Origin of the sequence: Agromyces atrinae (assembly GCF_013407835.1) — a bacterium.
Taxonomy (GTDB): domain Bacteria; phylum Actinomycetota; class Actinomycetes; order Actinomycetales; family Microbacteriaceae; genus Agromyces; species Agromyces atrinae.
In genome coordinates this window covers 1,085,646-1,143,068 of sequence record NZ_JACCBI010000001.1, presented here as the reverse complement: position 1 = coordinate 1,143,068, position 57,423 = coordinate 1,085,646, and the positions used below count along the sequence as shown (strand labels likewise).

At 69.9% G+C, this 57,423-nt stretch carries 50 protein-coding genes (2 of these 50 running past the window's edge); 32 read left to right on the top strand and 18 right to left on the bottom strand.

Features of this window, described 5'->3' with window-relative positions; translation table 11 throughout:
* The 3 genes in view from BJ972_RS05545 to BJ972_RS05535 are tightly spaced (at most 4 nt apart) and all read right to left on the bottom strand, a layout consistent with a single transcriptional unit that may run on beyond the window.
* Nucleotides 1–1,492, bottom strand: partial view of a molybdopterin oxidoreductase family protein gene (locus BJ972_RS05545; RefSeq protein ID WP_129172819.1) — the 5' portion only. The gene continues 629 nt to the left of window position 1, outside the view; 1,492 of the gene's 2,121 nt are visible here — the first part of the coding sequence; its start codon is at nt 1,490–1,492; its stop codon lies off the left edge, out of view.
* Nucleotides 1,489–3,111, bottom strand: coding sequence for an FAD-dependent oxidoreductase (locus BJ972_RS05540; protein ID WP_129172818.1), 1,623 nt, complete (start codon nt 3,109–3,111; stop codon nt 1,489–1,491). The genes BJ972_RS05545 and BJ972_RS05540 overlap by 4 nt, the downstream gene beginning before the upstream one ends.
* Nucleotides 3,112–3,115: 4 nt before the next feature.
* Nucleotides 3,116–4,528 carry an MFS transporter gene (locus BJ972_RS05535; RefSeq protein WP_129172817.1) on the bottom strand — a complete coding sequence of 471 codons (1,413 nt, stop codon included), beginning with the start codon at nt 4,526–4,528 and terminating at the stop codon, nt 3,116–3,118.
* A 206-nt stretch (nt 4,529–4,734) separates the two neighbouring features.
* Between BJ972_RS05535 and trmD the strand changes: the two genes are divergently transcribed.
* Both trmD and BJ972_RS05525 read left to right on the top strand, forming a co-directional pair.
* Nucleotides 4,735–5,415 (top strand): tRNA (guanosine(37)-N1)-methyltransferase TrmD, encoded by a 681-nt coding sequence (gene trmD / locus BJ972_RS05530; RefSeq protein ID WP_129172816.1) that lies wholly within the window; start codon nt 4,735–4,737, stop codon nt 5,413–5,415.
* A 141-nt stretch (nt 5,416–5,556) separates the two neighbouring features.
* Nucleotides 5,557–6,318 (top strand): sirohydrochlorin chelatase, encoded by a 762-nt coding sequence (locus BJ972_RS05525; RefSeq protein WP_129172815.1) that lies wholly within the window; start codon nt 5,557–5,559, stop codon nt 6,316–6,318.
* On the opposite strand, the gene BJ972_RS05520 is transcribed toward BJ972_RS05525, so the two are convergent.
* From BJ972_RS05520 to map, 6 genes are all read right to left on the bottom strand, one after another.
* Complete coding sequence (locus tag BJ972_RS05520; RefSeq protein ID WP_129172814.1) at nt 6,258–6,977, bottom strand: sirohydrochlorin chelatase; 720 nt, start codon at nt 6,975–6,977, stop codon at nt 6,258–6,260. The two genes, BJ972_RS05525 and BJ972_RS05520, sit on opposite strands and share 61 nt — an antisense overlap.
* Entirely contained in the window at nt 6,974–8,113 is a 1,140-nt protein-coding gene (locus BJ972_RS05515) for a uroporphyrinogen-III synthase (protein ID WP_129172813.1), read from the bottom strand. The genes BJ972_RS05520 and BJ972_RS05515 overlap by 4 nt, the downstream gene beginning before the upstream one ends.
* On the bottom strand, nt 8,110–9,342 hold the full coding sequence (cobA, locus tag BJ972_RS05510; RefSeq protein ID WP_129172812.1) for a uroporphyrinogen-III C-methyltransferase: 1,233 nt from the start codon (nt 9,340–9,342) through the stop codon (nt 8,110–8,112). Before cobA ends, BJ972_RS05515 begins: the two co-directional genes overlap by 4 nt.
* The gene (nirD, locus tag BJ972_RS05505; RefSeq protein ID WP_129172811.1) at nt 9,339–9,716 is read right to left on the bottom strand and encodes a nitrite reductase small subunit NirD; all 378 of its coding nucleotides are present in this window, start codon (nt 9,714–9,716) and stop codon (nt 9,339–9,341) included. The genes cobA and nirD overlap by 4 nt, the downstream gene beginning before the upstream one ends.
* Nucleotides 9,713–12,295 (bottom strand): nitrite reductase large subunit NirB, encoded by a 2,583-nt coding sequence (gene nirB / locus BJ972_RS05500; protein WP_129172810.1) that lies wholly within the window; start codon nt 12,293–12,295, stop codon nt 9,713–9,715. The genes nirD and nirB overlap by 4 nt, the downstream gene beginning before the upstream one ends.
* A 182-nt stretch (nt 12,296–12,477) precedes the next feature.
* Nucleotides 12,478–13,245, bottom strand: a complete 768-nt coding sequence (map, locus tag BJ972_RS05495) for a type I methionyl aminopeptidase (RefSeq protein ID WP_129172809.1) — start codon at nt 13,243–13,245, stop codon at nt 12,478–12,480.
* Nucleotides 13,246–13,303: 58 nt separating this feature from the next.
* Between map and BJ972_RS05490 the strand changes: the two genes are divergently transcribed.
* From BJ972_RS05490 to BJ972_RS05450, 9 genes are all read left to right on the top strand, one after another.
* The gene (locus BJ972_RS05490; RefSeq protein WP_129172808.1) at nt 13,304–13,816 is read left to right on the top strand and encodes a hypothetical protein; all 513 of its coding nucleotides are present in this window, start codon (nt 13,304–13,306) and stop codon (nt 13,814–13,816) included.
* Between the two features lie 176 nt (nt 13,817–13,992).
* The gene (gene rplS, locus BJ972_RS05485; protein ID WP_129172807.1) at nt 13,993–14,340 is read left to right on the top strand and encodes a 50S ribosomal protein L19; all 348 of its coding nucleotides are present in this window, start codon (nt 13,993–13,995) and stop codon (nt 14,338–14,340) included.
* Nucleotides 14,341–14,401: 61 nt separating this feature from the next.
* Nucleotides 14,402–15,175: a signal peptidase I gene (lepB, locus tag BJ972_RS05480; RefSeq protein WP_129172806.1), complete on the top strand. Its 774-nt coding sequence runs from the start codon at nt 14,402–14,404 to the stop codon at nt 15,173–15,175.
* A 1-nt stretch (nt 15,176) separates the two neighbouring features.
* Nucleotides 15,177–15,821, top strand: coding sequence for a ribonuclease HII (gene rnhB / locus BJ972_RS05475; protein ID WP_129172805.1), 645 nt, complete (start codon nt 15,177–15,179; stop codon nt 15,819–15,821).
* Nucleotides 15,822–15,834: 13 nt separating this feature from the next.
* On the top strand, nt 15,835–16,158 hold the full coding sequence (locus tag BJ972_RS05470; protein WP_129172804.1) for a DUF2469 family protein: 324 nt from the start codon (nt 15,835–15,837) through the stop codon (nt 16,156–16,158).
* A 120-nt stretch (nt 16,159–16,278) separates the two neighbouring features.
* Nucleotides 16,279–16,635: a YraN family protein gene (locus tag BJ972_RS05465; RefSeq protein ID WP_129172803.1), complete on the top strand. Its 357-nt coding sequence runs from the start codon at nt 16,279–16,281 to the stop codon at nt 16,633–16,635.
* Nucleotides 16,635–18,191, top strand: a complete 1,557-nt coding sequence (locus BJ972_RS05460) for a YifB family Mg chelatase-like AAA ATPase (RefSeq protein WP_129172802.1) — start codon at nt 16,635–16,637, stop codon at nt 18,189–18,191. The genes BJ972_RS05465 and BJ972_RS05460 overlap by 1 nt, the downstream gene beginning before the upstream one ends.
* Nucleotides 18,188–19,420, top strand: a complete 1,233-nt coding sequence (dprA, locus tag BJ972_RS05455; RefSeq protein WP_129172801.1) for a DNA-processing protein DprA — start codon at nt 18,188–18,190, stop codon at nt 19,418–19,420. Before BJ972_RS05460 ends, dprA begins: the two co-directional genes overlap by 4 nt.
* Nucleotides 19,417–20,334, top strand: a complete 918-nt coding sequence (locus tag BJ972_RS05450) for a tyrosine recombinase XerC (RefSeq protein WP_129172800.1) — start codon at nt 19,417–19,419, stop codon at nt 20,332–20,334. Before dprA ends, BJ972_RS05450 begins: the two co-directional genes overlap by 4 nt.
* A 15-nt stretch (nt 20,335–20,349) precedes the next feature.
* On the opposite strand, the gene BJ972_RS05445 is transcribed toward BJ972_RS05450, so the two are convergent.
* Entirely contained in the window at nt 20,350–20,877 is a 528-nt protein-coding gene (locus BJ972_RS05445) for a M23 family metallopeptidase (protein WP_129172799.1), read from the bottom strand.
* A 258-nt stretch (nt 20,878–21,135) separates the two neighbouring features.
* Here BJ972_RS05445 and rpsB point away from each other — a divergent pair, with 258 nt between their 5' ends.
* From rpsB to BJ972_RS05400, 9 genes are all read left to right on the top strand, one after another.
* Nucleotides 21,136–22,086 carry a 30S ribosomal protein S2 gene (gene rpsB, locus BJ972_RS05440; RefSeq protein WP_129172798.1) on the top strand — a complete coding sequence of 317 codons (951 nt, stop codon included), beginning with the start codon at nt 21,136–21,138 and terminating at the stop codon, nt 22,084–22,086.
* Nucleotides 22,087–22,106: 20 nt separating this feature from the next.
* Nucleotides 22,107–22,937 (top strand): translation elongation factor Ts, encoded by an 831-nt coding sequence (gene tsf / locus BJ972_RS05435; RefSeq protein WP_129172797.1) that lies wholly within the window; start codon nt 22,107–22,109, stop codon nt 22,935–22,937.
* A gap of 92 nt (nt 22,938–23,029) precedes the next feature.
* Nucleotides 23,030–23,761 (top strand): UMP kinase, encoded by a 732-nt coding sequence (pyrH, locus tag BJ972_RS05430; RefSeq protein WP_129172796.1) that lies wholly within the window; start codon nt 23,030–23,032, stop codon nt 23,759–23,761.
* Nucleotides 23,762–23,792: 31 nt separating this feature from the next.
* Complete coding sequence (gene frr, locus BJ972_RS05425; protein ID WP_129172795.1) at nt 23,793–24,347, top strand: ribosome recycling factor; 555 nt, start codon at nt 23,793–23,795, stop codon at nt 24,345–24,347.
* Entirely contained in the window at nt 24,347–25,321 is a 975-nt protein-coding gene (locus BJ972_RS05420) for a phosphatidate cytidylyltransferase (protein WP_129172794.1), read from the top strand. The genes frr and BJ972_RS05420 overlap by 1 nt, the downstream gene beginning before the upstream one ends.
* A 20-nt stretch (nt 25,322–25,341) precedes the next feature.
* Nucleotides 25,342–25,890 carry a DivIVA domain-containing protein gene (locus BJ972_RS05415; RefSeq protein WP_129172793.1) on the top strand — a complete coding sequence of 183 codons (549 nt, stop codon included), beginning with the start codon at nt 25,342–25,344 and terminating at the stop codon, nt 25,888–25,890.
* Between the two features lie 46 nt (nt 25,891–25,936).
* Nucleotides 25,937–26,641, top strand: coding sequence for an aggregation-promoting factor C-terminal-like domain-containing protein (locus tag BJ972_RS17145; protein ID WP_241830721.1), 705 nt, complete (start codon nt 25,937–25,939; stop codon nt 26,639–26,641).
* A 36-nt stretch (nt 26,642–26,677) separates the two neighbouring features.
* Nucleotides 26,678–26,977 (top strand): Rv1322 family protein, encoded by a 300-nt coding sequence (locus BJ972_RS05405; protein WP_129172792.1) that lies wholly within the window; start codon nt 26,678–26,680, stop codon nt 26,975–26,977.
* On the top strand, nt 26,974–27,687 hold the full coding sequence (locus tag BJ972_RS05400; RefSeq protein ID WP_129172791.1) for an alpha/beta hydrolase: 714 nt from the start codon (nt 26,974–26,976) through the stop codon (nt 27,685–27,687). Before BJ972_RS05405 ends, BJ972_RS05400 begins: the two co-directional genes overlap by 4 nt.
* Here the strand turns inward: BJ972_RS05400 and BJ972_RS05395 are convergent.
* Both BJ972_RS05395 and BJ972_RS05390 read right to left on the bottom strand, forming a co-directional pair.
* Nucleotides 27,684–28,748 carry an AI-2E family transporter gene (locus BJ972_RS05395; RefSeq protein ID WP_129172790.1) on the bottom strand — a complete coding sequence of 355 codons (1,065 nt, stop codon included), beginning with the start codon at nt 28,746–28,748 and terminating at the stop codon, nt 27,684–27,686. The genes BJ972_RS05400 and BJ972_RS05395 overlap by 4 nt on opposite strands.
* 19 nt (nt 28,749–28,767) lie before the next feature.
* On the bottom strand, nt 28,768–30,381 hold the full coding sequence (locus BJ972_RS05390) for a DivIVA domain-containing protein (protein ID WP_129172789.1): 1,614 nt from the start codon (nt 30,379–30,381) through the stop codon (nt 28,768–28,770).
* A gap of 193 nt (nt 30,382–30,574) precedes the next feature.
* Here BJ972_RS05390 and BJ972_RS05385 point away from each other — a divergent pair, with 193 nt between their 5' ends.
* Nucleotides 30,575–32,431 carry a DUF8094 domain-containing protein gene (locus BJ972_RS05385; protein WP_129172788.1) on the top strand — a complete coding sequence of 619 codons (1,857 nt, stop codon included), beginning with the start codon at nt 30,575–30,577 and terminating at the stop codon, nt 32,429–32,431.
* Complete coding sequence (locus BJ972_RS05380; RefSeq protein ID WP_129172787.1) at nt 32,428–33,363, top strand: tetratricopeptide repeat protein; 936 nt, start codon at nt 32,428–32,430, stop codon at nt 33,361–33,363. Before BJ972_RS05385 ends, BJ972_RS05380 begins: the two co-directional genes overlap by 4 nt.
* A gap of 46 nt (nt 33,364–33,409) precedes the next feature.
* On the opposite strand, the gene glgB is transcribed toward BJ972_RS05380, so the two are convergent.
* Entirely contained in the window at nt 33,410–35,605 is a 2,196-nt protein-coding gene (gene glgB, locus BJ972_RS05375; protein WP_241830720.1) for a 1,4-alpha-glucan branching protein GlgB, read from the bottom strand.
* On the bottom strand, nt 35,598–37,634 hold the full coding sequence (locus tag BJ972_RS17140) for a maltotransferase domain-containing protein (protein WP_129172785.1): 2,037 nt from the start codon (nt 37,632–37,634) through the stop codon (nt 35,598–35,600). Before BJ972_RS17140 ends, glgB begins: the two co-directional genes overlap by 8 nt.
* A gap of 84 nt (nt 37,635–37,718) precedes the next feature.
* Here BJ972_RS17140 and glgP point away from each other — a divergent pair, with 84 nt between their 5' ends.
* The gene (glgP, locus tag BJ972_RS05370; RefSeq protein ID WP_129172784.1) at nt 37,719–40,274 is read left to right on the top strand and encodes an alpha-glucan family phosphorylase; all 2,556 of its coding nucleotides are present in this window, start codon (nt 37,719–37,721) and stop codon (nt 40,272–40,274) included.
* Here the strand turns inward: glgP and ybaK are convergent, their stop codons facing one another.
* Nucleotides 40,275–40,766 (bottom strand): Cys-tRNA(Pro) deacylase, encoded by a 492-nt coding sequence (gene ybaK / locus BJ972_RS05365; protein ID WP_129172783.1) that lies wholly within the window; start codon nt 40,764–40,766, stop codon nt 40,275–40,277.
* A gap of 16 nt (nt 40,767–40,782) precedes the next feature.
* On the bottom strand, nt 40,783–42,834 hold the full coding sequence (glgX, locus tag BJ972_RS05360) for a glycogen debranching protein GlgX (RefSeq protein ID WP_129172782.1): 2,052 nt from the start codon (nt 42,832–42,834) through the stop codon (nt 40,783–40,785).
* 66 nt (nt 42,835–42,900) lie between these two features.
* Between glgX and BJ972_RS05355 the strand changes: the two genes are divergently transcribed.
* Together BJ972_RS05355 and mnmA are read left to right on the top strand one after the other, a co-directional pair.
* Complete coding sequence (locus BJ972_RS05355) at nt 42,901–44,118, top strand: cysteine desulfurase family protein (protein ID WP_129172781.1); 1,218 nt, start codon at nt 42,901–42,903, stop codon at nt 44,116–44,118.
* Nucleotides 44,119–44,170: 52 nt separating this feature from the next.
* Complete coding sequence (gene mnmA, locus BJ972_RS05350) at nt 44,171–45,277, top strand: tRNA 2-thiouridine(34) synthase MnmA (RefSeq protein ID WP_241830719.1); 1,107 nt, start codon at nt 44,171–44,173, stop codon at nt 45,275–45,277.
* A gap of 6 nt (nt 45,278–45,283) precedes the next feature.
* Here mnmA and BJ972_RS05345 read toward each other — a convergent pair whose 3' ends face one another.
* Both BJ972_RS05345 and BJ972_RS05340 read right to left on the bottom strand, forming a co-directional pair.
* A complete protein-coding gene (locus BJ972_RS05345; protein ID WP_129172780.1) occupies nt 45,284–46,600 on the bottom strand; it encodes an aromatic amino acid lyase in 1,317 nt (438 codons plus the stop codon).
* Entirely contained in the window at nt 46,597–47,751 is a 1,155-nt protein-coding gene (locus tag BJ972_RS05340; protein WP_129172779.1) for a hypothetical protein, read from the bottom strand. Before BJ972_RS05340 ends, BJ972_RS05345 begins: the two co-directional genes overlap by 4 nt.
* Before the next feature lie 137 nt (nt 47,752–47,888).
* On the opposite strand from BJ972_RS05340, the gene ligA reads away from it, so the two are divergent.
* From ligA to BJ972_RS05305, 7 genes are all read left to right on the top strand, one after another.
* A complete protein-coding gene (ligA, locus tag BJ972_RS05335; RefSeq protein WP_129172778.1) occupies nt 47,889–50,219 on the top strand; it encodes an NAD-dependent DNA ligase LigA in 2,331 nt (776 codons plus the stop codon).
* A 41-nt stretch (nt 50,220–50,260) separates the two neighbouring features.
* Nucleotides 50,261–52,075, top strand: coding sequence for an alkaline phosphatase family protein (locus BJ972_RS05330; protein WP_129172777.1), 1,815 nt, complete (start codon nt 50,261–50,263; stop codon nt 52,073–52,075).
* 76 nt (nt 52,076–52,151) lie between these two features.
* Complete coding sequence (gatC, locus tag BJ972_RS05325) at nt 52,152–52,454, top strand: Asp-tRNA(Asn)/Glu-tRNA(Gln) amidotransferase subunit GatC (RefSeq protein ID WP_129172776.1); 303 nt, start codon at nt 52,152–52,154, stop codon at nt 52,452–52,454.
* Nucleotides 52,451–53,983, top strand: coding sequence for an Asp-tRNA(Asn)/Glu-tRNA(Gln) amidotransferase subunit GatA (gene gatA, locus BJ972_RS05320; RefSeq protein ID WP_129172775.1), 1,533 nt, complete (start codon nt 52,451–52,453; stop codon nt 53,981–53,983). The genes gatC and gatA overlap by 4 nt, the downstream gene beginning before the upstream one ends.
* Nucleotides 53,983–55,482: an Asp-tRNA(Asn)/Glu-tRNA(Gln) amidotransferase subunit GatB gene (gatB, locus tag BJ972_RS05315; RefSeq protein WP_129172774.1), complete on the top strand. Its 1,500-nt coding sequence runs from the start codon at nt 53,983–53,985 to the stop codon at nt 55,480–55,482. Before gatA ends, gatB begins: the two co-directional genes overlap by 1 nt.
* An 89-nt stretch (nt 55,483–55,571) precedes the next feature.
* Nucleotides 55,572–56,159 (top strand): hypothetical protein, encoded by a 588-nt coding sequence (locus BJ972_RS05310; RefSeq protein ID WP_129172773.1) that lies wholly within the window; start codon nt 55,572–55,574, stop codon nt 56,157–56,159.
* A gap of 60 nt (nt 56,160–56,219) precedes the next feature.
* Nucleotides 56,220–57,423 carry the 5' portion of a DNA polymerase IV gene (locus BJ972_RS05305; RefSeq protein ID WP_129172772.1) on the top strand. It continues 56 nt past the right edge of the window, so the window shows 1,204 of its 1,260 coding nt (coding positions 1–1,204); its start codon is at nt 56,220–56,222; the stop codon falls past the right edge of the window.

The window sequence follows — 57,423 nt, the reverse complement described above, 5'->3', positions numbered from 1 at the left end:
ATCGTCCGGGCGCCTCGAGGCGTCGCGCGAGTTCCGCCAGGATCCAGAGTTCGCTGCGCGCACCGGCGGGCGGGTCGATCGCTTTCCGACGACGGACGACGCGGCCCTCGAGGTTCGTCATCGTGCCCTCCTCCTCGGCCCACTGCAGCACGGGGAGCACGATGTCGGCGTAGCGCGCGGTCTCCGACAGGAAGAAGTCGGAGACGACGAGGAGGTCGAGACGCGTGAGCGCGTCACGCACCTCGCCAGCGTTCGGGGCCGAGATGACGACGTTCGCGCCGTGCACGAAGAGCGTGCGCACCCCGCCCTCGCGGCCCAGTGAGGCGAGCATCTCGACGGCGGGGAGACCGGGCCCGGGGATGATCGCGGGATCGACGCCCCACACGCGGGCGACGTGTTCACGCGCTGCCGGATCGACGATCTTCCGGTATCCCGGCAGCTGGTCGCACTTCTGGCCGTGCTCGCGACCGCCCTGTCCGTTGCCCTGTCCGGTCATCGTGCCGTAGCCCGAGTCGGTCGATCCCGGCAGCCCGAGCACGAGCGCGAGGTTGATGGCCGCGGTCGCGGTGTCGGTGCCGTTGACGTGCTGCTCGACACCGCGCCCCGTGAGGATGTAGGTGCCGCCCCGGCTCGCGAGCCGTCGCGCGACCCGTCGGAGCAGGTCGGTCGGCACACCGGTCACCGACTGCACGCGCTCGGGCCACCACGCGGCGACGCTGCGGCGGAGGGCCGCGTAGCCCGTCGTGCGTTCGGCGATGAACGTCTCGTCGACGAGTCGTTCGGCGATGACGATGTGCAGGAGGCCGAGGAGGAGTTCGAGGTCGGTGCCGGGGGCCGGCTGCAGATGGAGTCCGGCACCGTCGTCGGTGAGGCGTGCCGTCGAGCTTCGACGAGGGTCGACGACGATGAGGCCTCCCGCCGCGCGCGCACCCTGCAGGTGCGAGAGGAAGGGCGGCATCGTGTCGGCCATGTTCGAGCCGAGGATCAGGACCGTCGTCGCGGCGTCGAGGTCCTCGACGGGGAACGGCAGGCCACGATCGACGCCGAACGACCGATTGGCCGCGGCAGCCGCCGACGACATGCAGAAACGCCCGTTGTAGTCGATGCGCGACGTTCCGAGCGCCAGTCGGGCGAACTTGCCGAGCTGGTACGCCTTCTCGTTGGTGAGGCCGCCGCCGCCGAAGATGCCGACCGAGTCCGGTCCGTGCTCCTCACGGCTCTGACGCACGGCTTCCGCGATGCGATCGAGTGCGACATCCCACTCGACCTCCTCGAAGCCGCCGTCGGCGGTGCGGAAGAGCGGAGCCGTGAGGCGATCGGTCTCACCGAGGAGGGCGCCGGACGTCCAGCCCTTCTTGCAGAGACCGCCGCGGTTGGTGGGGAAGTCGCGACCGTCGACGGTGAGCGGCTCGGGCGAACCCGCGGGCGCCGGCGAGAGGGTCATCGCGCACTGGAAGGCGCAGTACGGGCAGTGCGTCGCCGTCTCGGTCATGCGGTGACCTCCAGCGCCGGGGGAGTGCCGAGTGTCGCTTCGCGGTCGGCGATGATGCGTTCGATCCGATCCTTGCAGCCGCCGCATCCCGTTCCCGCGCGCGTCGCCTTGCCGATGCACGCGACCGTCGTGTTCCCGGCGTGCCACGCGTCGCTGATCGTTCCCGCCGTGACCGCGTTGCACGTGCAGATGATGGCTTCGGGACCGGCCGGCGTGCCGCTCGCGACGGGCTCGTCGGGTGCATCGAGACGGAGGAGGAGGGAGCGATCGGACGGCAGTTCGCCGCCGCGCTCGAACAGCATCGTCAGTTCGGCGGAAGCCCGCGGCATCCCGACGCTCACGAAGCCCTCGAGCACGCCGTCGCGCGTGACCATCTTCACGTACCGGCCGTGCTCGGGGTCGGCCCACAGGGCGACGTTCGGGGGTTCGACGTCGCCGATGCGCGGGTCCCACGGCTCGGCCGAGATGGCGCCGGCCGAGACCGCGTCGATGCCTTCGCCCTTCAGCATCACGACGCTCGCGCGCTCAGCGGGCGGTGCGTCGGAGTGCTCGGTGCCCGTCACATCGGCGGCGAAGCGCGCGGCGAGCCACTCGGCCTGTCGCCAGCCCGGTCCGATGAGGCCCGCGGGTGCGCCGCCGAGGCGCGCGGTGTCGGTCTGGCCGTCGTTCTCGACGATGTGCGCGCAGTCGCCGATGGCGTAGATGCGCGAATCGGTCCACGAGCGGAGATCGCGGTCGACGACGATCCCGGCCTCGGTGCGGAGGCCCGCCGTGACGGCGAGCTCGGCGCGCGCACCGACGCCGCACGAGAGCACGAGGAGGTCGCCGTGGATGTGCTTTCCGTCGGCGGTGTAGAGCGCGTCGAACCGCGTCGTGCCGTCGTCCTCGGTGTGCACGGCGATGCCTTCGGCGGGGCTGTGCGCGAGGAGTGTGATCCCGCGGGCGCGGAGGGCCCGGCTGAGCACCGAGCCGCCTCCGCGGTCGAGGTTCCGCGGCATCGGGAACGCGCCGGTGTGCACGACCGACACGGTCGCCCCGTGACGTGCGGCGAGGAGTGCGAACTCGAGACCGAGCACGCCCGCGCCGAGGACGACGATGTGCTGCTTCGCCGCGACCGCCCGGCCGATCGTCTCCGCATCGGCGAGATCGCGGACGACCGTGACACCCGTCGGGAGCGCGTCGTCCGTGCCGATCGCGGCGTGGCCGAGGCGGCCGAGCGTCGAGCTGTCGCGAATCGTGCGGGCGACGCCCGAGAGCGTCGGGATGTTCGCGCGTGCTCCTGTCGCGAGGACGAGACGGTCATATTCGACATCCGTGCCGTCGTCGAGCAGCACCGTGCGGGCCTCGCGATCGATCGCGACGACCCGCACGCCCGTGCGAACGTCCACTCCGCTGCCCCGCAACTCGTCCGAGTCGGCGAGCACGATGTCGTCCTTCTCGGTGAGTCCGACGGCGAGCTCCGCCACGAGGACCCGGTTGTACGGGTCTCCGGACTCCGCGCCGACGACGGTCAGGTCGACTCGGCCCGCGACGACCTCGGGCAGGAGCTCTTCGGCGAAGCGGGCGCCGACGGGACCGAATCCGACGAGGACGACGCGCACGGGGCGGGGAGGGTGCATAGGTTCAGATCCTCTGTCCGGCGAGCGATCGGCGCGGAACGATGTACACGGAGATCGTGAGCGCGAGGAGCACGACGTAGGCGGCGACGAAGCCGTAGAACGCCGGCTCGTATCCGCCCGAGGTCTGCTGCGACAGGTTCAGGATCTGGGGGATGAGGAATCCACCGTACGCGCCGATGGCCGAGATGAGGCCGAGAGCCGCTGCGGCCTTCCGCTGGACGGTGACGTCGGTCGAGGCGCCGGTCTGCGCGAGGGCACGAGCGGCGAAGGCGCTCGGGATCATCCGGTAGGTCGATCCGTTGCCGAGGCCGGCCGCGAGGAAGAGCACGATGAAGCACGCGATGAAGATCCAGAAGTTCTTGAGCGGGAGCGTCCAGACGACGGCGAGGGCGCCGAGCGCCATGACGCTGAACGCGAAGACGGTGATGCGCGCGCCGCCGAACCGGTCGGCGAGGCGGCCGCCGTAGGGCCGAGCGAGTGAGCCGACGAGAGCGCCGATGAAGGCGAGCGAGACGCCGGCCGTGCCCACCTGGAAGGTCGAGAAGTCGGGGAACTGGTCGGCGATGAGCTTCGGGAAGACGCTCGCGAAGCCGATGAACGAGCCGAACGTGCCGATGTAGAGGAGAGCGAGCAGCCACAGGTGCGGTTCGCGGAGCGCGGCGGCCGAGCCGGAGAAGTCGGCCTTCGCCGAGGACAGGTTGTCCATGTACTTCCACGCGCCCCAGATGGCGACGACGATGAGCGGCACCCAGATCCACCCGGCGAGCGAGATGTTGAGCGTCGCGCCGGCGCTGATCGTGACGGCGATCGGCACGATGAACTGGGCGACCGACGTGCCGAGGTTTCCGCCGGCGGCGTTGAGGCCGAGCGCCCAGCCCTTCTCCTTCTGCGGGAAGAAGTAGGTGATGTTCGACATCGAGCTCGCGAAGTTGCCGCCGCCGAAACCGGCGAGGGCCGCGATGACGAGCATGACGCCGAACGGGGTGTCGGGGTTGCCGACCGCGATGCCGAGAAGGATCGAGGGGATGAGGAGGAGTGCGGCCGACACCATCGTCCAGTTGCGACCGCCGAACTTCGGAACCATGAAGGTGTAGGGGAAGCGGAGGGTCGCGCCGACGAGGCTCGGAAGGGAGATGAGCCAAAAGCTCTCGGCGCTCGTGAACGAGAAGCCCGCGGCGGGGAGCATGACGACGACGATGCTCCAGAGCTGCCACACGATGAAGCCGAGGAATTCGGCGAAGATCGACCAGCCGAGGTTGCGGTTCGCGATCTTCTTGCCCTGGGCGGCCCAGAACACCGGGTCCTCCGGGTTCCACCCGTCGATCCATCGCCCGGGTCGGTGCGTGAGGACCGTCGGGTTCGTGAGCGCGGTATCGCTCGGTGCGGTGACGACGGACGGCGAGGCAGTGGTCGACATGCGTTCCTCCACGGAGATGCGTTGGATCGGTGAGTGTGATCCGACGGTACTGACGGCGTGTTTCCGCTTCTCGCGCCCGGGCGTTACCCTCGCATCACTTTTCACTCACTCCCGCGGACGGGCCCGGTTAGGTGTTGGACACATTCCCGTTACATAGCGGATGCCACCGGCGGGAGGCCGCGGCGACCGCCGCCTAGACTCTTTTCATGCGCATCGACATCGTCACGATCTTTCCGACGTTCTTCGATGTGCTCGGCCTCTCGCTCATCGGCAAGGCGCGCGAATCGGGTGTCCTCGACATCCGCGCCCACGATCTGCGCGACTTCACGCACGACCGTCACCGCACGGTCGACGACACGCCCTACGGCGGCGGCGCCGGTATGGTCATGAAGCCCGAGCCGTGGGGCGAAGCCCTCGATTCGCTCGTGGGCGACGAGACCGTGCTCATCGTCACCTCGCCCGCGGGGGAGCCCTTCACCCAGACCATCGCCCGCGAGCTCGCGAACGAATCGCACCTCGTGTTCGCGTGCGGACGGTACGAGGGCATCGATCAGCGCGTCGTCGACCACTACGCCGAGCGTGGGCGCGTGCGGCTCCTGAGCATCGGCGACTATGTGCTGAACGGCGGCGAGGTTGCTGCGATGGCGATCGTCGAAGCGGTCGGTCGCCTCGTTCCGGGAGTCGTGGGCAACCCGGCGAGTCTCGTCGAGGAGTCGCACGAAGACGGGCTGCTCGAGTACCCGAGTTACACGAAGCCCTCGGAGTGGCGCGGCCTCACCGTGCCGCCCGTGCTCCTGAGCGGCAATCACGGGCTCATCGCCTCGTGGCGGCACGACCAGCAGGTGGAACGCACCCGTCGCGTGCGACCCGATCTGCTCCCTGACTGACCGACGTTCTTCGATCGCGTCCGTCCCTCGGGTGAGGGAGGATTCACGTCGCCGAAACACGCCGGTGCCGCCGAGGAAACACGGCGTGCATACCGTCGAAATGGTCGGGCGTTGCTCGAGCACGATCGAATCGGGGAACGCGTGGAATCGGAATCGACGAGCGCGCCGCTCGCGTTGCTGGCGGTCACTCATGGAGCGCCGTCGGCGGAGAACCGGGCCGCCGTCGTCAGCCTCGTCGACGCGATCACGGCCCGGAACCCGGCCGCCGACATCTCGATCGACTTCATCGATGCGCAGCACACGGATGTCGCGTCGGCGCTCACGCAGGCCACCCGCACGCGCGGTGCCGTCATCGTGCCCCTCGTGCTCTCGGCCGGGTACCACGTGCGAGCGGGTCTCGCGCTCGGTCTCGATCGTCTCGAGGGTGAGGGAGTCGAGCTCGCCGCTGCCCTCGGTCCCGATCCGCGCATCGTCGACGTGCTCGCTGCGCGGCTCGAGGCGATCGGGTTGCAGTCGAGCGACGCCCTCATCCTGGCTGCGGCCGGCTCCAACGATCCGCGCGCCGTGCGCGAGTGCTTCGAGACCGGGCGTCGCCTGGCCGCGCGCCTCGGTCGTCCGGTGACGGTCGGCTTCATCGCCGCCGCCATCCCGCGTCTTCCCGATGCGATCGAGATGGTGCGCGAGGTGCACCCGGGTTCGCGTGTCGTCATCGGCACGTACCTGCTCGCACCCGGCAACTTCTACGACTCGGTGCTCGCGGCGGGCGGCGATGTCGTCGCCGAGCCGCTCATCGTGCCGGGCTCGCGCGTCGAGGACGGACTCGTCGAGCTCGTCCTCGACCGCTACGCCGAAGCGGCGACGGCGGGTGTGCGGACCGAACGCGGAGCGGGCGCCGAGCGGTAGCGCTCGATCACGAGGTCGGCGAGACGGGGGTCGGGCGCGAGCGGCGCCGACACCAGGTCGGCGCCGGCCTCCCGCAGCCGATCGTGGAAGAAGCCCGGCGCGAGCAGGTACGACGCGATGACGACGCGCTTCCCGGGTGCCGCCGAGCGTGCCGCCTCGACGGCGGTGGGGACGTTCGGCGTCGCCATCGAGCCGTAGCCGATGGTGATCGTGCCGCTCCAGAGGCGGCGGAGATGCGCGACGGTCGCCTCGACGTCGGTTGCGGCCGACGGGTCGCTCGAGCCCGCCGCGGCGAACACGACCGAGTCGTCGGGCGTCGCGCCGGCCTGGACGAGCCGCTCGACGATGATCTGGGCGAGCACGGGGTCGGGGCCGAGCGGCCGCGCCGCGCGCGCGCCGGGAGCGAAGGGCGCGACGGCGTTCGCGATGTCGTTCCGCACGTGGAAACCGGTCGAGAGGAGGAGCGGCACCACCACGGCATCGCCGACGGATGACGCGGCTGCGACGACGCCGCCGACCTCGGGCTCCTCGACGTCGACGAAGGCCTCGCGGACATCGAGCCTCGGACGCTGACGGCGCACTCCCTCGACGATCGAGCGGATGGCGATGCGGCCTGCAGGGTCGCTCGTGCCGTGGGAGCACGCGATGAGTGCGGTCATGAGTTCTCCTCCGCGACGATTCCGAGGCGGTAGCCGCGTTTGATGACGGTCTTGATGAGCCCGGGGCTGCCCGCCGATTCGCGCACGCGCGCGATGGCGACCTCGACGGCGTGCAGGTCGCTCGTGGAGCGGGGGAGCGCCGAGAGCAGCGCCTCCCGCGAGACGACTCCGCCGCGGGCCTGGACGATGCGGTCGAGCACGGCGAGGCCGGTCTTCGAGAGGGGCAACAGCTCGCCGTCGAGCAGCGCGCCGCCGCGGCGCACGTCGATGACGCCGGCCTCGGTGGCGACCGCGGCGTCGCGGTGCAGGGCGTAGTGGCTCACGATCGTGCGCACGAGCGAACCGAGTCGCCCGCGATCGGGAACGAGCGGATCGATGCCGACCTCGATGAGCGGGGCGGCCGTGATGGGGCCGACGGCGGCGAGGAGCAGCGATCCGTCGAGCGAGCGATCGACGATGCCCTCGAGCGAGCCGCTCTCGCGGGCGGCGTCGAGCCACGCGACGGTGCCGGGTGCCGACGTGAAGATGACGGTGTCGTAGTCGCCTGCGGCGGCAGCGATGGCCGATCGCGCGACGAGTCCGGGATCGGGCGGCGGGCCCCACCGGTAGACGACGAGACTCGCGACGGTCGCGCCCGCCGACTCGAAGGCCTCGTCGAGGCCGTCGGCGCCGGAGCCGTGGTGCTGCACGACGATGCGCGATCCGTCGATGCCCTCGGCGAGGAGGTACTCGCCGAGCTCGGCGGACGTCTCGGACTCGGCGACCCAGTCGGCGGTGAAGCCGGCCTGCTGGATCGCGCCACGGGCCTTCGGGCCGCGTGCGATGAAACGGGCCTTGCCGATCGCGGCGCGCAACTCGTCGTGGAGTCCGGCCGTGTCGGCGGTCTCCATCCACCCGGTGAAGCCGACACCCGTCGTCGCGACGACGATGTCGGGCGGGGTGCGGATGATCGCGCGCGTCTGCTCGACGAGATCCTCGTCGCCGATGTGGGGGATGACGGTGAGGGAGGGGGCGTGCTGGACGAGAGCACCGCGACGTTCGAGCGCTGTGGCGAGCTCGGCCGACCGTCGATCGGCGGTCACGAGCATGATGCAACCGGCGAGCGGTGTGCCGGGGATCGGGAGGCTCGTCGTCATCCGGTACGGGCATCCTCTCGAACGGCCGAGGAGGTGAGGAGACCTGCGGCGGCGACATCGCCGACGATGATCACCGCGGGCGAGCGGACACCGTTGTCGCGGGCCGCTCGAACCAGGGTACCGAGAGTGGCGCGCGTCGTCCTCTGCGCGTCGGTCGAGCCGTTCTCCACGATCGCGGCGGGACGATCGGCCGGTGCGCCGTCGGCGAGTGCGGCGGCGACGAATCCGGGCAGGCGTTCGACGCCCATGAGGAGCACGCTCGTCGTGCTGTCGTCGCGGAGCGAGGCGAGGGTCGCCGCGTTCGGGGCGTCGTGGCCGTTGACGAGGTGCATCGCCGTCGACGTTCCCCGGTGGGTGACGGGGATCCCCGCGGCAGCGGGCACGGAGATGGCGCTCGAGATGCCGGGTACGACGTCGACGGGAACGCCGGCGGCGATGCACGCCGCGACCTCCTCGCCGCCGCGGCCGAAGACGAAGGGGTCTCCGCCCTTGAGACGTACGACGACCTTGCCGGCGAGAGCGTGCTCGACGATGATCCGGTTGATCTCGTCCTGCGGCACGACATGGTGTCCGGGGGTCTTTCCGACGTCGATGATCTCGACCTCGGGGTCGAGTTCGCCGAGCACGGAGCGCGGGCCGAGGCGGTCGGCGACGACGACGTCGGCCTCGGCGAGGGCGCGGCGACCGCGAATGGTCAGGAGGTCGGCGGCACCGGGGCCGCCGCCGACGAGGACGACGCGACCGGGCGCTCCGCGGCGCTGGCGACGAGCCGGCATGCGGCCTTCCGCGAGCGTCTCGGCGAGCATGGCGCTCGCCGTGCGGGCGCGGCGCGGGTCGGCGCCGTGGTTGGAGGCGACGCCGACGACGAGGTCTCCCGCGCGGGATTCCGCCGTCATCCGTGCACTTCCGTGATCGCCTCGCGAGGCGTTGACGCAGAAGATCCGTGCCGCGGCCGCCCAGTCGGCCACGGCACGGTCCGTCCGCGCGTCACCCGTCGCCGAGTGGACGAACCAGGCTCCCTCGAGGTCGGACTGCCGAACGGCGCGATCGCGCCATTCGATCTCGCCCGACTCGGCGAGGGAGGAGAGCGTCGGAGTCAACTCCGGCGCGACGATGCGGATGACGGCGCCCTCCGCCGCGAAGCGCGCAACGCGACGTTCGGTGACCGAGCCGCCGCCGGCGAAGACGACGAGTCGACCTCCGACGTCGAGACCGAGGAGTGTCGTCATGAGGGGTCCCTTCGAACGAGCACCGTGCCGTCGTCGACGGCGACCTTCCAGACGCGGAGCGTCTGCGGGTCCTTGCCGACGGTGTCGAGGCAGATTCCGGTGCGCAGGTCGAAGACCTGCTTGTACATGGGCGAGGCGACGGTGGGGGCGTCGCCGCGGCTCCCGACGATCCCGCGCGAGAGCACGTACGCGCCGCTGTAGGGGTCGAGGTTCTGCACCGCGTGGATGGCGCCGTCGTGCAGCCGGAAGAGCGCGATCTGATCGCCGTCGAGGAGGGCGGCCGAACCGCGCTCGATCTCGAGGTCGTCGACCCGGCAGATCGGCGCCCAACGGCTGACCGTCGGCGGGGCTTCGGTGGTGTCGATGAGGGTCATGCGCGTACCTCCAGCGTCGAACCTGCGATGAGCACTCGGCCCTCGGCGCGCTCGTCCTCCGTGGCGGGCCGGGCCTGGCCGCGCTCGCTCGTGTAGGCGAGCGAGGGGTCGGGCGTCGTCGGGGCGTTGATGAACGAGGCGAAGCGCTTGAGCTTCTCGGGGTCGTCGAGGGTCGCGCGCCACTCGTCCTCGTAGTTGCCGATGTGCGCGGCCATCGCCCGGTCGAGGTCGGCCGCGATGCCGAGCGTGTCGTCGATGATGACGCCGCGCAACGCGTCCATGCCGCCCTCGAGGTCTTCGAACCAGGGCGCGGTGCGCTGCAGGCGGTCGGCCGTGCGGATGTAGTACATGACGAAGCGGTCGATGTACGTGAGGAGCGTCGCCGAGTCGAGGTCCTCCGCGAAGAGCTGAGCGTGGCGCGGCGTGAATCCGCCGTTACCGCCGACGTACATGTTCCAGCCCTTCTCGGTCGCGATGACGCCGATGTCCTTGCCGCGGGCCTCGGCGCACTCGCGTGCGCAGCCCGAGACGCCGAGCTTGAACTTGTGGGGCGCGCGGAGGCCGCGGTAGCGCAGCTCGAGCTCGACGGCCATGCCGACCGAGTCCTGCACGCCGTAGCGGCACCAGGTCGAGCCGACGCACGACTTGACCGTGCGGAGGCTCTTGCCGTAGGCCTGGCCCGACTCGAAGCCGGCGTCGACGAGCCGCTTCCAGATCTCGGGCAGCTGCTCGAGGCGAGCGCCGAACATGTCGATGCGCTGTCCGCCGGTGATCTTCGTGTAGAGGCCGTAGTCTTTCGCGACCTGGCCGATGACGATGAGGCCCTCGGGCGTGATCTCGCCGCCGGCGATGCGCGGCACGACCGAGTAGGTGCCGTCGCGCTGGATGTTGGCCATGACGAAGTCGTTGGTGTCCTGCAGCGTCGCGCGGTCGCCGCCGAGCACGTGCCCGGCGCCGAGCGAGGAGAGGATCGAGGCGATGACGGGCTTGCAGATGTCGCAGCCGCGGCCGTGGCCGAAGCGCTCGATGATCTCGGTGAAGGTGAACACCTCGGCGACGCGGATCGCGTCGAAGAGCTGGGCGCGGCTGAGCTCGAAGTGCTCGCACAGTCCGCTGCCGAGGCTGATGCCCGCGAGGGCGAGCTGAGCGCCGAGGAGCTTCTTGACGAGGGGCACGCACGACCCGCACGCGGCGCCGGCCTTCGTGCAGGCCTTCACGCCCGCGACATCCGTGCAGCCGTGCTCGGTGACCGATTCGCGGATCGTGCCCGCCGTGACGCTGTTGCACGAGCAGACGAGGGCGGCGTCGGGAAGCTCGCCCGTGGGCGCCTCGAGCCCGTCGACCGAGACGAGGTAGGCGACGGGGTCGCCGCCGAGCGCGCCGCCGACGAGCGGGCGGAGCGACGCGTACGAGGACGCGTCGCCGACGAGGATGCCGCCGAGGAGCGTCTTCGCGTCGTCGGAGAGCACGAGCTTCTTGTAGACGCCGGCCACGGGGTCGGCGTAGACGACGTCGAGAGCGCCCGGCGTCTCGCCGAACGCGTCGCCGAAGCTCGCGACGTCGACGCCCGAGAGCTTGAGCTTCGTCGAGAGGTCGTAGCCGGGGAACGTCGCGTCGCCGCCGAGCAGCTGGGTCGCGACGACTTCCGCCATCGCATAGCCGGGCGCGACGAGTCCGACGCAGAGCCCATCGACCGAGGCGACCTCGCCGATCGCCCACACGCCCGGAGCGTTCGCGTGGCAGCGCTCGTCGACCGCGACACCGCCGCGCGGGCCGAGATCGAGCACGGCGTGGCGAGCGAGCTCGTCGCGCGGGCGCACGCCGACGGTGAAGATCACGATGTCGGAGTCGAGGTAGGCGCCGTCGCGGATCTCGAGTCCGCGCACGCGCCCTTGCGTGTCGGGGTCGATACGCGTCGTCACGGCCTTCGTGCGCACCGCGAGGCCGCGATCTTCGATGAGGCGGCCGAGCGCCTCGCCGCCGCCGGCGTCGAGCTGCGCCGACATGAGGCGATCGGATGACTGGAGGACCGTGGCTTCGACGCCGAGACCCTGGAGCGCTCCGGCGGCCTCGAGGCCGAGGAGCCCGCCGCCGATGACGGCACCGCGCACGGGCCGGTCGAGCTCGGCGGCGCGGGCCTTCACCCACGCCTCGATGTCGGCGACGTCGTCGACCGTGCGGTAGACGAACGTGCCCTTGAGGTCGTAGCCGTCGAGCGAGAGTCGAGCGGCGTAGGAGCCCGTGGCGAGCACGATCTCGTCGCCCTCGAACACGCGGCCCGACTCGGTCGTCGCGCGCCGCTTCTCCTTGTTGAACTTGACGACCTTGTCGCCGCGGATGAACTCGACGTTCGCGTCGTTCTCGAAGTGCTTCGCGTCGAGCGCCAGATCGGCGGGCGCCTTGCCGTCGAAGTAGGAGCTGAGCCCCACGCGGTCGTACGGCAAGTGCGGCTCGTCGCCGATGACGGTGATGTGCCACTCGCCGGCCTCGTCGCGTGAGCGCAGGCTCTCGACGAAGCGGTGCGCCACCATGCCGGCGCCGATGACGACGACATGACGCGTGGCGGAGGTGGCTGACATTCGCTCACGGTAGGCCGGTTCTGTTACCGGTCGGTCATCACCATGTTTCGCGGATGCTACGCGATCGCCCAGTTCGAAGCTCATGCGCCGAGACTAGGCAGCGCGTGTTACCCCGGATCGCTCACGCGTGTTGCCCCGGCGAAAAGTTCCCCGCACATCGGTGGGGTCGGCGTTGTGAGAAGTCAGCCGCGACTGGTCAGCACGATCGGATCGCCGTCGGTGATGGCGACCGTGTGCTCGGAGTGGGCGCCGCGCGAACCGTCCTTCGACCGCAGCGTCCAGCCGTCGGCATCCGTCACGATGCGGTCGGTCGTCTCGAGGAACCACGGTTCGATGGCGATCACGAGGCCGGCCTTGAGGGGGAGTCCGCGGTGCGCGCGACCGTTGTTCGGCACGTGGGGGTCGCCGTGCATCGTGCGGCCCACGCCGTGTCCGCCGAAGTCGGTGTTGATGCGGTAGCGGCGGCCCTGTGCGACCTCGGCGATCGCGGCGGAGATGTCGCCGATCTTGTTGCCGACGCGAGCGGCACGGATGCCGGCGTCGAGCGCGAGCTCGGTCGTCTCGATGATCTTCAGGTCGGCGTCGCGCGGGGTGCCCACGACGAACGACACGGCGGAGTCCGAAACCCAGCCGTCGACCGACGCCGCGAAGTCGAGGCTCACGAGGTCGCCGTCCTTGAGTCGGTAGTCGTGGGGGAGGCCGTGCAGCACGGCGTCGTTGATCGACGTGCAGATGACCTTGCCGAAGGGGCTCGCGCCGAACGACGGGTGGTAGTCGATGTAGCACGACTCGGCGCCCGCCGAGCGGATCATCTCGTGCGCGAGGGCGTCGATGTCGAGGAGGTTCACACCGACATCCGCCGCTGCGCGCGTCGCCTCGAGCACACTCGCGACGAATCGGCCGGCGGGCTTCATGGCCTCGATCTCGGCGGGGGTCCTCAGTTCGATCACAGCGTTCCTCTCGATGACGTCCCTTCATTCTCCCAGCAGCCGCGCGTACTCTGGAGCAGTGATCATCCGGCGTGGCTTCTATACGTGGCAGTTCATCGCGACCGTCGTGCTGCCCATCTGGCTCTTCGTGGGTTGGGGTGTGTTCTCGAACGGCGGTTGGGGCATCCTCGGTCTCTTCATCGCCGCGCCCATCGCGTTCCTCTCCCTCGGGGCCATCGCGCTGCTCGTCGCCGCGCGGCCCACGGCACGCGCCCAGCGCGCCGTGTCGTGGATCGACGTCGCCGTCATCGGCGCGTGGCACCTGACGATCATCGGAATCGGCTTCTTCGGCTCGACGGCCACGCTCTTCACCGTGCTCGCCGTACTGCTCGCGGTCGTGGCGTTCTGGACGACGCTCTGGCAGCTCTTCGCCGACGGCGCTCGCCGCATGCAGCAGACCATGGCCGAGTTCGAGCGCCAGGCGGCCGCCGACCAGGCGCCTGCGGGAGCGGGCCCGATGCCGGAGCGGCCCGGTCCCGTCGTCTCCGATGACGAGGTCATCATCGTGCGCGAGGTACGTCGCGACGAGTAGCGATGTCCCGGGGTTTGGACTCCGGGGTGCTTCATGGCAGAATGATCGATTGTGCCGCCGCAGGTCTCTGCCTCCGGGGAGCGCGCTGCGCGGATCGTCGCGCGAGGCGGCACCGACCACTTCCTTTTCCAGTAAATCCGCGTTCGACCGGTTGCGGGCGCAGAGAGCGATACATCATGCACATTCTTGATTCCGTTGACGCGGCCAGCCTGCGCGACGACGTCCCCGACTTCCGCCCCGGCGACACCGTCAAGGTGCACGTCAACATCATCGAAGGTTCGCGTTCGCGAATCCAGGTGTTCCAGGGCGTCGTGATCGGCCGCTCGAACGAGGGCGTGCGCGAGACCTTCACGGTCCGCAAGGTCAGCTTCCAGGTCGGCGTCGAGCGTACCTTCCCGGTGCACTCCCCGGTCATCGACCACATCGAGGTCGTCACCCGCGGTGACGTCCGTCGCGCGAAGCTCTACTACCTCCGCGAACTCCGCGGCAAGAAGGCAAAGATCAAGGAGAAGCGCGACGCCTGATCGTCTCGCGTATCCTCAGAGCTCCTCGCCCTAGACTGGGCGAGGAGCTCTGTTCTTTTCTATGACTGATGATGTGACGCACGGCGTGCGCGACGACAACCCGGAGGCGCACGTGGAGGAGACCGTCCTGACGGCGGGCGAGAAGCGCAAGCGCGGCATCCTGCTGTTCTTCCGCGATCTGCTCGTGATCTTCGTCGTCGCGGTGCTCGTCTCGTTCCTCATCAAGACGTTCCTGATCCGCTCGTTCTTCATCCCGTCGCAGTCGATGGAGATGACGCTCGTCGAAGACGACCGCATCATCGTGAACCAGCTCGTGCCCGACGTCGTGCCGCTCGAACGCGGCGACGTCATCGTCTTCCGCGATCCGGGCGGGTGGCTCCTGCCGACCGCCGACCCGCAGCTGCCGCCGATCCAGGCCGCGGCCGAGTGGTTCCTCGCGCTCGTCGGCCTCGCCGCGCCCGACAGCAACGACCACCTCATCAAGCGCCTCATCGGCCTGCCCGGCGACCACGTCGAGTGCTGCAACGCCGTCGGTCAGATGAGCGTCAACGGTGTGCCCCTCGACGAGCCGTACGTCGCGCTCCCTCCGGGTGACACGCGCGTCTCGCGCGATGACTTCGACGTCGTCATCCCCGAGGGCTCCCTCTGGGTCATGGGCGACAACCGCTACAACTCGAAAGACTCGCGCTACAACCGTGAGACCCCGCTCGAGGGCTTCGTCCCGATCGACAACGTCGTGGGTCGCGCGTTCGTGATCAGCTGGCCGGTCTCGCGCTGGTCCTGGCTCGACAACTATCCCGACGTCTTCCGGGGCGTGGGCGAGGGTCAGGGCTGACGTGCCGGTCGTCCTGCCGACCTTCCAGGTCGAGACGGCGATGCTCGCCGCGGGTTCGTCGTGCATCATCGCGATCGACGAGGTCGGTCGCGGCGCTCTCGCCGGCCCGGTCACGGTGGGCGTGGCGGTCGTCGATGCCCGTACCGGCGTCATGCCCGAGGGGCTGCGCGACTCGAAGCTCCTGAGCGAGCCGCGCCGCGAGGCGATGGCGCCCCTCGCCTCGTCGTGGGTCGCCCGTTTCGCCGTGGGCGAGGCGACCGCCGCCGAGATCGATGAGATCGGCATCGTCGCGAGCCTCGGCGTCGCCGGTCGACGTGCGATCTCCGACCTGCTGTCGGCGGGGGCGGATGTCTCGGGCGCGACGGTCCTGCTCGATGGCTCGCACGACTGGTTGACCCCGGCCCTGCTCTGGCCGCTGCCGGTGCGTGTGCGGCCGAAGGCCGACCGCGACTGCGCCGCCGTCGCCGCCGCGTCGGTCATCGCGAAGGTGCACCGCGACACGGTCATGCGAGGCTGGCACGAGCAGTACCCGCACTACGAGTGGGCGGGCAACAAGGGGTACGGAAGCGCGACGCATCTCGCGGCCATAGCCGAGCACGGACCGAGCGACCTTCACCGGCGCACATGGCTCCGGGCACCGGCGTAGGATTGGGGACACGATGGACGAAGACGAGTTCGAAGACTACGACCGCGAGGTCGAGCTTGCCCTGTACCGCGAGTACCGCGACATCGTGTCGCAGTTCCAGTACGTGGTCGAGACCGAGCGCCGGTTCTACCTGGCCAATGAGGTCGACCTCGTACGTCGCGACACGGAGCACGATTTCTATTTCGAGCTGACGATGAAGGATGTCTGGGTCTGGGACGTCTATCGCGCCGACCGCTTCGTGAAGTCGGTGCGCGTGCTGACCTTCAAGGACGTCAACATCGAAGAGCTCGCTGCGCGTGAGTTCGAGCTTCCGAAAGAGCTCGCGCTCGACGAGTAGCGGTCCGGGTCGTTCGACCCGTCCTCCCCAGGTAAGCGCTGACCTCCTCACCGCACCGGTCTCCTTCGCCCACGCCCGCCGGGGCGCCCTTTTCGCGACGCTGGGTCGCGGAGGTGCCGGATGGCGAAGAAGGACGACCTGGGTCGGCGCGGCGAACAGCTCGCGGCCGACCATCTGATCGAGCTCGGCTACGAGATCGTCGAGCGGAACTGGCGCTGCGCGCACGGCGAGCTCGACATCGTGGCGCGTGACGGCGATGACACGGTCTTCGTCGAGGTGAAGACGCGCGGGGGAGAGGCCTTCGGCCACCCGTTCGAGGCGATCACGGGTGAGAAGCTCACCCGGCTCCGCCAGCTCGCGTCGCTGTGGTGCGCGAGTAGACGACCTCGCCCGTTGTCGATCCGCATCGACGCAGTCGCGGTCATCGCCCCGCGCGTCGGCGACGTGCGCATCGAGCACCTCGAGCGGATCGCCTGATGGCCGTCGCGAGGACGAAGAGCGTCGCCCTGCTCGGCCTCGAGGGATCGGTCATCGACGTCGAGGCCGACCTGTCGAGTCAGCTGCCGGGTCTGTCGATCATCGGGCTGCCCGACGCCGCACTCGCCGAGTCGCGGGATCGCGTTCGCTCGGCCGCCAAGAACGCCGGCTGCCCGCTGCCGGCCCGGAAGCTCACGGTCAACCTCTCGCCGGCGTCGCTGCCGAAGCACGGCTCGGGATTCGACCTCGCCGTGGCGCTCGCGTGCCTCGCGGCCGCGGGCGAGGTCAGTGCGGAGTCGATCGCCGGGGTAGTGCACCTCGGCGAGCTCGGACTCGATGGCCGGGTGCGACGCGTGCGCGGAGTGCTTCCGGCCGTGGTCGCGGCGGTGCGCGCGGGATTCACGACGGTCATGGTGCCGAGCCTCAATCGGGCCGAGGCCGAACTCGTGCCCGGCGTGCGAGTGATCGGCGTCTCGACGCTCGGTCAGGCGGCCGTTCATCATGGGGCCACGATCGCCGAGGCGGTGGCCGAGGTCGGTGACGACGAGCTCGCGCCGGCCGAAGAGTTCGGCGAGGACCTCGACGGCGCCGTGCCGGAACTCGCCGACATCGCGGGCAACGCGGAGGCCGTCGAGGCGCTCCTCGCGGTCGCCGCGGGCGGACACCATGCCTTCCTGCTCGGGCCTCCCGGTGCGGGCAAGACGATGCTCGCGAGTCGCCTGCCCGGCATTCTGCCCGACCTTGACTCCGAGGGTGCGCTCGAGGTGACGTCGCTGCGCTCGCTCTCGGATCATCCGATCGGCGATCGGCTCGCCCGGCGCCCGCCGTTCGAGGCGCCGCATCACACGGCGACCGCCGCGTCGATTGTGGGCGGTGGCAGCCGTCTGATCAAGCCGGGCGCCGCGGCTCGTGCGTCGCGCGGAGTGCTCTTCCTCGACGAGGCCCCCGAGTTCCCCGCCGCCGTCCTCGACGTCCTGCGGCAACCGCTCGAGTCGGGCGTCATCACGATCCACCGCGCCAACGCGATCGCCCGCTTCCCCGCGCGCTTCCAGCTCGTCCTCGCAGCGAACCCCTGCCCGTGCGGTCAGTACGGCGCGCGTGACGGTGAGTGCACTTGTCCGCCTGTCGCCCGACGGCGCTACCTCGCACGTATCTCGGGGCCGCTCCTCGATCGCGTCGACGTGCAGATGCGGGTGCCGCGCCTGACCATGACGCAGCTCCGGCTCGCCGATGGCTCCCCGCGCCTCACCACGAGTGCGGCCCGAGCGCGAGTGGTCGCCGCACGCGCCGTCGCCGCCGAACGACTCAGCGGCACGCCATGGCGGGTCAACAGCGAGGTCCCCGGTCCCTGGCTGCGTGGCGAGGGGCGGTTGCATCCGGGCGGGACGGCCACGCGAGCGCTCGACCGGGCACTCGAGAACGGAGCCATCACGATGCGCGGCTACGACCGGGTGCTGAAGCTCTCGTGGACACTCGCCGACGTCGACGGCTCCGCCTCACCGGGTCACGAGCACATCGGGCGAGCGCTCTTCCTGCGGAAGGGGATCGCAGCATGAGCACGATCTCGGGGCGTCATCGGGTCACGGTCGCGCGGCTTCGCGCCGACGCGGGTCTGCGTGGCGACGACGAGGACGTCGCGGCGCGGCTCGTCATCCAGACGCTCATCGAACCTGGCGACGCCGTCGCGGGAGCCGCGATCGCCGTGCTCGGCGCTCCCGCCTTCCTCGATGCCGTGCTGCGCGGCGAGGGCGCTCGCGCTCTTGCGGATCGGCTCGTCGAACGCGGGGCGGATGACGGCGGACGACTCATCCGAGAGTTCACGGCGGGTCTCCGACGCTGGACCCCGCGCATCGACGACGACGCCGTCGCGCGTTCGCTCGCTCAAGCGCGTCGTATGGGCGCCGTGCCTCTCGTGCCGGAGGACGATCTGTGGCCGAGCGGCCTCGATGCTCTCGGCCTGCACCGGCCCGTTGCGCTGTGGGCACGCGGGCGTCACGACGCGCTCGGTGCGCTCGCGCGTTCGATCGCCCTCGTCGGGGCCCGTGCCGCAACGCCGTACGGCGAGCACGTCGCCGTCGAGGCCGCTGCCGGGCTCGTCGAACGCGGATTCGCCGTGGTCTCGGGGGCCGCGTACGGCATCGACGGCGCTGCTCATCGGGCCGCTCTCGCCCGCGAGGGAGTGACCATCGCCGTCCTCGCGGGCGGTATCGACCGGTTCTATCCGGCCGGTCACGAGGCGCTGCTGACACGGATCTCCGAGGTGGGTGCCGTGCTCGCCGAGGTTCCGTGCGGCACTGCACCGACGAAATGGCGCTTCCTGCAACGCAATCGCATGATCGCGGCAGCCAGCAGTGCGACCGTCGTCGTCGAGGCGGGTGTGCGGTCCGGCTCGCTCAACACCGCGGGGCACGTGGCGAGTCTGTCGCGACCGCTCGGAGCGGTGCCCGGGCCCGTCACGTCGCCGGCCTCGGCGGGGTGTCACCGCCTGTTCCGCGAGTACGACGCGGTCTGTGTGACCTCGGCCGATGAGATGGCCGAACTCGCCGGGGCCTCGAGCGTCGCGGAGGATCGAGGGTCCCATGCGCGATCGAACGATGAGGTGCGGGTGCTCGATGCCCTCGCCGTGCGTTCGGCGCGAACCGTCACCGACATCGCACGGCGGTCGGGGCTCGCCCCGGAGACCGTCCGTTCGGTGCTCGGGCACCTCGAGCTCGGGGGAGAGGTCGCGCCCGAGGGCGACGGCTGGGTGCGGCGACCGACGCTCGCGGATACCCTAAGGTCATGAGGCTCGAGACCGCCATCGCCTCCTACGGCGAGCACGTGGCGGTCGAGCGCGGGTACTCGGCGCACACGCTCAAGGCGTACGACTCCGACCTCGCCGATCTAAGAGTCTTCGCCGCTGGTCACGGCGCGGTCGACACCGATGACCTCACCCTTCCGCTCCTGCGCGACTGGCTGTGGTCGTCGACGCAGCAGGGGCTCGCGCGCTCGACGATCGCCCGCCGTGCGGCGAGCGTGCGCGGCTTCACCGCGTGGCTCGTGCGCAACGGACGACTCCCGGTCGATCCGGCGGTGCGGCTCCGCGCTCCGAAGCCACAGCGGCCGCTCCCGCGGGTCATCACCGACGACGGCATCCGCGGCATCCTCGACGCTGCGGCCGAGCGAGCGGCCGACGGCGACCCCGTCGCCGTGCGCGACCGCGCCATTCTCGAACTGCTCTACGGCACCGGCATCCGCGTCTCCGAGCTCACCGGTCTCGCCGTCGACGACGTCGACCTCGATCGGCTCGTCGTCCGTGTGCTCGGTAAGGGGTCGAAGGAGCGGGTCGTGCCGTTCGGTGTTCCGGCTCGTGACGCCCTCGTCGGCTACATGCAGAACGCTCGGCGCGCCCTCCTCGCCCGGGCGACCGGCGCCGGCCGTGCAGGAACTCTCTTCCTCGGCGCGCGCGGCGGAGCGCTCGACCCTCGGGCCGTCTATCGCATCGTCGCCGGCATCCTCGCGGACATCCCCGGCTCCGGTCCCTCCGGGCCACACGCCTTCCGGCACACGGCGGCGACGCACCTGCTCGATGGCGGCGCCGATCTCCGCGCCGTGCAAGAGATGCTCGGCCATGCGAGCCTCGGCACGACGCAGATCTACACCCACGTCTCGACCGAGCGTCTCCGCGACAGCTACCGGCTGGCTCACCCGCGCGCCTGACGGGCCGCGCACCGCTCATCTCCCGAGCGGAAGGAGCACCGCTCGGGGTATGCCGCCGAGGAAGAGCAGGGGCGAGACGTAGTCGCCGTCGACGCGAACCCCGAGATGGATGCACCCCGCGCAGTGTCCGCCGGTGCCGACCGTCCCCACCTCGTCGCCCCGGCTCACGGTGTCGCCCTCGGCGACTGACGCCGTCACGGGCTCCATCGAACTGATCACTCCGTCCGCGTGCCGGATCGAGAGCACGGGGCGATCGACGACCGTGCCCGCGAAGTGCACGACGCCGTCGGCGGGGGCGACGACGGCCGTGCCCTCGACGGCCGCGATGTCGATGCCGCGGTGACCCGCCGAGTAGCGTGTCGCCGGTGCCCGGAACGGTTCGACGATACGGTGCGGGCGCGGCGTCGGCCAGTCCCACGCGGCCTCCGTCGACGCCATGGCCCGATGCGGCGCGGTGCCGACGGGCGACGCCGACGCCGAGGCGCCCGGCGGCAGCAGGATGACGGCGGCGAGGGCGATCACGGCGGGGGAGCGACGGGTCATCCTGTGATGCTGTCGCACGTGTCATCCGCTCGCATCGTCCGCCTCCGAACGCGTGGCGTCACCGCCCCGGATCGGCACTGTGCAGGGGAGGAACGCTGGTATAGTGGCGAGAGCACCTCGTTCGCGAGGTGACTACGCGCGCCCATTCGGGTCACCGCTCCTTTCAGTCCCACATCTCGATGCGGGCGGAGCTGTGCCAGGGCGCCAGGGTGTCGGCCGCCGGCCGTCACGACAACTGAGAACAAAGGAGAACGGCTCATGGCCGTCGTCACCATTCGCCAGCTGCTCGACAGCGGCGTCCACTTCGGGCACCAGACCCGTCGCTGGAACCCCAAGATGAAGCGCTTCATCTTCACCGAGCGCTCGGGCATCTACATCATCGACCTGCAGCAGTCGCTCGCCTTCATCGACAAGGCGTACGACTTCGTCCGCGAGACGGTCGCCCACGGCGGCACCATCCTCTTCGTCGGAACGAAGAAGCAGGCTCAGGAGTCCATCGCCGAGCAGGCGACGCGCGTGGGCCAGCCCTACGTCAACCAGCGTTGGCTCGGTGGCCTCCTCACCAACTTCTCCACGGTCTCCAAGCGCCTCGCGCGCATGAAGGAGCTCGAGGAGCTCGACTTCGAGGGCACCACGAGCGGGTTCACCAAGAAGGAACTCCTCATCAAGAAGCGCGAGCTCGACAAGCTGCACAAGTCGCTCGGCGGCATCCGCAACCTGTCGAAGACGCCGTCCGCTCTCTGGATCGTCGACACCAAGAAGGAACACCTCGCAATCGACGAGGCCAAGAAGCTCGGCATCCCCGTCATCGGCATCCTCGACACGAACTGCGACCCCGACGAGGTCCAGTACCCGATCCCGGGTAACGACGACGCGATCCGTTCCGTGAGCCTGCTCACGCGCATCATCGCCGACGCTGCTGCTGAGGGCCTCATCGAGCGCCACCAGAAGCCCGAGGCCGAGGGCAACGTCTCCGCCGTCGAGCCCCTCGCCGAGTGGGAGCAGGAGCTCCTCCAGGCGTCGAGCGAGACCACCCCCGCGCAGTCGAACGCCGAGACCGAGACCGCTGCTGACAGCGAGACCGAAGCCAAGGCCGAGGCCGCCGAGGTCGTTGACGAGGCTGCTACCGAGATCGCTGCGACCGAGTCTGCTGACGACGTCGCCGGTGCCGAGGCGGCCGAGGTCGCCACCGACGCCGACGCCAAGTAACCACGAGGAGAAAAGCACCCATGGCCAACTTCACTCTGGCCGATGTCAAGACGCTCCGTGAGCGCCTCGGCACCGGAATGATCGACACGAAGAACGCTCTCGTCGAAGCCGATGGCGACATCGAGAAGGCTGTCGAGATCCTCCGCCTCAAGGGCGCGAAGGGCAACGCCAAGCGCGCTGACCGTTCGACCTCCGAGGGCCTCGTCGGCGCCGTCGACAACGGCGACGGAACCGCGACGCTCATCGAGCTCGCCTGCGAGACCGACTTCGTCGCGAAGGGTGACAAGTTCGTCGCCCTCTCCGAGGTCGTGCTCGCCGCTGTCGCCGCCTCGCGCGCCGACTCGGTCGAGGCCGCTCTCGCCGCCCCCGCGGGCGACAAGACGGTCGCCGTCGTCATCGACGAAGAAGCCGCGATCCTCGGCGAGAAGGTCGAGCTCCGTCGCGTCCGTCTCGTCAAGGGCGAGAACTTCTCGATCTACCTGCACAAGACGTCGAAGGACCTGCCCCCGCAGGTCGGCGTCGTGCTCGGCTACGCCGGCGATGACGCCGAGACGGCGCGCAGCGTCGCTCAGCACATCTCGTTCGCGAACCCCGAGTACCTCGCACGCGAAGACGTCCCGGCCGACGCGGTCGAGAAGGAGCGTCAGATCGTCGAGCAGATCTCCCGCGAGGAGGGCAAGCCCGAGGCTGCGCTCCCGAAGATCATCGAGGGTCGTCTCGGCGCCTACTTCAAGCAGGTCGCCCTGCTCGAGCAGGACTACGCCAAGGACAACAAGCTCTCGGTCAACAAGGTCCTGGCAGATGCTGGCCTCACGGTCAGCGACTTCGCCCGGTTCAAGGTCGGCGCTTAGTAGCCATGAGGAGTCCGGATCGCCCCGCGCGATCCGGACTCCTTTTCCATGCGCGGGGCCACTAGCTTGTACATGACGGAAGGTGCATGAGGATGACGGAGTCGACGCGTAGGCGCAGGGTTCTATTGAAGCTCTCGGGGGAGGCGTTCGGCGGAGGTTCGCTCGGCGTCAATCCCGATGTCGTGAGTGCGCTCGCGCGTGAGATCGCCCAGGCGTCGAAGACCGTCGAGGTCGCGATCGTCGTCGGTGGCGGCAACTTCTTCCGCGGCGCCGAGCTCAGCCAGCGCGGCATGGACCGCGGTCGTGCCGACTACATGGGCATGCTCGGAACCGTCATGAACGCTCTCGCACTGCAGGACTTCCTCGAGCAGGCCGGAGCCGCCACGCGCGTGCAGTCCGCGATCTCGATGACGCAGGTCGCCGAGCCCTACATCCCGCGTCGTGCGGAGCGGCACCTCGAGAAGGACCGCATCGTCATCTTCGGCGCTGGAGCGGGTCTCCCGTACTTCTCGACCGATACCGTCGCCGCGCAGCGCGCGCTCGAGATCGGCGCGGACATGGTGCTCGTCGCGAAGAACGGCGTTGACGGCGTCTACTCCGACGACCCGCGCACGAATCCCGACGCGCACAAGATCCACTCGATCAGCTACATCGAGGCCCTCCAGCGCGGGCTCAAGGTCGTCGACTCGACCGCGTTCAGCCTCTGCATGGACAACGGCATGCCCATGCGCGTGTTCGGCATGGAGCCCGACGGCAACGTGACCGCAGCCATCCTCGGCGAGGAGCTCGGCACGCTCGTGTCGAACGCCGAGACCGCCCAGTAGACTTGCCACCAGCAAACATAAGGAGTCGCCCGTGATCGCGGAAGTTCTGTCCGATGCCTCGTCCCGCATGAACAAGGCCGTCGAGGTGGCGAAGGACGACTTCGCCACGGTGCGCACCGGTCGCGCCAACCCCCAGCTTTTCCAGAAGATCCTCGTCGACTACTACGGCACTCCGACTCCGCTCGGACAGCTCGCGTCGCTCCAGAACCAGGAAGCACGCACGCTCGTCATCACGCCCTACGACAAGAGCGCGCTCCGCGACATCGAGCAGGCACTGCGCGACACCCCGAACCTCGGCGCCAACCCGAACAACGACGGCAACATCATCCGCGTGACGCTGCCCGAGCTCACGGAGGAGCGCCGCAAGGAGTACGTCAAGCTCGTGCGCGGCAAGGCCGAGGACGCCCGCGTCTCGGTGCGCAACATCCGTCGCAAGGCGAAGGACGACCTCGACTCGCTCAAGGGCGAGGTCGGCGACGACGAGGTCGCTCGTGGCGAGAAGGAACTCGAGAGCGTGACCAAGAGCCACGTCGACGCGATCGACGAGGCACTCAAGCGCAAGGAAGCCGAGCTCCTCGAGGTCTGATGTCCCGCCTTCCAGACGGTGAATCAGAGCACGAGCCTGGTCATTCGGCTCGCGACGACCTGCGTGCCCACGTCCAAGCGGCGCGCGCCGACATCGAGCGGCAGTTCGAGTCGACGCGTGCGCAGTTCGATCAGGCGCAGGAGAAGATCCAGGAGCGTACGGGTCGCAATCTGATCCTCGCGACCCTGATCGGTCTCGTGCTGGGCTTCAGCATGCTCTTCAGCCTCATCGTCGTCAAAGAGCTGTTCATGGCGTTCGCCGCCGTGCTCATCGTCTTTTCTACGTGGGAGCTCACACAGGCGCTCCGTAAGGCCGCCTACGACGTGCCGCGCATCCCGGTGCTCGTCGCGGCCGTCGGCACGCTTCCGCTCGGCTACTACTTCGGCCCGACGGGTCTTCTCGCCGGTGTGCTCGGCGGCGTCGTCCTCGTGGCGATCTGGCGTCTCGCGAGCCAGGCGCTCCCGGGACGCTCCGACTCGCGCGGACTCGCCCGCGACCTCGGCGCCGGCGTCTTCGTCATCCTCTACATCGTGTGTCTCGGCGGGTTCTCCGTCGTGCTCACCGCCGAAGACGGCGGCCAGTGGTGGACGCTCGCCTTCCTCATCCTCGCGATCGTCGCCGACACGGGCGCCTACGCCGCAGGCCTCTCGTTCGGCAAGCACAAGATGGCGCCGATCATCTCCCCGAAGAAAACGTGGGAGGGCTTCGCCGGCGGCGGCCTCGCGTGCATGATCGCGGGTGTCCTCCTCGCGATCTTCCTCCTCGAGCAGGAGTGGTGGCACGGACTCGTGCTCGGCATCGCGATCTTCCTGACGGCGACGCTCGGCGATCTCGCCGAGTCGCTCATCAAGCGCGACCTCGGCATCAAGGACATGAGCTCGTGGCTGCCCGGTCACGGCGGATTCCTCGACCGACTCGACTCGATCCTCCCGTCCGCGGCCGTGGCCTACGCGGCGTTCCTCGTATTCACGTAAGCGATTGGCAGAATAGTCCCGTGACGACAACCTTCCCTCACGCGCGCTCGAAGCGGCCCGGTTACAACGTGAAGCAGGTCGAGGAGTTCCTCGTCAAGGCACGAGCGGCCTACGACCGCGCCGAGGGCTCCGAGCCGGTGACCGCCGACATCATCCGACACACGGCCTTCTCGATGCAGAAGGGCGGCTATTCGACAGCGCACGTCGACGCCGCGCTCGAGCGTCTCGAAGACGCCTTCGCGGCACGCGAGCGCGAAGAGGCCTTCGCCGCTCGAGGCAACGACGCATGGCTCGCCGAAGCGCGCGAGACCGCCCAGGTCATCACGAATCGTCTGGGCCGTCCTGAGGGCGAGCGGTTCTCGCGCGTCAACAAGCTGACGCAGGGCTACAGCGTGCGCGACGTCGATCGCTTCACCGAGAAGCTGCTGCGCTACTTCCGCGACGGCTGGCCCATCGAGACCGACGACGTCCGGACCGTCGTCTTCCGCCCCCAGCGCGGCGGCTACCAGGAGTCGCAGGTCGATGTCGTGCTCGACGCCGTTGTCGACGTCATGCTTGCCGTCCGCTGAGTCGTACGTGCGTTCCGTGGCGCAGCCCCGATAGGATCGAAGCATCGTGGGAAGACACTCCGGAGACATCGAGCCGCACACGGCACCCGTCTCGGTGCGCCCGATTCAGCCCGTGTCGCGCCCCGTCCCGCCGGTGCCCCGGCCGAAGAAGGTCAAGCAGGCGGCATCCGTCGTCGTCGCGTTCTTCGCGTCGGTGAGCTTCTTGCTCGTGAACGTCGTCGATCCGTACTCGGGTGCGACCGCGTCATCCGTCGGCGAGCAGCTCGCGCCGGAGTTCGACGAATCGGGCGTGCGCTACGACGGTGTTCCGAGCCAGTCGATCACGGTCGAGGGCGACTACTCCTTCGCCGCGACGCGCGAGACGTACCTCGCCGAGAAGAAGCCCGAGCCGCTTCCCGTCATCCCCGAGCCGAGCGCCGCGTGGGCGCCTCCCGCGGTCACGCCCGACCCGGGATCGGCGCAGGCCTACGCCGCCGGTGCCGTCGCCGCCCGAGGCTGGCCGTCGGGCGAGTTCGACTGCCTCGTCTCGCTCTGGAACAAGGAGTCGGGCTGGCGCGTCAACGCGCACAACTCATCGAGCGGGGCGTACGGCATCCCGCAGTCGCTTCCCGGCTCGAAGATGGCGAGCGCCGGTGCCGACTGGGAGACCAACGCGGCGACCCAGATCGAGTGGGGCCTCGGCTACATTCAGGACCGCTACGGAACGCCCTGCGGCGCGTGGGCGTCGTCGGTCGACCGCGGCTGGTACTGAGCGGCTCGTCACCCGCCGGGTGAATAGACTGGGTGGATGCCTCGCTCCAACCGACCTCGTAGTCGCCGGGAGCACGCCCGAGACGAGCAGGAGCGCAGCCTCGACTCGCTCATCGCCGGCTGGCGACGCACCGAGACCCGTCGCGGCGTCGACTGGAACGTGCAGCCCATCTCCGCGCCCCAGGCGCAGAAGGAATACGCCTGCCCCGGCTGCGGCGTCATGATCGCACCGGGCATCGCCCACCTCGTCGTCTGGCGCGCCGACGGCGTGCTCGGCGATCAGGCAGACCTCGCCGCTCGTCGGCACTGGCACACGCATTGCTGGAGGATCGGATGACCGAGATCAGAGCAGGGATCGAACTCCCCGCGCGACGCGAAGACATCGAGCTGGTGACGGATGACGGTCTCACCCTCGTCGGCGAGCTCGCGCTTCCCCTCGACCGAGAGCCCGTGGCGACGCTCCTCACGCTGCACCCGCTGCCGACCCACGGCGGTTTCATGGACTCCCACGTGCTCCGCAAGGCCGCGGCACGGCTGCCCGCTCTCGCCGACCTCGCCGTGCTGCGCTTCAACACCCGCGGCACCTCCTCGCCGCGCGGCACGAGCGACGGCGCGTTCGGCGACGGAGTGACCGAGCGAGCGGATGTCGCGGCCGCCGTGGCCTTCGTGCGGGAGCGCGGCCTGCCGACGCCGTGGCTCGTGGGTTGGTCGTTCGGAACCGAGCTCGCGCTCAAGTACGGACTCGATCACGACATCGCGGGTGCGATCCTGCTGTCGCCGCCTCTCCGCCGCACCACGCCGGACGAACTCACCCGATGGGCAGGATCCGGTGTGCCGCTCATCGCCCTCGTGCCGGAGCTCGACGACTTCCTGCGCCCCGCCGAGGCCGAGGAGCGCTTCGCGGCCGTTCCCGAGGCCCGACTCGTCGCCGTCGACGAGGCGAAGCACTTGTGGGTGGGGGAGACCCACACCCGACGCGTGCTCGACGAGATCGTCAGGGTCGTGAATCCGTCGGCCTCGCCGCTGCCGACGGAGTGGAACGGCTAGAGCTCGTTCTGACGCGGTATGACGACCTGCTTGATGATGAGCAGGATCGATGCGGCGATCGGGATCGCGATGAGCGCGCCGAGGACGCTGAGGAGTGATCCGCCCGCGAGTGCGGCGATGACGACGACCGCTCCCGGCACTTGCACGGCGCGGTTCATGATGCGCGGGCTCAGCACGTATGCCTCGACCTGCATGTAGACGATGTACCAGATGGCGGCGACGAGCGCTGTGAGCGGTGAGCCGAGGCCGGGGATCAGGCAGACGAGCACGATGATGACCGAACCCGTGAGCGTTCCGACGAGCGGGATGAGCGACAGCGAGAACGCGACCAGTGCGAGCACGGCGGGGAACGGGGCGCGGATGATCGACAGGAAGATGAAGCTCAGGATGCCGTTGACGGCGGCGAGCGAGACCTGGCCGACGACGTAGCGGCCGACCGACTGGGTGATCTGCTCGGTGATGTCGGCGAAGCGAGCGCGCTTCGAGGCGGGGACGAGCTGGTACGTCGCACGCTTCATGGTGTTGAGCGACGCGGCGAAGTACAGGGTGAGGATGAGCACGACGATCGCCCCGAAGACGCCGCTGCCGATGCCGACCGCGACAGCGAGCACGCCGCCCGCGAGCTCGGTCACCTTGGCCGGGTCCTGCAGGAAGTCGGTGACGGCCTGGATGACGCCCTGGATGATCTCGTCGACCTGCAGCATGGGGAAGGCGTCCTGGAGTGCTTCGATCCACTCCTGAGACGTCACCCGGGCGATGATGCTCGGCACCTGCTCGATGAGCTGGCCCACCTGATCGGCGACGATCGGGATGATCGCGAGGATGACGCCGGCGAAGAGCACGAGCACGACGACGAGCACGATGAGGATCGCCGCCCACCGCGGCAGACCCTTGCGCTCGAACCACGAGATCGCGGGGTCGAGCCCGAGTGCGAGAAAGAGCGCAGCACCGATGTACAGGAGGATCGTCGAGAGCGACGCGATCGACGTCAGAATCAGGATGCCGAGCCCGACACCCAGCGTTCCGACCAGTCCTGCCCGGAAGGCGTTGCTGATCTTCATCGATTCCCCCTGTGGCCGGTCACTCCGTGTCTGCGGCTGCCTGCTCGGCCTGGCTCAACGCTCCGCGCAGGCTCTCGAAGTAGCCGGCGACGGCATCGCGTTCGATCCTAATCTGCGACAGGCGGTCTTCAGCATCGGCGACGATACGGCGAGAGCGCTCGTCGGCCTCGCGTACCGTCTCGCGAGCCGCGTCGTGCGCCTCGGCGAGTCGAGCCGTGGCTTCGGCCTCCGCGGCGTCGCGCGAAGCGAGGATCTCGGATCGCACCTCGGTCTCGAGGCGCTCGATCTCGGCGCGGGCGTCGTTGGTGCGCCGCACGGCCTCGGCGAGCTCGGCGTTCGCGTCGTCGAGGAATCCCTGCGTGCTCGCCACGGCGGCCTCGTGCGCCTCGAGCAGCTCGCGCTCGGCGTCGTCGCGCTTCGTCGTGATCTCGACCTCGAGGTCGGCCTTCGCCTCGTCGATCTCGCGCTGCATGCGCTTGACCTCGTGCATGGTCTTCTTGCGCATCGCGGCGAGCTGGTTGTCGAGATCGATGCGGGCCTGCTCGGCCTCGGCCCGGAAGTCGGCCCGTGCCTGCTCGTGCTCGAGGGCGAGATCGGCGCGTGACTGTTCGATGTCGGCGTCGTGCTTCGCGCGAATACGGGCGAGTTCGTGCTCGAGTCGACCGGTCGCCACCTCGGCGGCGCGCTCTCGGTCGACGACGGCCTGCGCCTCGTCGTCGGCGATCGACGCGCGCCGCGCATCGACCTCGTGCTGGAGGTCGGCGCGCGTCTGCTCGATCTCGTGAGCGAGAGCGGTGCGGGCGTCAGCGAGCTCAGCCTCGAGCGAGGCGCGCTCCTCGGCGCGTTCCCGCTCGATGTCGAGGCGGAGCTGTTCGGCCGCGCGGTCGCGGTCGATGCGCGCCTGTTCGATCTCCTCGGCGAGCTCGGCGCGCGCGCGATCGAGTTCGATGGCGACCTCGGCGCGGGTCTGCTCGGTCTCCTGGGTGAGTCCGGCGGCCGTCTCGCGGGCCTCGTGCGCCTCGCGGTTGGCCTCGGTGACGATCTCGGCGGCGCGGCGCTCGGCCTCGGCCAGTGCCGCAGCCGCTTCACGGGCGGCCGTGGTGCGGAGCTCGGCTGCTTCGTTCGCGACGGCGCCGCGGATGGCGGCGGCATCGCGTGCGGCATCGCGACGCTGGGCGTCGGAGTTCTCGTGAGCACGAGTGACCATGTCGTCGACCTCGGCCCGAGCGTTCTCGAGGGTGCGGGCCGCGCTCGCGCGGGCTTCGCGCACGGTGCGCTCGGCGACCTCGTCGGAGTCGGTGCGCAGACGCTCGGCGTCGGCCTCGGCCGTGCGGCGCAGCTTCTCGGCGTCGATGTCGGCCTGGGCGATGAGTCGGGTGGACTGCTCCTCCGCGACGCGCAGCGTGCTCTCGAGCTTGGTACCGAGTCCTGCGAAGGTCGGGCTGCCGACCTCTTCGAGTTCTGCCGTGAGTTCGTCGATGCGTGCGTGGAGGCGCTTGAGCTCCTTCTGAGACTCGGCGCCCTGCGTGTTCGCCGCGATCAGTTCGCGACGGAATCCGAGGATCGCCGTATCGACTTCCTCTTTGTCATACCCCCGGAACACCTGGGTGAACTCGGTATCTTCGACGGCCATGCTTCCTCCGGTCTGCGCGATTCCCCCCGGGCCTCTTCGATTCTAGGGGCGCGGGCACCGGGTCGACTCCGGCTGCGATGAGCGGACTCCCAGGAGGAACCGGTATCGTGGACTGTCTTTTGTCGGGTCACCGGCGTCGCCCGTTTCGCGGTGCCGCACTCCCTCCCCGACGACGACCCTGGAGGATGTCTTCGTGCGATTCGTGTTTGCCATCGTGGCGTTCGCCGTCGCCGCCGCGTTGGCCGGAGTCGGTATCGCGCAGCGGACGATTCTGTTGGAACCCGACCGGGTGACGATCGAGGCGACGATCGACTCGCCCGAGAGCTACCTCGTGGTCGACCCCGCCCTGTTCGATGCGAACGTCGGCGCGCAGATCGTCACCGTCGGCGGCTCCGACGAGGTCTACCTCGCCTACGGCCGGACGAGCGACGTCATCGCGTGGATCGGCGACGACGCCTACACGAAGGTCGGCTACGACTCCGAGGCCGGTGAGATCACGATGGAGGACATCCCCGCCGTGACCGACCCGAGCGAGCTCGACCCGCTCACGGGTGAACCCGTCGACCCCGCCACCGAGACGGAGACGCTCACGGCCGATGAGCTCGCGACGATCGCGTCGCCCGCCGGCTCCGACCTCTGGCTCGACGAGTTCACGGCCCAGGGCTCGCTCACGACCACGCTCGACCTTCCGAACGACATCTCGATCCTCGTGGCCTCCGACGGCACCGCGCCGGCGCCCGCCGACCTGAGCGTGTCGTGGCCGCTCGACAACTCGACGCCGTGGGCCGGACCGCTCCTCCTCGGCGGCGGACTCTTCTTCCTCCTCGGCCTCTACCTCCTCGCGACGGGGTTCATCCAGCACCGACGCGGCCGTGGCCCCCGGCGCAACATGCCGGGAGGCATCCGTCGTGGGAAGCTGCCGAGCGCCCCCAAGCCGAAGAAGGCGGCGCTCACGGGCGGCACGAAGCGCGCGATCGGTCGCAGCTCGCGCATCGCCCTCGTGCCCGTCGCCCTGTTCGCGACCGTGGCGCTCACGGCCTGCTCGCCGAACCTGTGGCCCCGCTTCGACGGCGGCACCCCGACCCCGAGTGCGACAGCGACCGACGGCCCGCTGGCCGACGTTCCCGAGACCGACGACGACGTGCGGCCGCCCGCGGTCACGACGCCCCAGATCGAGCGGATCATGGACAGGATCGCCGAGCTCACGACGACCGCGGATGCCGCGCTCGACGGCGCGGCGCTCGAGGAGCGCTTCGCCGGTGACGCTCTCGCGACGCGCGTCGCGAACTACTCGATCCGTGCGACGCTGCCCGACTACGCGGCGCCGATCCCCATCCCGGCCGAGCCGTGGAACCTCACGCTCCCCGAGCAGACCGACTCGTGGCCCCGCGTCGTGCTGACGGTCTCGGAGTCGGACGACCCGACGATCGCGCCGACGGCTGTCGTGCTCGAGCAGGCGTCGCCGCGCGAGAACTACGTCGTGACGTACATCATGTCGCTCGCCGCGAGTGCGCAGTTCCCCCGCGTGGCCCCGACCTCGGTCGGAGCGACGTCGCTCGCCGACGACTCGAAGTTCCTCATCCTCGCGCCCGACCAGATCGCGGCCGCATACGGCGACATCCTCATGACGGGCGCCGAGAGCCCGTCGTACGACCTCTTCGATACGACCGACGACGAACTCATGGCGCAGCTCGGCCCCGAGGGCCAGGCGTCCATCGCCGCCGCCCAACCGCCGACCGCGAGCATCGCGTTCGCGATGGCGGAGGGCACGGGCCGTCCGATCTCGCTCGCGACGAACGAGTCGGGAGCGGTCGTCACCGTCGACCTCGTCATGACCGAGAACGTCACCCCGAACGACGGCGGAACCGTCGGCTTCGGCGAGGGTGTCCCGGCCGCGGCGCTGTCGGGCTTCACCGCCAAGAGCTCGAAGGGCGTCACGCGTTCGAGCACCATCCAGATGCTCTTCTCTGTTCCCGCGATCGGCTCCGACGACAAGATCGTCCTCCTGGGCTGGTCGGAAGCCATCACCTCTGCCTCGGAGATTCCATGACCAACGTCCCCCCGACCGGCCTCCGCGGTGCAGTCGACCTCTCTTCGCTCGTGAACCGGCCCGCGGCACCCGCGCCCGGTGCCGCCCCCGCGGCGGCGGCTGGCGGAGCGCCGATCGACGTCGTGGTCGCCGTGGATGACTCGAGCTTCGGCGACATCCTCGAGCTGTCCCGCACCGTGCCCGTCGTCGTCGACCTGTGGTCGGCGCGGTCCGAGGCCAGCACGGTTTTGAGCGAACTGCTCGAGCGCGTGCTCCGCGAGTACGCGGGTGCGCTCGTGCTCGCCCGGGTCGAGGCCGAGACGAACCCGCAGCTCGCTCAGGCGTTCCAGGTGCAGGCCGTGCCGACGGTCGCCGCGGTCGTCGCGGGTCAGCCGGTGCAGCTCTTCCAGGGCAACGTGCCCGAGGAGGACGTGCGCGCGGTCTTCGACCAGCTGCTGCAGCTCGCCGCTCAGAACGGCGTGACCGGTCGACTTCCCGTCGACGGCGCCGAGCCCGCTGCAGCGCCCGAACCCGAGCCGCTGCCGCCCCTCCACCAGGAGGCGTACGACGCCATCGAGGCGGGCGACTACGCCCGCGCCGTCACCGCCTACAAGACGGCGATCGCGCAGAACCCCGCCGACCGTGACGCCGTCGCAGGCCTCGCTCAGGTGAGCCTGCTGCACCGGCTGCAGGGCAAGACCCTCGACGAGATCCGCAGCCGGGCAGCGGCGTCGCCCGACGAACTCGATGCGCAGCTCGACGTCGCCGATCTCGATCTGTCGGGCGGACACATCGACGACGCGTTCGACCGTCTGCTGACCTTCTTCGTGAAGCTCGACCCCGCCGGTCGCACGGTCGTGCGCGAACGCATCGTCGAGTACTTCGAGATCGTCGGAGCCGACGACCCCCGCGTCGTCGCTGCGCGCCGACGGCTCACGAACCTGCTCTACTGACCGGGCCGGCGCGGCGTGAGCCGCGCCGCACCCGATCGTCCCGAGATCACTCGGGGACGAGCCAGAGTCCGCCGAGCGGCGGCAGCGTGAGTGACACCGACGCACTCCGACCGCCCCACGGCACGTCGAGTGCTTCGACCCCGCCGAGGTTCCCGACCCCCGAACCGCCGTACTCGACGGCGTCGGTGTTGAGCACCTCGCGCCAGCGCCCGGCGTGCGGGAGCCCGAGGCGGAAGTCGTGCACGGGCGTACCCGAGAAGTTCATGACGCACAGCAGCGGGCGGCGTTCGCGGTCGTAGCGGAGGAACGCGATGACGTTCTGGGCCGCCGCCCCTCCGTCGACCCACTCGAAACCGGCCGAGTCGTTGTCGAGCGCCCAGAGCGCGGGCTCGTCGCGGTAGATGGCGTTGAGTCGCGCCACGAGGTCGAAGATCGCCTGGTGACTCGGCTGGTCGAGCATCCACCAGTCGAGACCGCGCTCCTCGCTCCACTCGGAGAGCTGACCGAACTCCTGCCCCATGAAGAGCAGCTGCTTGCCGGGATGCGCCCACATGAACGCGAGGTAGGCGCGCAGGTTCGCGCGCTTCTGCCAGTGGTCGCCCGGCATCTTCGCGAGGAGCGAGCCCTTGCCGTGCACGACCTCGTCGTGGCTGATCGGCAGCAGGAAGTTCTCGCTGAACGCGTAGAGGAACGAGAACGTGATGTCGCCGTGGTGGTGCGAACGGTACATCGGGTCCTTCTCGATGTACTGCAGGGTGTCGTGCATCCAGCCCATGTTCCACTTGATGCCGAAGCCGAGTCCGCCGGCCGACGTCGGTGCGGTCACGCCGCCCCAGCTCGTCGACTCCTCGGCGATCATGACGGTGCCGGGGTTCCGCTTGTACGCGGTCGCCGTCACCTCCTGCAGGAACGCGATCGCCTCGAGGTTCTCGCGCCCGCCGTGGATGTTCGGCAGCCACTCGCCCTCGGCGCGCGAGTAGTCGAGGTAGAGCATCGATGCGACGGCGTCGACACGGAGTCCGTCGACGTGGAACTCCTCGAGCCAGTAGAGGGCGTTGGCGACGAGGAAGTTGCGCACGCGCGGGTTCCCGAAGTCGAAGACGAGGGTGCCCCAGTCCTTCTGCTCGCCGCGGCGCGGGTCGGGGTGCTCGTAGAGCGGCTCACCGGTGAATCGCGCGAGCGCCCACTCGTCCTTGGGGAAGTGGCCGGGAACCCAGTCCATGATGACGCCGATGCCGGCCTCGTGCAGCCGGTCGATGAGGTAGCGGAGGTCGTCGGGGTGCCCGAAGCGCGAGGTCGGCGCGAAGTAGCCCGTCACCTGGTAGCCCCACGAACCGCCGAACGGGTGCTCGGCGAGGGGGAGGAACTCGACGTGCGTGTAGCCGAGGGCGCGCACGTAGTCGATGAGCGGGTCGGCTGCCTCGCGGTAGCCGAGGCCCGGGCGCCAGGAGCCGAGGTGCAGCTCGTAGATGCTCATGGGGCCCTGGTGCGGGTCGGTCGAACGCCGGCGGTCCATCCACGCGTCGTCGCCCCACACGTAGTCGGTCTCGCCGATGACGGAGGCCGTCGCGGGGGAGACCTCGGTGTAGCGCGCCATGGGGTCGGACTTCCGCACCCACTCGCCCGAGGCGCCCAGGATCTCGAACTTGTAGTTCGAGCCCGCCTCGAGGCCCGGCACGAAGATCTCCCAGACGCCGCTGCCGCCCATCGTGCGCATGGCGTGGCCCGCGCCATCCCAGCGGTTGAAGTCTCCGATGACGCGGACAGCCGACACGAAGGGGGCCCAGACCGTGAACGACGTGCCGTCGACGGAGGCCGATGCGCCCGCGTGGGAGCGGCGGTGGGCGCCGAGGACGCGCCACAGCTCCTCGTGCCGACCCTCGCCGATGAGGTGCAGGTCGAGCTCGCCGATCGACGGAGCGAAGCGGTAGGGGTCGTCGCTCGTCCAGTCGCTGCCGTCGTCGTAGCGCGCATCGAGGAGGTAGTCGCCGACGTCGCCGACGCGGCCGCCCTCCCACACGCCCCAGCCGATGTGGGCGAGGGGGATGCGGTCGCCGCTGTCGAGGACGGCGTCGACCTCGCGCGCGAGGGGGCGACGGGCACGGATGACGGTCGCGGGCTCACCCGTCGCCTGAGCGACGCGGTGGCTGCCGAGGACGGAGTGCGGATCGTGGTGCACGCCGTTGCCGACGGCCTCGACGATGCTCGGGTCGAGGGTGGGGAAGACGGGTGCGTCAGTCATGGGTGGCGACCTTCCTCTGTGACACGTGCAGCACGTGTGCGGGGTGCGTGAAGGCGTCGAGGCGCACGTAGTTCGAGGCGCCCCACTCCCACGAGTGGCCCGTGACGAGGTCGTGCACCGTGAACCGGGCACCGGGCTCGATGCCGAGCTCGTCGAGATCGAGGTGCACCGTCGTCTCGCGCACCGAGTGCGGATCGACGTTGGCGATGACGATGACGGTGTCGGCCTCGCCCGTGCCGGTGAACTCGGCATCGAGGTGCTTCGAGTACGCGATCACGGCCTCGTCGTCGGTGCGGTGGAAGTGGATGTTGCGGAGCTGCCCGAGCGCGGGGTGCGCGCGGCGAGCCTCGTTGAGGATGCCGAGGTAGAGGGCGAGCGAGTCGCCCGAGGCCTCCGCCGCGGCGAAGTCGCGGGGCTTGTACTCGTACTTCTCGTTGTCGATGGCCTCTTCGGCGCCCGGGCGGGCGACCGACTCGAAGAGCTCAAAGCCGGAGTAGACGCCCCACGTCGGCGCCGCGGTCGCGGCGATCGTCGCGCGCACCGTGAATGCGGCGGGCCCGCCGAACTGGAGGTACTCGGTGAGGATGTCGGGGGTGTTCACGAAGAGGTTCGGGCGCAGGAAGTCGGCCGTCTCGGTCGCGAGCGAGCCGAGGAACTCCTCGAGCTCCTCCTTCGTGTTCCGCCACGTGAAGTAGGTGTACGACTGCTGGAAGCCCACGGTCGCGAGCGCCTGCAGCATCGCGGGGCGCGTGAACGCCTCGGCGAGGAACACGATGTCGGGGTCGACCGAGAGCACCTCGGCGATGAGCCGCTCCCAGAAGGCGAGAGGCTTCGTGTGCGGGTTGTCGACGCGGAAGATCTTCACGCCCGTCGCGATCCAGTGCCGGACGATGCGGAGCACTTCGGCGTAGAGGCCCTCGGGGTCGTTGTCGAAGTTGATCGGGTAGATGTCCTGGTACTTCTTCGGCGGGTTCTCGGCGTACGCGATCGATCCGTCGGGGAGGGCCGTGAACCACTCCGGGTGCTCGGTCACCCACGGGTGGTCGGGCGAGGCCTGGAGCGCGAGGTCGAGGGCGATCTCGAGGTCGAGTGCGGCGGCACGCGCGACGAACGCACGGAAGTCGTCGAGGGTTCCGAGATCGGGGTGCACGGCGTCGTGGCCGCCGTCGGCCGAACCGATGGCCCACGGCGAACCGGGATCGTCCGGGCCGGCATCCAGGGTGTTGTTCGGACCCTTCCGGAACGAGCGCCCGATGGGATGGATCGGCGGGAGGTAGACGACGTCGAAGCCCATCGCGGCGACGGCGTCGAGTCGAGCCGAGGCCGTGCGGAACGTGCCCGACTGCCAGCTGCCGTCGTCGCGGCGCACGGCACCCTCCGAGCGGGGGAAGAACTCGTACCACGAGCCGACTCCGGCGCGGGCGCGCTCGACGAGGATCTCGTTGACGGCGCTCTCGCTCACGAGGGTCGCGAGGGGGCGGACGCTGAACTCGTCGCGCAGCACGGGGTCGCCGAGCACGGTCAGACGCTTGTCGAGACCGGCGGTCTCGTCGCGGAGGAGCTTGACGGCTCGGCTGAGGCGACGCTTGGCGGCCGCGGGTCGCACCTTCTGGCCGTGAGCGCGCTCGAGGAGGCGCGCGCCCGCCTCGAACATGAGCTCGACGTCGATCCCCGCGGCGATCTTGATGCCCGCGTCGTGCACCCAGGTCGCGTACTCGTCACCGAATCCGCGGACGACGAACGACCACACGCCCTGCTCGTGGAGGGCGACGCGGGTCTCCCAGCGGTCGAGGCCGGGGGCCGTCGAGACGAGCCGGTGCTCGGTCGTCACGCCCGTCGGCGACGTCAGCACGAGCATCGCGCCGACGCGGTCATGACCCTCGCGGAACACGGTCGCACCGAACGGGACGACCTCTCCCGCGAATGCGGACGGCCTCCATCGGGGATCGGGTGCTGCGGGTGTGACCCGCAGGACGGGGATTCGGCCGGCGAGCGGCCCCTGAGCGCGGTCTTCGATGGCGGAACTCACAAGTCCGACCGTAGCGCGGAATGCTCGGGATCGGGCATCGCGTCGTTTACGTATTCGTCACGACACGGATCTAGTGTGTGGAGGGTGAAGGCCATCCGTAAGTTCACCGTCCGTGCCGTCGTGCCGGAACCGCTTGCTGCACTCGAAGATCTCGCTGCGAATCTGCGGTGGTCGTGGCACGAACCGACCCGCCGTCTCTTCGAGCACATCGACGCGACGCTCTGGAACGACGTCGGCCACGACCCCGTCGCCCTCCTCGGCGAAGTGCACCAGGATCGGCTCTCGGCGCTCGCCGCCGACGAGTCGTTCATCGCGTGGACGACGCGTGAGCGCGACGCGCTCGCCGCCTACCTCTCCGAGCCGCGCTGGTTCCAGCACCTCGAGGGGCAGAAGCCGCGCGGTATCGCGTACTTCTCGCCCGAGTTCGGCATCGCCGCGGCCCTGCCGCAGTACTCCGGCGGACTCGGAATCCTCGCCGGCGACCACCTGAAGAGCGCATCCGACCTCGGGGTCCCGCTCACGGGTGTCGGCCTGTTCTACCGGTCGGGCTACTTCACCCAGGCGATCTCGCCCGACGGATGGCAGCTCGAGAGCTACCCGCTGCTCGACCCCGACGGCCTCCCGCTCTCGGTCCTTCGCCACCCCGACGGCTCGGCGGTGCACGTCACCCTCGCGCTGCCCGACGACCGCGAACTGCACGCACGGGTCTGGCAGGCCGCCGTCGGCCGCGTGACGCTGCTGCTGCTCGACACCGACATCCCCGAGAACGAGGACGACCTGCGGAGCGTCACCGACCGCCTCTACGGCGGCGGCGGCGAGCACCGACTGCTGCAGGAGCTCCTGCTCGGCATCGGCGGCGTGCGTGCCGTCGACCAGTGGGTCGAGGTCACGGGCGCACCGTCGCCCGACGTGTTCCACACCAACGAGGGTCACGCGGGCTTCCTCGGCCTCGAGCGCATCTCCGGCCTCATCGGCGAGGGCCTCTCCTTCGACGAGGCGCTGCAGATCGTGCGCGCCGGAACCGTCTTCACGACCCACACTCCCGTGCCCGCCGGCATCGACCGCTTCGACCGTGCACTCATCGAGCGCTACTTCGCGACCGACCTGCTCCCCGGCGTCGAGCCCGCCGACGTGCTCACCCTCGGGGTCGAACCGGGCGGAGACGCGAACGTCTTCAACATGGCGTACATGGGCCTCCGCATCGGTCAGCACGCCAACGGCGTCTCGAAGCTCCACGGCGAGGTCAGCCGTCGCATGTTCGGCGCGTTGTGGCCGGGCTTCGACTCCGAAGAGGTACCGATCGGATCGATCACGAACGGCGTGCACGCACCGACGTGGACCGACCCGGCTCTCCTCGAACTCGCCGAGTCCCGCCTGGGCACGAGCGACACGACGAGCGCCGACTGGCACTCCGACGCGATCAGCGACGGCGAACTCTGGTCGGTCAAGCTCCGCATGCGCGAGCAGCTCGTCGACGACGCCCGTCGGCGTCTGCGCGACTCATGGATCGGCCAGCACGAGGGAGGCACCCCTCCCGTATGGATGGACGAGCTGCTCGACCCGAACGTCCTGACGATCGGCTTCGCGCGCCGCGTTCCGACGTACAAGCGACTGACGCTCATGCTGCAGGACCCCGAGCGCCTCGCCGCCCTCCTGACCCACCCCGAGCGGCCCATCCAGATCATCATCGCCGGCAAGTCCCACCCGGCCGACGATGAGGGGAAGCGACTCATCCAGCGGCTTGTGCAGTTCACCCAGGACCCGGCCGTGCGTCGCCGCATCGTCTTCCTCCCCGACTACGACATCGGTATGGCGCAGCTCCTCTATCCGGGCTGCGACGTCTGGCTCAACAACCCGCTGCGCCCGCTCGAGGCGTGCGGCACGTCGGGCATGAAGGCCGCGCTCAACGGAGCGCTCAACCTCTCGATCCTCGATGGCTGGTGGGCCGAGTACTTCGACGGCGAGAACGGTTGGGCCATCCCGACGGCCGACGCCGCGGGCGACGACGCCGAGCGCGACCGGCTCGAGGCCGCCGCGCTCTACGACCTGCTCGAGCACCGCATCGCGCCGCTGTACTACGAGCGCGACGAGCCCACGGGCGCGTCGGCCGGCTGGATGCGACTCGTCCGCCACACGCTCGCGACCCTCTCGCCCGAGCTCAGCGCCGACCGCATGGTGCGCGACTACGTCGAGCACCTCTACCGGCCGGCGTCCGAGTACGCCGCGAAGATGGCGGATGCCGGTTTCCGGGCCGCTCGCGACCTCGCGGCCTGGAAGCAGCGCGTCGTCGGAGCCTGGCCGGGCGTGCAGGTCGTGCACGTCGAGTCGGGCGGCGTCGCTGCCGTGCCCTACGTCGGCGAAGAGCTGCACTTGCGCGCGCACGTCGAACTCGCGGGGCTCGACCCGGCCGACGTGACCGTCGAGGTCGTCTACGGTCGGTCGCGATCGACCGACGAGCTCGTCGACGTGCGCCGGGGCGAGCTCACGGCGCACGGCGATCCGGGAGAGGGAGCGCGCCTGTACACGGGCACCGTCCCCCTCGATCGCGCGGGGTCGTTCGGCTACACCGTTCGTGTCGTGCCGCGCAACCGTCTGCTCGTGAGCCCGGCCGAACTCGGCCTCCAGACCATCGCGAGCTGATCAGCGAGCGATCGCCGCGTAACTCGCCCCCGTCACTCGAACGAGATCGTCGGGGGCGAGTTCGATGTCGAATCCGCGCCGGCCGCCCGAGACGAACATCGTCTCGTGGAGGATGGCGCTCTCGTCGACGACGGTCGTGAGCGACGTCTTCTGCCCGAGCGGGCTGATGCCGCCCACGACGTAGCCGGTCTTCCGTTCGGCGACGCGCGGGTCGGCCATCTCGGCGCGCTTGCCTCCGACGGCGGCGGCGAGGGCCTTGAGGTCGAGGAGCGCCGTCACGGGCACCACGCCGACGACGAGATCGCCGTCGACGGTCGCGAGCAGCGTCTTGAACACGCGCTCGGGGTCGAGGCCGAGCTTCTCGGCGGCCTCGAGCCCGAAGCTCGCGGCGCGCGGATCGTGCTCGTAGGGGTGCGCGGTGAACTCGACTCCCGCGCGAGTGAGTGCGAGGGTCGCAGGGGTTCCGCCCGCGGCATCCGTCTTCTTGGCCATCGGTCGATCGGTCTCGTCAGTCGGCGCGGTAGAGCTGCATCGACGTGGGCTCGATCGAGACGACGTCGCCGGGGGAGTGCGCGGTCTCGGCGCGGCCGGGGCGCTCGTCGGCCGAGTCCCAGAGCTTCGTGTACGCGGTGGCGCCCGCGGCGGTCGCGAGCGTGATCTCGCCGGCCTCCTCGTGGGCGTGCACGACGAGGAGCACGCGGTTGGCCTGCTCGACCTCGGGCGTGGACGCTGCGACGTACTGCAGCGTGCGCTCAGCGGGGGAGTTCCAGTCCTCTTCCGACATCGTCACGCCCTCGGCGTTGAACCACTCCATGCGCGATGCGCTCGGCGTCTCTTCGCCGAACCGCCCGAAGCGCACGGGCCGGAGCGCGGGGTTCTCGTGGCGGAGGCGGAGGATCGTCCGCGTGACGTCTTCGAGGTCCTGCTGCCACTCCTCGCGCTCCCAGTCGAGCCAGGTCAGCTCGGAGTCGTGGCAGTAGGCGTTGTTGTTGCCGCGTTGCGAGCGGCCGTACTCGTCGCCCGCTGTGAGCATCGGCACACCCGCCGAGAGCAGGAGCGTGCCGAGGAGGTTGCGGATGGCCTTCCGACGCGTCGCGAGGATCGTCTCGTCGGTCGTGTCGCCCTCGACGCCGTGGTTGAACGAGTTGTTGTTGCTCGTGCCGTCGCGGTTGTCCTCGCCATTGCCGAGGTTGTGCTTCGTGTCGTAGGCGACGAGGTCGGCCATGGTGAAGCCGTCGTGCGCGGTGATGAAGTTGAGGCCGGCGAGCGGGCCGCGCTCGAGCGAGAAGGTGTTCGATGATCCGGCGAGGCGTGTCGCGAAACGGCCGATCCCGCTGCCCGCCGAGCCGGTCTCGCGTTCGCGGCGGATGTCGCCGAGCCAGAAGTCGCGCATGCGGTCGCGGTAGCGGTCGTTCCACTCGACGAATCCGCGAGCGAAGTTGCCGGTCTGCCAACCGCCGTAGCCGACGTCCCAGGGTTCGGCGATGATCTTCGTCGTCGAGAGGATCGGGTCGTCGAGCATGCCGCGCAGCAGTGGGTGGTCGCGCTCGAAGTCACCGTGCTCGCCACGGCCGAGAGTCGCCGCGAGGTCGAGCCGGAAGCCGTCGATCTGCACTTCCTCGGCCCAGTACCGCATCGAGTCGAGCACGAGCCGGATGGGGGCGTCCTTCCCGAAGTACACCGCGTTGCCGCAGCCGGTCGTGTCGACGTAGTGGCCGTGCGCGTCCTGTCGGTAGTAGCTCGCGTTGTCGATGCCGCGGAAGCTGTAGACGGGGCCCTCGGGGCCCTCTTCGGCCGTGTGGTTGTAGACGACGTCGAGGATGACCTCGAGGCCCGCCTCGTGGAGCAAGCGCACCATGCCCTTGAACTCGCGGAGCACCGCGTCGGAGCCCTGCGCCTGCGCGGCGCGGCTCGCGTACGCCGCGTGCGGTGCGAAGAAGCCGAGCGTGTTGTAGCCCCAGTAGTTCGTGAGGCCCTGCTTGACGAGTCGCTGCTCCGAGACGAACGCCTGCACGGGCAGCAGCTCGACGGTCGTGACGCCGAGGCTCTTCAGATAGGCGATCGACGACTCGTGCGCGAGACCCGCGTAGCTGCCGCGCAGTTCGGCGGGGATGGCGGGGTTCCGCTTGCTGAAGCCGCGCACGTGCGCCTCGTAGATGACCGCGTGGTCGAGTGGAACACGGGGCTTCTGCACACCGCCCCAGTCGAACGCGTCGTCGACGAACGTCGACCGCCAGCCGCTTCCCGGGCCGTCGACGCGGACGAGCCCGCGGGCGTAGGGGTCGAGCAGCAGCCGCTTCGGGTCGAACGCGTGGTTCGGGCCCTCGGGTCCGCCGACGCGGATGGCGTAGCTGCGACCGGGAACGAGGCTCCGTGAGCGGCCCGTCCACACGTCGTGGGCGTCGCGCGTCATGGTGACGGTGCGCACGGCCCACGACGGGTCACGGTCGTCGAAGATCGCGAGTTCCATCGAGGTCGCGGCATGCGACCAGACGCGCAGTTCGCCGCCGTGTGACGTCATGCGCACGCCGAGATCGCGCAGGGGGTCGCTCGCAGTCATGCGATCTACAGTAGTTGTGCGGCGAGGGGACCCTCGTCCATCTCCGACCCCCCGAGGAGGCGACGGATGCCGGTCTATCTCGACCACGCGGCGACGACGCCGCTTCGCCCCGAGGCGCGTGACGCCCTCGTCGCGGCGCTCGGCGTCGTCGGCAATCCGTCGTCGATCCACACCATGGGGCAGCACGCGAAGCGACTGCTCGAAGAGGCGCGCGAGACGATCGCGTCGGGCCTCGGTGCCGATCCCATCGAGGTCGTCTTCACGAGCACCGGCACCGAAGCCGTGAACCTCGCGATCAAGGGCCTCTACTGGCGCCGGCAGCAGGACGCCCTGCGCCCCGTCGTCGTCGTCCCCGACGGCGAGCACCACGCGACGATCGACACGGTCGAGTGGCTCGAGCGGCACGAAGGCGCCGAGATCGTCCACGTCCCACTCGATGCGGACGGCCGCGTCGACGTGACCGCGCTCGAGGCGGTCCTCGAGCGCGAGGGGCAGCGCGTCGCCGTCGTGTCGATGCTCTGGGCGAGCAACGAGATCGGCACGATCCAACCCGTCGAGGCCGTGGCGGCGCTCGCCGCGAGGTACGACGTCCCCCTGCACGTCGACGCGATCGCCGCATACGGTCACGTGCCCATCGATCTGAAAGCCGTCCGGGCGGCGTCGGGCTCCCGCGGCGCGACGGGCCTCGTCGCCGTGAGCGTCTCGGCGCACAAGATCGGCGGACCGGTCGGCATCGCCGCCCTCGTGCTCGCCCGTTCGGCAGAGGTCGAGCCGCTCCTGCACGGCGGAGGGCAGCAGCGACGCCTGCGCTCCGGCACACAGGACCTCGCCGCCGCGGTGTCGTTCGCAGCCGCGTCATCCGTCGCCCTCGCCGATCTCGATGCCGAGTCGGCGCGCCTCGGCGCACTGCGCGATCGACTCGTCGCGGGCGTCGCGGAGAGCGTTCCGGGCGCGCGGCTCAACGGCGACGCGCACGACCGTCTGCCGGGCAATGCGCACTTCTCGTTCGAGGGTTGCGAGGGCGATTCGCTCCTCTTCCTCCTCGACGCGTCGGGCGTCTCGGTGTCGACGGGATCGGCGTGCCAGGCCGGCGTCGCCGAGCCCTCGCACGTCCTGCTCGCCCTCGGACGCAGCGAGGTCGAGGCGCGAGGAGCACTGCGGGTCACCCTCGGGCACACGACGACGGATGACGACGTCGACGCGTTCCTCGCCGCACTGCCCGCCGCGCACGCGCAGGCCTCGCGAGCGGGCATGGCGGCGCGTTCCACCTCGTTCGACCGCTGAGCTCGCTCGCCCTCCCAGCCGCCGCCCCGCAGGCCTCGCGTAGGATGTGCGGGTGAAGGTTCTTGCAGCGATGAGTGGTGGGGTCGACTCCGCCGTCGCCGCCGCGCGTGCCGTCGACGCGGGCCACGAGGTCGTCGGTGTGCACCTCGCGCTCAGCCGCATGCCGGGCACGCTCCGCACGGGCAGCCGCGGCTGCTGCACGATCGAGGACTCGATGGACGCGCAGCGGGCGGCCAACAAACTCGACATCCCGTACTACGTGTGGGACTTCTCGGAGCGGTTCAAGGCCGACGTCGTCGACGACTTCATCGCCGAGTACTCGGCCGGCCGGACCCCCAACCCCTGCATGCGCTGCAACGAACGCATCAAGTTCGCCGCGCTCCTCGAGAAGGCGATCGCCCTCGGTTTCGACGCCGTGTGCACGGGCCACTACGCGACGATCACCGTCGACGAGGCCGGCAACCGCGAACTGCACCGCGCGAGCGCGTGGGCGAAGGACCAGTCGTACGTGCTCGGAGTGCTCACCGCCGAGCAGCTCGCGCACGCGTACTTCCCCCTCGGCGACACCCCGTCGAAGGACCTCGTGCGCGCCGAGGCCGAGCGTCGCGGACTGTCGGTCGCCCAGAAGCCCGACTCGCACGACATCTGCTTCATCCCCGACGGCGACACGCGTGGCTGGCTCGCCGAGCGCGTCGGCACGGCGACAGGCGAGGTGCTCGATCGCTCCGGCGCGGTCGTCGGCTCGCACGAGGGCGCGCACGCCTTCACCGTGGGTCAGCGTCGGGGCCTCCGCCTCGGCACTCCCGCCGACGACGGCAAGCCGCGCTTCGTGCTCGAGGTGCGGCCGAAGGAGAACACCGTCATCGTCGGTCCGAAGGAAGCGCTCGCCATCGGCGAGATCGCGGGAGTCCGGTACACGTGGGCCGGTCTCGCCCCCGTCGATGCGACGACGCCGTTCGCGTGCGACGTGCAGATCCGCGCGCACGCCGACCCCGTTCCGGCCGTCGCGCGTCTCGACGGCGACGAGTTCGTCGTCGTCCCCGACATCCCGCTCGACGGCGTCGCGCCGGGACAGACCGCCGTCGTCTACCTCGGCACGCGGGTGCTCGGGCAGTTCACGATCGACCGCACGGTGAGCGCGGTTCCCGTGCCCGCCTGACCTCGGTCAGAACCAGAAGGGGCTCGGGGCGATCGTGCTCACGGCCTCGTCGAGCCCCTCGGGTGCTTCGGCGCCCAGCAGTTCGCTCTGGAGTGCACGCCGGATCTCCTCCGCGTCATCCGATGCCGGTCCGCCGAGGAGGTCGACGGCGTCCTCGATGAGGCGCGCGAGTTCGAGCACCGTGATCGCCGAGAGCAGCGCGCCGTCGCGGAGGTCTTCGACGCCCTCCGAGTCGTCGCCGCTGAAGCGCGTCGGGCGTCCGCCGAGGCGGTCGGCGCGTTCGATGAGCGCGCTGATGACCTTCGGCGGCTGCACGAGGTCGGGGCGTGCGGCGCCCGTCGACGCGGCCGCAGCCGCCGTGTGCACCGAGACGCGGTGAGCGATGCCGAGCACGAGGCGCGCAAGTTGCTCGGCATCCCCGAGGGCGAGGGTGAGCACGGGGTCGAGGAAGCTCGACTGGCTCGTCGCGCGGAACGAGGAGCCCTCCCCGATGAAGAGCGGGTTGGCGGATGTGCGGCCGAGTCGTCGTTCGAGGGCGGAGCCCAGGTGTCGGAACGTCGTGAGAGCCGTATCGATGACGGGTGCGGAGTCGCGGAGACTCACGGGCGCCTGCGCGTCGCCCGGAGGCGGCGACGGATGACGGTCGAACACGGAGACGAGTTGTTCGGCGGGGAGCCCGTCACCGCGCACGGGTGCCGTCTCGGCGACGGGCGAGTGGCGGGCGAGCAGCGCGAGGACACGCGACGTCGCATCGATGAGCTTCAGTGACGCGAGCGTCGCGACGGCCGCGGCGTAGAACGATCCGTTGATGAGGGCGATCGTGCTGCCGCTGACGAGTGCGCGGTCGCCGACGACGGCCGAGGCCCACCACGACGCCGGGACGACGTCGCCCGAGCCGTAGGAGGCCGACCAGGCGCCCCGGATCGGCCGGTCGAATCGGGTCGTGGACTCGACGACGAGGTCGTAGAGGTCGGGATCGATGCCGCTGCCGCCCTGGTGCAGCTGCTCGGTCTTCGCGGCCGACACGAGACGGGCGACGGATGCCGAGATGTCGTAGGCGTCGCCGATGAGGTGGCTCTCGAGGAGCAGACGCTGGGTCGCGTGCACGTCGTCGACTCCGGTGAGCTCGGCGTCGAGGTGGCCGAGGAGGGTCGTGAATCCGTAGATGCTCGGAACCGGGTCCGCCGAGAGGAGACCGTCGACGGCCGCGCGCTCGGCGACGATGCGTTCGCGTGCTTCCCGCCAGGCCGGCGCGGGAGAGCGCGTCGCGAGGCTCGCGACGACGCGGCCGAGAGCGGCCCTCGAGACGTTCGGGGCGTTCATACGGCTCTCCGTGCGCGTCGCGAGAGCGCCAGCAGGCCGATGACGAGGAGGATGATTCCGGCCGTCGCGGCGAACAGCCAGTCGGTCTCGACCGATCGGAACCAGCTCAGGACGCCGAGCGGCGAACCCGTGCCGGGGACCGCGTCGACCCCCGAGAACGACGTCGAGATGAACGACAGTAAGAGGTCGATGAAGACCACGAGGGAGAGCACGACACCGATCGCGCCGACGAGACCCTGATAGGTGCGGTCGAGCGCGTCCTTCCGTTGACGGATGACGGCGGCGATGTCGGAGATCCGTCGGCCGACGCGCTCGGCCACCTCGTCGTAGTTCCAGGCCGAGAGGGACGCGCGTGCCGCCGCGCGCCGTGCGCCCTGGATGCTGAGGAGCACGTCGTCGTAGGCGAGGTGGTGGGCGGCCATGCCCGCCGAGAGCTTCTGCAGGTCGTCGAGCGTGCTCTGGTAGCCGCGTCGCCGAGCGACGGAGTCACGATCGACGACGTTGTGCACGATGCGCGCCGATTCGGCCGAGAGCGCTTCGATCTCGCGCCACACGGTCTGCGCATCGACGAGGCCCATGAGGATCTGCTGCGCCATCGCGTCGTCGCCGGGAGGCCAGCCGCGCACCGCGTTGTTACCCCACCCGAAGTCGGCGAGGATCGGTGGCTCCGCGCTGCTCGCGACGAGTTCGGCGGTCACGATCGACGCGTCGTTCCACTGCGCGGGCACGGCCGTGTCGTTCGGCAGGAGGACGGTGCGATTGACCCACAGCAGCTGAGCGTCGGCGGGCGCATCGGACGATCGGAGGATCGCGGCGGCCACATCGCTGAGCGCCGCCTCGATCGTGAGGACGTCGAGCGGTGCGCTCGCCGCGTCGGTGTGCTCGACGAGGGCGGCGAGCACGGACTCCGACCGCGATGCGACGAGCCAGGCCGCCTCGATGCGGAAACCGGCCGGTGCTGCGCGAGCCAACCGCTCGGGCGAGACGCCCCGCCACTCCTGGTGCAGTTCGCTCTGACGGTGATCGAGTCTGCTGCGGACCGCGACGCCCGTGCCGAGGATGCGCGAGCGCGACCCGTCGCTCGCTGTGACGGGCGGGGGCGGGGGCGTCGTGCCCGCACCCTCGACGGGTGCGACAAGAAAGTACTTCACCGTGTGCTGCTCCTTCGACGTACCCCATCATGCAGGAAGTGGCGACGCTTCTGCCCGGCGCCGACGGCCCCGTTACCGTTCGGCGGGTTTCGCGACGTCGCACGGAGAACGTCGGTGGTCAGTCCTAGGCTGAACGGGTGAGCGATATTCCCGAGGGTTTCGAGGCGGCGCACGACGAGTCGGAGCGCCTCAGAGAGAGCATCGAGCGGTTCAGGCTCGCCTACCATTCCGAGGGCGTGAGCCTCGTGAGCGATGCCGAGTACGACGTGCTCATCAGGCGTCTCGAGCAGCTCGAAGCCGAGTACCCCGAGCTCGTCAGCCAAGACAGCCCGACGCAGCAGGTCGGTGCAGCCGTCGTCTCGGCCGGCTTCCCTCCCCACGAACACGCCGAGCGACTCCTCAGCCTCGACAACGTCTTCACGCTCGAGGAGTTCCGGGAGTGGGCGGCGAAGACCCTCGCCGCCGCCGGTCGCCCGGTGCGATGGCTCAGCGAACTCAAGATCGACGGTCTCGCGATCAGCCTCGCCTTCCGTGACGGAGCGCTCGAGACGGCGACGACGCGCGGCGATGGGCGCGTGGGCGAAGACATCACCGAGAACGTCGACTGGATTCCCGCGATCCCGACGCGACTCGAGGGTGAGGGGTATCCCGACTTCTTCGAGGTGCGCGGCGAGATCTTCCTGCGAACGCTCGACTTCGAGGCGCTCAACGATCGGCAGCACGAGCTGCAGGCCGCCTTCGAGGCGGACTGGATCGCGAAGGGGCGCTCGCCGGAGGAGATCCCCGTCCGGTACGCCGAGTTCGCCAACGCTCGCAACACCGCGGCGGGCAGCCTGCGCCAGCGTCGAGAGAAGAAGTCGGAGGCCGAGCTCGCGCTCATGCGCGAGCGGCTCGGTCGGCTCTCGCTCTATCTGCACGGCATCGGCGCGTGGCCCGACCCGCCCGTCGAGTCGCAGTCCGAGGTCTACGAACTCCTGGCCGCGTGGGGTCTGCCGGTCTCGCCGCACTCTCGCGTGTTCGAGACGGTCGAGGAGGTCGAGGCGTACATCGTCGACCGCGGCGAGCACCGCCACAGTGTCGAGCACGAGATCGACGGCGTCGTCGTCAAGGTCGACGAACTCGCCCTACACGACGAGCTCGGGGCCACGAGCCGGGCTCCGCGGTGGGCGATCGCCTACAAGTACCCGCCCGAAGAGGTGCACACGCGTCTGCTCGACATCGTCGTGAGCGTGGGTCGCACGGGCCGTGCCACCCCCTTCGCCGTCATGGAACCCGTCCGCGTCGCGGGAAGCGTCGTGAGGCAAGCGACCCTGCACAATCAGGACGTCGTGCGCATGAAGGGAGTCCTCATCGGCGACATCGTCGTGCTGCGGAAGGCCGGCGACGTCATCCCCGAGGTCCTCGGCCCCGTCCTCGAGCGTCGTGACGGAACGGAACGAGAGTTCGTCATGCCGGCCGTCTGCCCCGAGTGCGGCACCGAGCTCCGCCCCATGAAGGAGGGCGACATCGACCTGCGCTGCCCCAATGCGCGGTCGTGCCCCGCCCAGGTTCGGGGTCGCGTCGAGCACATCGGTTCGAGGGGAGCCCTCGACATCGAGGCGCTCGGTGAGGTCACCGCGGCGGCTCTCACCCAGCCCGAGGTTCCCGTCGAGGCGCCGCTCGAGACGGAGGCGGGCCTCTTCGAACTGACGATCGACGACCTGCTGCCGATCGAGGTCATCGTCCGGAACGCCGAGACCGGTCTGCCGGAGGTCGACGACGACGGCACCCCGAGACGGCGGACACCGTTCCGCCGGGTCCAGCTCGAATACCCGCCGGAGGCGGAGGGGCTCGACGCGGCCGGCCGCCGCCGGGCCAAGATCACGAAGAACCATCCCGTGATCTACCCGTCGGCCGCGGCCGTGACGCTCCTCGAACAGCTCGAGCTGGCCAAGACGAAGCCGCTCTGGCGACTGTTCGTCTCGCTCAACATCCGCCACGTCGGTCCGGTCGCGGCCCGAGCGCTCGCCGACCACTTCGGATCGCTCGACGCCGTTCGTACGGCCGAGCGGGAGCAGCTCGCCGAGGTCGACGGCGTGGGCCCGACGATCGCCGATTCGCTCATCGAATGGTTCGCGGTCGACTGGCACGACGAGATCATCACGCGCTGGCGCGAGGCCGGTGTGCAGTTCGCCACGCCGGGTCACCCCGGTCCGGGAGCCGCAGCGGCCGCGGGGGGAGTGCTCGCCGGGATCACCGTCGTCGCGACCGGCTCGCTCGACGGATTCACCCGTGAGGGTGCGCAGGAGGCGATCATCGCCGCGGGAGGCAAGGCCGCGTCGAGCGTCTCGAAGAACACCGACTTCGTCGCCGCCGGTCCCGGCGCCGGTTCGAAACTCGGCAAGGCCGAAGCGCTCGGCATCCGAGTGCTCGACGCCGCGCAGTTCGCGATCCTCGTCACGGAGGGCCCCGACGCGCTCGACGGCTGAGGCCGCGCACTACTCTGTGGGAAACGGTCGGGAGGGCGGACATGGCGCGAGGGAAGAAGCGGGTCGATTCGAGCCAGCCTGATTCGAGCCGGTCTATTTCGAGCCGGTCTGATTCCGTCGACGAGACATCCGGGCCGGGATCGTCGCGTCGCGACTTCCTGAAGTACGGCGGCATCGCCGCGGCCGGAGTGGTCGTCGGGGGAGCGGCCGGCGGCGCGACGGGCGCAGCGATCGGTCACCAGCTCGGGTTCGCCGAGGGTGCCGACGACTTCGCGGCACTCAACCCGCGCGAGGTCGCCGGTTTCGACCACCTCATCGTCGTCATGGGCGAGAACCGGTCCTTCGACAACCTCCTCGGGTGGCTCTACACGCCCGACACGCTTCCGTCGGGCGAATCCTTCGACGGGCTCGCGTTCGGCGACTACGCCAACACGGCCCCCGACGGCTCGCGCGTCGCCGCTCATGTCTACGACGGGGCGACCGACACGGTGATGGGCATGCCGAACCCCGACCCGGGCGAAGAGTTCCCCCACGTCAACACGCAGATCTTCGGAACGGTCGATCCGGCATCGAACGCGAAGCTCTACGTCGAAGCGATGGCGGCCCCCTTCAACGCCCCCGCCGCGGGCACGGCACCGACGATGGACGGCTTCCTCGCCGACTACGTCATCAACTACGAACGACTGAAGAAGGGCGTCGCACCGTCGAGCGAGGAGGCCGCGCAGATCATGGGCGGCTTCTCGCCCGAGATGCTTCCGGTGCTCTCGACGCTCGCGAAGGAGTTCGCGGTGTTCGACCACTGGTTCTGCGCCGTTCCCTCGCAGACGTTCTGCAACCGGTCGTTCTTCCACGCGTCGCAGTCGCACGGCTTCGTCACCAACAAGCACGGCGGCGGATACGACAAGTGGCTCGATGCCGACCCCATCCCGACGATCTTCAACAGGCTCGAAGACGCGGGGCTCAGTTGGCGCATCTACTTCGACGAACTGCAGCTCGTCTCGTTCACCGGCGTGCTCCACGCGCCGACGCTCGAGAAGTACTGGGCGACCGACCACTTCGCCACGATGGACCAGTTCTACCGCGATGCTCGGGAGGGAACGCTGCCGGCCTATGCGTTCATCGAGCCCCGCATGACGTACAACCACAACGACTTCCACCCGCCCTTCGGTACGCTCCGCGAGAGTGCGGTCGACGGCTCGACCGTCATCGACAGCGCCGTCTCCGACGTGCGCGCCGGAGAGGCGCTGATCTTCCAGATCTACAACGCCGTGAAGTCGAGCGCCTCGCCGACGGGGTCGAATGCGCTCAACACCATGCTGCTCATCACCTTCGACGAGCACGGGGGCACCTTCGACCATGTCGCGCCGCCCGAGGCCGAACCGCCGACGAGCGCGGGGGCCGGTGAGATGGGGTTCGGCTTCGATCGCCTCGGGTGCCGTGTGCCGGCCATCGCGATCTCCGCGTACACGCGATCGGGAACGATCATCCACGATGAGATGCATCACGGCTCCGTCATCTCGACGCTCAATCGTCGCCACGGTCTGAAGCCGCTGACACGGCGCGACGAAGGCGCCAACGACCTGTTCTCGATCGTGAACCGCTCGAGCCCCCGTCATCCGTCGACGTGGCCCTCCCCGACGCCGCAGTACCTCCCGCCGAACCCGCAGGCGACGGCGCCGCACCCGGCTCACGCCCATAAGGACAAGCCCCTGAGCCCGCCCGCGCGCGGTCTGCTCGGACTGCTGCTCGCGCGCGCGGGGGTGCCCGACGATGAAGAACCGCAGACCTACGGCGACGCGTACAAGGCCCTGCACACCCACGGCGTGGGGCTGTTCGGAGCCCGTGCGGTCGACTGACACCACCCGAGCGGCGCGCCGAGAGCGGCTCGCCGAATAGAATCGGATCAACCCCCTCACTTGCCGATGGAGACCCATGTCTGAAATCAGCGCCGAGCAGGTCGCGCACCTCGCCGGCCTCGCGCGCATCGCGCTCAGCCCCGAAGAGATCGAGACCCTCACGACGGAGCTCGGTCAGATCATGACCGCCGTCGAGAAGGTGAGCGAGGTGGCGACGCCCGACGTGCCGCCGACGAGCCACCCGATCCCGCTCGAGAACGTCTACCGCGACGATGTCATCGGCGACGACGTGCTCACCGTCGAGGAGGCGCTCTCGGGCGCCCCCGAGAGTGACGGCAGCCGGTTCGTCGTGTCCGCGATCCTGGGAGAAGAACAGTGAGCGACCTCACCCGACTGAGCGCGAGCGCGCTCGGCGAAGCACTCCGCGCGGGCGACGTGTCGTCCGTCGAGGCGACCCGCGCCCACCTCGACCGCATCGACGCGGTCGACGGCGCCGTCCACGCCTTCCTGCACGTCGCGGGCGAGCACGCCCTCGAGACGGCTGCCGATGTCGACCGCCGCCGCGCCGCGGGCGAGTCGCTCCACGAGCTCGCCGGCGTCCCCATCGCAATCAAGGACGTGCTCGTCACGAAGGGCATGCCCTCGACGGCCGGCTCCCGCATCCTCGAGGGCTGGCTCCCGCCGTACGATGCGACGCCCGTCACGCGCATCCGCGAAGCCGGTCTCATCCCTCTCGGCAAGACGAACATGGACGAATTCGCCATGGGTTCGTCGACCGAGCACTCCGCGTACGGTCCGACGCACAACCCCTGGGACCTCGACCGCATCCCCGGCGGCTCCGGCGGCGGTTCGGCCGCGGCCGTCGCCGCCTTCGAGGCGCCCCTCGCCCTCGGCAGCGACACGGGCGGCTCGATCCGCCAGCCCGCTCACGTCACGGGCACGGTCGGCGTGAAGCCGACCTACGGCGCCGTCAGCCGCTACGGCTCGATCGCGCTCGCCTCGTCGCTCGACCAGATCGGCCCCGTCACGCGCACCGTGCTCGACGCGGCTCTGCTCCACGACATCATCGGCGGACACGACCCGAAGGACTCGACGTCGATCCCCGGCACCTGGCCGTCCATGGCCGACGCCGTGCGGCGAGCGGATGTCGCGGGCTTGCGTATCGGAGTGATCCGCGAACTCGACGGCGAAGGCTTCCAGGCCGGCGTCCTCGCGCGTTTCCACGAGGCTCTCGCGCTGCTCGAGAAGAACGGTGCCGAGATCGTCGAGGTCAGCGCCCCGCACTTCGAGTACGCCGTCGCGGCGTACTACCTGATCATGCCCGCCGAGGCGTCGTCGAACCTCGCCAAGTTCGACTCGGTGCGCTTCGGCCTCCGGGTGAACCCCGAGGGCGGCGGAACGGTCGAGCAGGTCATGGCGGCGACGCGTGAGGCCGGCTTCGGCCCCGAGACGAAGCGACGCATCATCCTCGGCACCTACGCCCTGTCGGCCGGCTACTACGACGCCTACTACGGCAGCGCCCAGAAGGTGCGCACGCTCGTGCAGCGCGACTTCGACGCCGCGTTCGCCGGCGTCGACGTGCTCGCCTCGCCGACGGCCCCGACGACGGCGTTCCGTCTCGGCGAGAAGCTCGACGACCCGCTCGCGATGTACCTCAACGACATCGCGACGATCCCCGCGAACCTCGCGGGCGTACCGGGCATCTCGGTGCCCGCCGGCCTCGCCGACGAAGACGGACTCCCCGTCGGCATCCAGTTCCTGGCGCCGGCTCGCGAGGACGCTCGACTCTACGGTGTCGGCGGCGCTCTCGAGCGACTACTCGAAGACCAGTGGGGCGGCCCGCTGCTCGCGAAGGCGCCGTCGCTCACCCCGCACGAAATGGCTGCGACCGAGGAAGGTGCGCTCTGATGGCTCGCGCAGAACTCATGGACTTCGACCGCGCACTCGAGCTCTTCGAGCCGGTGATCGGTCTCGAGGTGCACGTCGAACTCAACACGAAGACGAAGATGTTCTCGGCCGCGCCGAACGACTTCGGTTCCGACCCGAACACGAACGTCACTCCGACGTGCCTCGGTCTTCCCGGTTCTCTCCCCGTGGTCAACGGTCAGGCCGTGCGGTACTCGATCAGCCTCGGCCTCGCGCTCGGCTGCTCGATCGCCCCGTCGAGCCGCTTCGCGCGGAAGAACTACTTCTACCCCGACCTCGCGAAGAACTACCAGATCTCGCAGTACGACGAGCCGATCGCCTTCGACGGCAGCGTCGAGGTCGAGCTCGCCGACGGCCGCGCCTTCGAGATCCCCATCGAGCGGGCGCACATGGAAGAGGACGCGGGCAAGCTCACGCACGTCGGCGGCTCGACCGGTCGCATCCAGGGCGCCGAGTACTCGCTCGTCGACTACAACCGCGCCGGTGTTCCCCTCGTCGAGATCGTGACCCGTCCGATCTTCGGAGCCGAGGGCGACGCCCCCGAGCTCGCGAAGGCGTACGTCGCGACGATCCGCGACATCGTGCTCGCGCTCGGTATCTCCGACGCGAAGATGGAGCGCGGCAACCTGCGGTGCGATGCGAACGTCTCGCTCCGCCCGCGCGGAGCCGAGAAGCTCGGCACACGCACCGAGACGAAGAACGTCAACTCGCTGCGTTCGATCGAGCGCGCCGTGCGCTACGAGATCCAACGTCAGGCCGCGATCCTCGCGAAGGGCGGCTCGATCACCCAGGAGACGCGCCACTGGCACGAGGACACGGGTGCGACGAGCGCCGGCCGCCCGAAGAGCGATGCCGACGACTACCGTTACTTCCCCGAGCCCGACCTCCTGCCCGTCGTTCCGGCGCCCGAGCTCATCGAGGAGCTGCGTGCTGCCCTTCCCGAGGCTCCGGCGGCGCGTCGTCGCCGCCTCAAGGAGGAGTGGGGCTTCACCGATCTCGAGTTCCAGGACGTCGCGAACTCGGGCCTCCTCATCGAACTCGCCGAGACCGTCGCAGCCGGTGCGACCCCGGCCGCCGCTCGCAAGTGGTGGACGGGTGAGATCGCCCGCCTCGCGAACGCGAGCGATGCGGAGGCCTCGACCCTCGTCTCTCCGCAGCACGTCGCCGAGCTCGCCGGACTCGTCGAGGCCGGTACGCTGACCGACCGTCTCGCGCGCCAGGTGCTCGAGGGCGTCGTCGCGGGCGAGGGCTCGCCGAGCGAGGTCGTCGAGGCGCGTGGTCTCGCGGTCGTCTCCGACGACGGTGCGCTCATCGCAGCGATCGACGACGCTCTCGCGGCTCAGCCCGACGTTCTCGCGAAGATCCGCGACGGCAAGGTGCAGGCCGCCGGCGCCGTCATCGGTGCCGTCATGAAGGCGATGAAGGGTCAGGCCGACGCCGCGCGTGTGCGCGAACTCGTGCTCGAGCGCGCCAACGCCTGATCGCTCTCGGCTCTCGTCCGGGCTGCTCACAGGTCTCTCGCCGTCTTCTCCCGTACCGTCGGATCATTCCGAGGGAACGAGAGGGTGACATGGGATTCCTGGATCGGCTGCTGGGCCGAGACGAGACGCAGACCGCTTCGGCAGCCCCGACGCGTACCGCACGGCCGAGTGCCGATGAGGTCGCCGTCGAGCGCTACCGGTATCTGCTCCGCACCGCTCCGGCGGCGACGATCGAGCAGGCGCACCGTGAGGCCTTCGCGACCCTGACACCCGAACAGCGTGCCCTCGTCTACCGCCAGTTGGCCGAGGAGGCGCCTGCGGGCGAACGACCCATCTCCGATGCGCCGAACGCCCTCGCGCGTGCGGCGACGCGGTCGGAGCTCCGTGCCCCGGGTTCCGTCGAGCGCGCGTTCACGCCCCAGGCGGGCGGCAACGGCCCGTCGTTCGGTCAGATGTTCGGTGCGTCGATGCTCGGTACGATCGCCGGCTTCGTCGTCGGAACGGCGATCGCCGACGCCTTCTTCCCGCACTCGATGAGTGACGAGGCGATGGGCGCAGGAGAGACGGATGCCGCTGCGGGCGACACCTCCGCCGGCGATGCGTCGGCCGATGCCGGTGCCGCCGATGGCGGCTTCGGAGACTTCGGCGGCGATTTCGGTGGCGACTTCGGCTTCTGACCCTCGCACCCCCGCGTCTCGACCCGGCCGGTTGTCGGTGGAGGGCGCTAAGGTCTCCCCGTGAGCAAGCAGGACGGCAGCGGCAGGCAAGTCACGACCGGTCCGGTCGATGACTCCGGTTCGAGCATCATGCACGTCGACATGGACGCCTTCTTCGCGTCCGTCGAGGTGCTGAAGAACCCCGAACTCCGCGGCAAGCCCGTCATCGTCGGCGGCAAGGGCCCTCGCGGCGTCGTCTCGGCGGCGAGCTACGAGGCACGCAAGTACGGCGTCAACTCGGCGATGTCGATGGGTCTCGCGCTGCAGCGGTGCCCGCACGCGATCGTCGTCCCCGTCGACATGGCGCGCTACGCCGCGATCTCCCGCGAGGTCATGACGATCTTCGAGTCGATCACACCTCTCGTCGAGAAGCTCAGCATCGATGAGGCCTTCCTCGACGTCTCGGGCGCCCGTCGTCTGCTCGGCTCGCCCGCCGAGATCGGCTGGATGCTGCGCGAGAAGGTGCGAGAACAGACAGGCCTCGCGTGCTCCGTCGGCATCGCGCCGTCGAAGTTCATCGCCAAGGTGGCGTCGGGCCGGGCGAAGCCCGACGGGCTCCTCGTCATCCCCGCTGACGGCGTCCTCGACTTCCTGCACCCGCTTCCCGTGTCGGCCCTGTGGGGCGTCGGCAAGGTCACCGAAGAATCCCTCACCCGACTGGGTCTCCGCACCGTCGGCGACGTCGCGGCCATGCCTGTCGATGCGCTCGAACGCTCGCTCGGGCCCGCGCTCGCGCAGAAGCTCGCTCGGCTCTCGCGCGGCATCGATCCGCGCGACGTATCGACGACGCGCGAGGAGAAGAGCATCGGCCACGAGGTCACGTTCACCCACGACGTCACCGATCCCGTCGACATCCGTCGCGCACTTCTCCGCCAGTCGGAGGATGTCGCCGTGCGACTGCGGCGAGCGGGACTGCTCGGTCGCACGGTCGTGCTGAAGCTCCGCTACACCGACTTCCGCACCGTCACGCGTTCCCGCACCCTCGGTGAGCCGACCGACGTCGGGCGACGCATCTACGAGGAGGCCGTCGCCGCGTACGAGGCGCTCGGCGCCGCGGGCGAGCGCGTGAGACTCATCGGCGTGCGGGCCGAGAACCTCGCCGAACCCGGCTTCAGTGCGGCACTGTGGGACCCGGACGACGACTGGCGCGACGCCGAACGCACGATCGACGACGTCGTGAGCCGATACGGAAAGGGCAGCGTCACCCCCGCGGCCCTGCTCGGTC

What these genes read in the sequence shown, in the direction of transcription:
- gatB (WP_129172774.1), top strand. Translation starts at nt 53,983, where the DNA reads ATGGCTCGCGCAGAACTCATGGACTTCGACCGCGCACTCGAGCTCTTC.
- BJ972_RS05445 (WP_129172799.1), bottom strand. Translation starts at nt 20,877, where the DNA reads ATGACCCGTCGCTCCCCCGCCGTGATCGCCCTCGCCGCCGTCATCCTG.
- BJ972_RS05395 (WP_129172790.1), bottom strand. Translation starts at nt 28,748, where the DNA reads ATGAAGATCAGCAACGCCTTCCGGGCAGGACTGGTCGGAACGCTGGGT.
- glgX (WP_129172782.1), bottom strand. Translation starts at nt 42,834, where the DNA reads ATGACTGCGAGCGACCCCCTGCGCGATCTCGGCGTGCGCATGACGTCA.
- BJ972_RS05450 (WP_129172800.1), top strand. Translation starts at nt 19,417, where the DNA reads ATGAGGCTCGAGACCGCCATCGCCTCCTACGGCGAGCACGTGGCGGTC.
- BJ972_RS05400 (WP_129172791.1), top strand. Translation starts at nt 26,974, where the DNA reads ATGACCGAGATCAGAGCAGGGATCGAACTCCCCGCGCGACGCGAAGAC.
- BJ972_RS05380 (WP_129172787.1), top strand. Translation starts at nt 32,428, where the DNA reads ATGACCAACGTCCCCCCGACCGGCCTCCGCGGTGCAGTCGACCTCTCT.
- dprA (WP_129172801.1), top strand. Translation starts at nt 18,188, where the DNA reads ATGAGCACGATCTCGGGGCGTCATCGGGTCACGGTCGCGCGGCTTCGC.
- nirB (WP_129172810.1), bottom strand. Translation starts at nt 12,295, where the DNA reads ATGTCAGCCACCTCCGCCACGCGTCATGTCGTCGTCATCGGCGCCGGC.
- BJ972_RS05535 (WP_129172817.1), bottom strand. Translation starts at nt 4,528, where the DNA reads ATGTCGACCACTGCCTCGCCGTCCGTCGTCACCGCACCGAGCGATACC.
- gatC (WP_129172776.1), top strand. Translation starts at nt 52,152, where the DNA reads ATGTCTGAAATCAGCGCCGAGCAGGTCGCGCACCTCGCCGGCCTCGCG.
- glgB (WP_241830720.1), bottom strand. Translation starts at nt 35,605, where the DNA reads ATGACTGACGCACCCGTCTTCCCCACCCTCGACCCGAGCATCGTCGAG.
- nirD (WP_129172811.1), bottom strand. Translation starts at nt 9,716, where the DNA reads ATGACCCTCATCGACACCACCGAAGCCCCGCCGACGGTCAGCCGTTGG.
- BJ972_RS05465 (WP_129172803.1), top strand. Translation starts at nt 16,279, where the DNA reads ATGGCGAAGAAGGACGACCTGGGTCGGCGCGGCGAACAGCTCGCGGCC.
- BJ972_RS05470 (WP_129172804.1), top strand. Translation starts at nt 15,835, where the DNA reads ATGGACGAAGACGAGTTCGAAGACTACGACCGCGAGGTCGAGCTTGCC.
- BJ972_RS05515 (WP_129172813.1), bottom strand. Translation starts at nt 8,113, where the DNA reads ATGACGACGAGCCTCCCGATCCCCGGCACACCGCTCGCCGGTTGCATC.
- BJ972_RS05345 (WP_129172780.1), bottom strand. Translation starts at nt 46,600, where the DNA reads ATGAACGCCCCGAACGTCTCGAGGGCCGCTCTCGGCCGCGTCGTCGCG.
- BJ972_RS05405 (WP_129172792.1), top strand. Translation starts at nt 26,678, where the DNA reads ATGCCTCGCTCCAACCGACCTCGTAGTCGCCGGGAGCACGCCCGAGAC.
- BJ972_RS05460 (WP_129172802.1), top strand. Translation starts at nt 16,635, where the DNA reads ATGGCCGTCGCGAGGACGAAGAGCGTCGCCCTGCTCGGCCTCGAGGGA.
- trmD (WP_129172816.1), top strand. Translation starts at nt 4,735, where the DNA reads ATGCGCATCGACATCGTCACGATCTTTCCGACGTTCTTCGATGTGCTC.
- rplS (WP_129172807.1), top strand. Translation starts at nt 13,993, where the DNA reads ATGCACATTCTTGATTCCGTTGACGCGGCCAGCCTGCGCGACGACGTC.
- tsf (WP_129172797.1), top strand. Translation starts at nt 22,107, where the DNA reads ATGGCCAACTTCACTCTGGCCGATGTCAAGACGCTCCGTGAGCGCCTC.
- BJ972_RS05540 (WP_129172818.1), bottom strand. Translation starts at nt 3,111, where the DNA reads ATGCACCCTCCCCGCCCCGTGCGCGTCGTCCTCGTCGGATTCGGTCCC.
- cobA (WP_129172812.1), bottom strand. Translation starts at nt 9,342, where the DNA reads ATGACGACACTCCTCGGTCTCGACGTCGGAGGTCGACTCGTCGTCTTC.
- lepB (WP_129172806.1), top strand. Translation starts at nt 14,402, where the DNA reads ATGACTGATGATGTGACGCACGGCGTGCGCGACGACAACCCGGAGGCG.
- BJ972_RS05310 (WP_129172773.1), top strand. Translation starts at nt 55,572, where the DNA reads ATGGGATTCCTGGATCGGCTGCTGGGCCGAGACGAGACGCAGACCGCT.
- rpsB (WP_129172798.1), top strand. Translation starts at nt 21,136, where the DNA reads ATGGCCGTCGTCACCATTCGCCAGCTGCTCGACAGCGGCGTCCACTTC.
- pyrH (WP_129172796.1), top strand. Translation starts at nt 23,030, where the DNA reads ATGACGGAGTCGACGCGTAGGCGCAGGGTTCTATTGAAGCTCTCGGGG.
- BJ972_RS05520 (WP_129172814.1), bottom strand. Translation starts at nt 6,977, where the DNA reads ATGACCGCACTCATCGCGTGCTCCCACGGCACGAGCGACCCTGCAGGC.
- BJ972_RS05355 (WP_129172781.1), top strand. Translation starts at nt 42,901, where the DNA reads ATGCCGGTCTATCTCGACCACGCGGCGACGACGCCGCTTCGCCCCGAG.
- ybaK (WP_129172783.1), bottom strand. Translation starts at nt 40,766, where the DNA reads ATGGCCAAGAAGACGGATGCCGCGGGCGGAACCCCTGCGACCCTCGCA.
- BJ972_RS05420 (WP_129172794.1), top strand. Translation starts at nt 24,347, where the DNA reads ATGTCCCGCCTTCCAGACGGTGAATCAGAGCACGAGCCTGGTCATTCG.
- BJ972_RS05330 (WP_129172777.1), top strand. Translation starts at nt 50,261, where the DNA reads ATGGCGCGAGGGAAGAAGCGGGTCGATTCGAGCCAGCCTGATTCGAGC.
- BJ972_RS05390 (WP_129172789.1), bottom strand. Translation starts at nt 30,381, where the DNA reads ATGGCCGTCGAAGATACCGAGTTCACCCAGGTGTTCCGGGGGTATGAC.